Origin of the sequence: Enterocloster sp. HCN-30185 (assembly GCF_037890305.1) — a bacterium.
In the GTDB taxonomy this organism is placed as follows: Bacteria; Bacillota; Clostridia; order Lachnospirales; family Lachnospiraceae; genus Enterocloster.
Window position 1 is genome coordinate 54,577 of the sequence record NZ_JBBKBT010000003.1, and the last position, 57,671, is coordinate 112,247.

A 57,671-nucleotide genomic window follows, 5' to 3' on the forward strand; every position below is an offset into this window, starting at 1 on the left:
AGAGGAAACAGCCAGAGGAACCGCTGTTACCAGCTGTGGCTTTTCCTTTAAAAAACCAAAAGGAAACCCATAATTATGATTCCTGTGAATACGGATCCGTCCCTTCGCTCCCGGCAGATCTCTTGGAAACTCCCCATCCGTTTCCTGCTCGATCTCACTCTTCATCCCCTGATCCAAAGCCGCAATCCCTCCCACAAGCCAAATCAGATACTTCATGCCAATCCCTCCTCTGTCAAATTTAATCTCTATCCTCATTCTACAATATTTCCCCAAAAACATCCACCCATTTCCCCACCAATTTCTCAACCCTCCCACCTCCCCCAGCCAGAAGTGAGGTTTCTGTCCTGCCTTCTGAGCGACTTTGCAGGCTGTTAGAATGACTTAGAGGATAAAATTTTTCGTTAAGAGCCATATCAAACCTGTCCGAGCGCAGCGAGTTTTTGATATGGCTCTTGCTTTTAGAAAAATTTCAGCCTCTTAGACATTCTTACAGCCGGAAACCGGAGCTCAGAAGGCAGGACAGAAACCGGACTCCCCGCATATACTAATCAAAACCCTCTTCCGGAGCCGTCCTTCCCATGCCCGACTGCCCTTTTAATCCCGCCGCTGAAAACATAGCCGATCTAATCTACCGCTTCGGATCTCTGCAATCTGAACGCTGGAACAACACGTCCTCCCTGTGTGCAGACTATGTGAGCAGCGATTATATCATTCTCCATATGCCTCTCACTCCTGATGCCGTATCCATGCGTGTACACCCCTACTATATGATTCCCTCGCTGTTTTCCCCTTTGGATTACAATGCCATGGAGGCATCAGGAATCCTCTCAGCCTTTAACTCCCCTGCACTTAACAACCAGGGAAAGGGCGTTCTCATTGGCCTGGTAGACACAGGAATTGATTACCGCTCTCCCCTATTTCAAAATCCCGACGGCACAACCCGTATTGCCGGAATCTGGGATCAGTCGGTTCCCATCGAGGAAGATGTACTGCCAGCCGGTGTGCCGGATTACTATCCAATGGGAGGAGCCTCCTACGGCACAGAATACACCAGAGAACAGATCAACAAAGCTCTCGCCTCTGACGATCCCCTCTCCCTGGTTTCCACACAGGATACCATAGGACACGGCACCTTTCTCGCCGGACTGGCTGCAGGCAGCTCCATACCTCAGGAGGATTTTACGGGAGCAGCGCCAGAGGCAGAACTGGCAGTTGTAAAATTAAAGCCTGCAAAAAAATATCTCCGCGACTTCTATCTGATCCCTTCGGATGCTCCCGCCTTTCAGGAAAATGATATTATGATGGGGATCAAATACCTGCGCATGATGGCAGACCGTCTTAAAAAGCCTCTGGTGATCCTGCTGGCTATGGGTTCAAACTCCGGGAGCCATATCGGCACCTCCCCATTAAGCCAGGTCACTCAGAATTACAGCGGTTTTTTTGGCATCATCACTGTTATTGCAGGCGGAAATGAAACCGGAGCGGCCCATCATTTTTACGCTTCAATCCCTGCAGGCACTGAATATGAAGATGTGGAAATCAGAGTGGGAAAAGAAGAAGCAGAACGCGGCTTCGTGCTGGAGCTGTGGGCTGCGGACGCTGATACCTACACCGTAGGCTTTATCTCTCCCAGCGGAGAACGGATCAGCCGTATCCCTATTATCGCCAATAATGAAACTTCTATCCCTTTTCTTTTAGACGCTACAACTATCACTGTAAACTACCAGCTCATTGAGGCCGAATCCGGCAGCCAGCTGATTTTCATGCGCTTCCAGACGCCCGCAGCCGGTATCTGGACGGTGCGTGTATACAATACGCAGCGTTTTAAGGGAACCTTCCATATGTGGCTTCCTGTACAGGGAATGATTTCCGAGGAAACCGTCTTTCTGCGGCCTGATCCCTACAGTACCATCACCGTTCCCGGCAACTCCCGGCTTCCCATTACCGTAGGCGCCTATGATACGTCCACCGGAGGCATCTACATCCACTCCAGCCGCGGCTTTACTCCCAATCAGATCGTCAAACCGGAGCTGGCCGCTCCGGGCGTCAACATCCTTGGCCCTTCCGTCGGCAGAAAGCCAGGAAGTGATACGCCCATGACAACACGCACCGGAACCTCGGCAGCGGCGGCAATCACCGCTGGAGCGGCCGCCAATCTTTTAGGCTGGGGCATTGTAGAAGGAAACTATCCTACCATGAGCGAGGCATCTGTAAAAAGCTACCTTATACGGGGAGCACAAAGAAATCCAGCGCTCACATACCCGAACCGTGAGTTTGGATATGGAACGCTGGATCTGTTTCAAACCTTTCTTCGTCTGCGGGAATAGCCATCCTGCAGCATGAGGGCAATATTGTATGCCAAATGCTAACCTCTCATCTGCACCAGAGGTCCTCCATTTTTTTCCAGATACGGCCTGGTAACTACCACGGAACCAATATTGGGATCTTTGGGGATCTCATACATGATATCCAGCATGAACTCCTCCAAAATTGCCCGCAGCGCTCTGGCTCCGGTGCCGCGCCGGATTGCTTCCTCTGCAATCCACTCCAGAGCATCCTCCTCAAAGACCAGCTTCACCTCATCCAGTGCCAGAAGCTTCTCATACTGGCGGAGAATAGCATTTTTCGGTTCCTGCAGAATACGGATCATCATATCCTTATCCAGTCCCTTTAACGTTACCGTTATGGGAAGACGGCCCAAAAACTCCGGAATCATGCCGAAGGTTCTCAGATCCTCGTTGGTTACATGGCTCAAAATGTCAGGATCATGATCAAAGGAATCCTTAAGCACTGCTCCAAAGCCCATGGCGGACTTCTTCGTAAGACGCTCCTTAATGATCCCCTCAAGGTCAGGGAACGCGCCTCCGCAGATAAACAGGATGTTGTCTGTATTTACCGTTGCCATGGGGGTCATGGCATTTTTCTGATTGGAGCCTACAGGTACCTCCACTGTGCTTCCTTCCAAAAGCTTTAAAAGCTCCTGCTGAACAGATTCACCGCTTACATCCCTGGTATTGGTCTGCTTCTTTTTGGCAATCTTATCAATTTCATCAATAAAGATAATCCCCTTCTGGGCCCGCTCCACATCATTGCCTGCAGCCGCCAGAAGCTTGGATACCACACTTTCGATGTCATCGCCAATATATCCGGCCTCTGTCAGAGAGGTAGCGTCTGCGATCGCTAACGGTACATCTAAAAGCTTTGCAAGCGTCTTTACCAGATAAGTCTTTCCGCTGCCCGTCGGTCCGATCATCAAAATGTTGGACTTTTCAATCACAATATCGTCACTGTCAGAGCCTTCTTTTCCCAGAAATGCTCTCTTATAATGGTTATATACGGCCACTGCCATAACCTTTTTAGCCTTTTCCTGTCCGATCACATAGGCATCCAGCTTTTCCTTAATCACATGAGGCGCAGGTATATCCTTCATGGTAAGCTGAGGCTGAGGTTCCTTACTCTTTTTAAGCTTCTGCTTTTTGGGGATCTCAGCCTTTGGAGGCATCTGGGACAGATCATTAAAGTTCAGATTCATATAGGGCATATTGGGAATCTGAGAAAGATCCATCCCGTTTTTCATCACAGAATCAAAAGCCTTCTGCATACAGTCATGGCACAGGTTCATGCCTCCCGGCATGGAAATCATGGGGCCCGTTTTACTCTCCGGCCTGCGGCACATATAGCAGACCTTTTCATATCCCTCATCCTCCCGGTCCTTTCCTTCGGACCGGGAAACGTCATTTTTCTCTATCTCTTTCTCTTCCAATGTAAATCTCCTCTCTCAGGGGCAATATAAACTTATTGCTGCCCGGATGCCGCTGCCTGTTCCTCCGCAGGCATTGCTGCCAGTGTTACGGTAACCGTCAGCTCCTGGTACACTCCGTCGATCTGTCTCTGAACAGTCAGTTCTACCTGCTCTCCAGCCCGGTAGCCTGCTAAAATCTCCTGAAGGCCCTCCATGTTCCGCACGGTCTGGCCATCTAATTTGGTAATAATATCCTTCTCCCACAGCTCAGAGGAGGCTGCTGCGCCGGACTCCAGGATCTTATATACATAAGCGCCTCTCGGCATGCCAAAGGTCTTTGCCGCATTTTCATCTACATTCGTTCCCTGGATTCCCAGATATCCCCTTTCCGCCTCAGGAATATCAACCTTTGATCTGCGCTTTGTAAGCTGGTCAATAATATCCTGGGATTTTGAAATAGGGATGGCATAACCAATGCCCTCTACCTCGGTAGAAGCATATTTTGCCGCATTAATCCCAACTAGCTCACCCTTCATATTTAAAAGAGCGCCGCCGCTGTTTCCAGGATTGATCGCCGCATCTGTCTGAAGAAGTACGCGGGTATTTCCCTCTTCCGTCTGCACTTCCCGGTTTATGGCGCTGATATAGCCGACTGTCACAGACTGGCCGTAGCCAAGGGCATTTCCAATGGCGATCACACCCTGTCCCGGCTTTAATTCATCCGAGTTTCCCACAACTGCCGGATGGATCTGCGCTTTGGTTTCTTCTTTAATCTGATCTAAAGGAATGGCAATCACTGCCAGATCCGTTTCCGGATCCGTTCCCTTTGTCACAGCATCTACTGTTTCCTCATCAATAAATGTAACCTTTAAGGATGTGGCTTCCTCCACCACATGATTATTCGTTACAATGAGAAGCTCTGTCTCATTTTCCCCGATAATAATGCCCGATCCGCTGCTTGGCACCTCATAGGTCTGTCCGCCCAGTCCGCCGCCGAAAAACCAGTCATAGCCGAAATCACGGCTCTGATATACGGCTGTGCTTGTGATAGCCACTACCGAAGGCATTGCCTCCTCCACGATGACAGACACATCTGTAACCGGAGCAGCGATATAAGACGGCGTCGCAGTTTCGGGCCCGGCGAACGGATCTGCCGGAGGCTTTTGCCCTTCGGGCGCCTTCCAGTCCCCTGCTTCCGTTTCCCCTGAAACAATGGCATACAGATTCTTAAAAACGCCGGAGGACGCGATCTGTACTCCCACCATCACACCTCCTGCAATGGTACCAAACAGCAGCGCCCCCGCTGTGATCCAGGCTGCCTTCTTTAAAATGCCTCCCTTTTTAGGTCTCTCTTCTTCAGGCTCTCTATTCCAATTACGATCCTTATCTTCTTCGTACATTTGCTGTATCTCCTTCCTTCACTTATGTGACTATCTTATAATGAAACAGAAAAAATATCAAATAAATAATTGATAAACAAACCGCCGGGGAAATCGTCATTTTTCCCCGGCGGTCTGCCGTATCATCCCTTATTCTCAGGCTCCCGGACCGATAATTACATCGTTTTCCGGATTTCCTTCAATAATCACATTTCCTGCTCCGGGTATAACTCCTGAGGCGGAAGACTCCGTCTGTCCCGGTTTTGACTGTCCTGCTCCGGAACTGACCGGACTTGTCTGAGAAGGCTGAGACGCTGCTCCAGGCCCGCTGTCTGCATCTCCCGATTCAACTGCACCGGGTCCCTCAGAGCCTGCATCTGTACCCTTAGCGGGCTTTGTCACTGCTTCCGTCGTGGCAGAAGGCAGTGTCCCGCTGGGTACTGTCGGCTTCAGGCTGCCCGAAGACTCTGTCGATGCTCCCGGCTTTGACTGGCCTGAATGCGTGCTGCCGGAGGACTCAGACGGGAGCATCCCAGGACCGTAATTCTCCGGCGGATCGATCACATTTCCGTTCTCGTCTGTCTCAAGCTCCAATCCCCACGGATATTCACCGTCAATCACATCCTCATTCCCATGCTTCGTGCTCTCGCTGCTGCCCTCGGAGGTTTCAGTCCCGTTTTCTTTCGTTTCTTCCTTTGTCTGAGCTGCCGTAGTAGCCTTCGGCACATAGCCTCCGTCTGTTCCCACGCTCTCGATAGGCTTTCCTTCCTTGTACATACCAGTATCAGCTGAAATTTTGGCGCTGATCTTTTTTACCATTTCACTTGGTACATAATTCTCATCATCGAATAAGAACTGATGAAGCTTGATCACATTGCTCTCCAATGTCTGTGGAATGACGCAGGCGCCCTTTTTGCCCAAAATCCCGTCACTTCTGGCCTCTGGGAATCCCGCTGTAGCTGCAATGTGGTATTTGGTAAGGTTTTTAGCCATAGGAATCATATCATTTAAGGTAATACTGGTAAGGATCTGCGGAAATACCACTTCCATTACATTATTTACAACTGCAAAGTCCGCTTTCTTCAGCTTATCAAAACTGAGCTCGATCACCTTTCTCTGGCGCTCTGTACGGGCATAATCCGTATCCATCTTGCGCAGTCTGGCATACGCTACCGCCTGAACACCGTCCAGATGGTTCGGGCCGGCCTTCTTTAAATGATGGGAACCGACTCCGGTGGATTCTACCGTTTCTGTAATATAAGAATTGATATAGTAAAACTCTGCCTTGCTCAGCTCTACATCCACACCGCCCAGAATGTTGATGGAATCTGCCACAGCCTTCCAGTTAAAAGTCGCATAATCATCAATCTGTAAATCCAGATTCCGGTTCAGGGCCTCTACCGCCTGCTTTGGGCCGCCTCTGGAATAAGCTAAATTGATCTTATTATAGGAATTTTTCTCGTCTATGTTCAGATAGGTATCTCTGAATACGCTCACCAGCTTGATGGCGCCCGTCTCCTGATTGACTGTACAGAGTATGATAACATCAGACATATTCCCCTTGCCTACAGAGTTGTTCCGGCTGTCCACGCCGAAAAGAGCCACAGTCCAGTACCCCTTCATCTGCTCCTCTTTTTCCACAGAAATATAGGGATTTGTCATATCTGCCTGATTAAACTCCGTATCCGTCTGCATATTGGACCACATCCGCTTTCCCCACCAGACACAGCCGATAACTGCAAAAGCCGTAATCTGAGCTGCGATCAGAAGGATAAGCCCCCTGAGGGTAAGTCCGCCAAAAAACCGCTTTGGCCCGCCGCTGCCTCTGCCGCCTGCCCGTCTGCTGCGGACTTTATCAGTACTTCGTCCCGCTCTGTACCCTGTGCCTTTTTCGCGCTCTGGAACGGTTCTCCGGCCGGTACTCTCCCTGTGGCTTCCCGCCCCAAACTCCATTTCCTCTTCTTCGTCAAAATCACTGTCCAGATCCATATAGGAATCCTCTTCCTGCTCTCTGCGGAAAGCGGTGCTTCGTCTGGGACGTTTTCCCTCTGTCTCAGCCTGACGGAAGGCAGGGACAAAGGTATGACCTGTGTTCCCTGCCTTTGGCCTGCGTGCTTCCTGTTCTTCCTCCGGATCAAATCCGAACTCAAATTCATCGCGATTCATATGTTCATCCTCACTGCATCAGTATGCATTTTTATTGATAAAGCCTTTAAAGATTGTTAAAAACATAATCTTAAAATCAAAACCAAGGCTCCAGTTTTCGATGTAATACAGATCGTGTTCGATCCGTTTGGTAATGGAAGTGTCCCCCCGATAGCCGTTTACCTGAGCCCAGCCTGTCAGCCCGGGCCGCACCTGATGCTTGATCATATAGCGGGGAATCTCCTCCTTGAACTTTTCCACAAACAGCGGCCGCTCCGGCCTTGGCCCTACCAGACTCATATCCCCGATCAGGATATTGTAAAACTGGGGCATCTCGTCAATACTGGTCTTTCGTATAAAGCGGCCCACCGGCGTTACCCTTGGGTCATGGGGCGTAGTCCAGCGTGTTTTTTCCTTTCCCGGATCCTGGACCTCCATAGAACGGAACTTGTACATCTTAAAGGGCCTGTTGTGGAGGCCGATCCGCTCCTGACTGTAGAAAATGGGGCCCGGAGAGGTCAGCTTTATGAGCCCTGCCGTAAGGAGCATCACCGGAGAGAACAAAAGAAGGCCGAAAAGAGCTCCTCCAATGTCCACAATCCGCTTCACCGTAGCGTTAAATACGTTCGTCAGAGGCACATGGCGGATATGGATCACCGGCAGTCCCTGAAGATCCTCCATATAGGGAATCGTAGGTATAATATTATTGTAATCCGGAATGAATTTGGTATGAACGCCGGATTTCTCACAGACTGCCACGATTGATTCCAGATTTGAATACTCATTGATACTCAGGGTAATGGCAATTTCATCCAGCGTATTTGCTGCCAGAACGCTTTCCAGCTGGTTTATGGTTCCCAGGATCCTGACATTTTTATAGGCATATCCTGACGGTCTGCCGTCATCCAGGATCCCCTGGATATGATATCCCCACTCAGGATTTAAAGCCACCCGGTCAATAAAGCCTTCCGCCGCCCGGCTGTAGCCCACTAAAAGGATGTGCTTCTGATTATAGCCGTTGGTGCGCAGAGAGCGCAGAAAAAGGCGGATCGCCATACGTTCCGCTTCCAGCAAAAGGATATTTAAAACGAAAAAGCAAAGAAGCATCCTGGTGGAGAAATATCCCAGGTGGATAATGATATTTCTTCCGCCAAACAGGATCAGCGTAAAGAACATAAGGCCGATCACATTGGCCTTGCAGATGTTGGCAAACTCTGATCTGCGTCCCTGGATCCGCTTCGGCACATAAAGGTGAAAACAGGCATTTAACACCAGATACACCGGTATGATAAATATAAGCGCCGCAAAATAAACGGGCGGTTCCAGAGTTTTCACATTGTATTCCAGAGGGATCACTTTTCCGCTGACTATGATCAGCCAGGCAAGAAAATATGCCAGAACCGTCATAACCACATCCAAAAGGACATGAATCCGGTTCAGCTTCTTTTGATTATCTTTTATCATGGAAAATCACCTGATATTCAGTCTCATCCGGCAGAACCCTTTCTTCAGGCACTCTGCCGGGTGCTCCTATTATAGCTTATTTAAACTCAAGATTCTATAACATTTATCTTAAAATATGATAAAATTCGCCTTTTTACTTCCTTTTTTCCAGCTGCCTTAAGGAAAATTCGTAGAAATACAGAAGAGTACCTGTAAATAATTCCCATTCGATTGCCAGATAGTTTTTCAAATGCTCCGGTCTGTATCCTACCTTTTTACATTTCCCTGCTGTTGCCAACCCTTCCTTCACGCCTGCAAGATAATCCGCTCCAAAGCCGCGCTTTTTAAAAAACAGATATTTCACAGTCATTCCTGCTCCAATGGGCAGGACGTTGACAAGCAGCTGCAGGAAAGGCATATTTTTATAATTTAGGTAAATATTATTCCGGGCCGCCAGCCGCACCTTAAAGGAATTATACTTGGAACCGCTGGTGCCGCTGCCCACATGGTACACAACTGCGTGAGGACAGTAAACATTATCATAGCCTGCAATCCTGGCCCGGTAGCCTACGTCAATGTCCTCTAAATAAGCAAAATGCATCTCGTCAAAATACCCGATTTTTTCAAAGATCTCCCTGCGGTAAATGGCAGCTCCGGCGCAGGCGGAAAAGACTCTGCAGGGGTGGCTGTAGCCCCCGGAGGAACGTCCTACGCCCCTCTGATACGCCCAGCCAAGGAGGCTGTACATATCTCCTGCATCATCCATCTTATCCTTGTGATACATCTGGATCATCTTGCTGCTGACAGAAAAAATCTTAGGCGACCTCTCAATGGCCTTAACCATTTCACCGATAAAATGGCAGTCCGGCTCTGTATCATTGTTTAACAGAAGCACATAGGGCGTCTTTGCCGCCCTGATCCCCACATTAACCGCCCCGGAAAAACCGGTATTGGTATCCAGAAAAATCGTGGGGATCTGATGCTCCTTAAGCCACTCCACACTGCCGTCCGTGGAGCCGTTGTCCACCACCAGGATCTGAAATTTGTGGTAAATCTGCAGCTCCAGCGCCTTAAAGCAGGGTTCCATGAATTTTAATCCGTTATAATTGGGTATGATCACAGTGACCTTGATTCGATTGCTCATTTTCCTTCCTTTTCCTCCGGCCCATAGGCATCGTACACAGACAGGTCATAGGGTTCTCCGATCTTCTCCTTCAAGAGATCACGAAGGGCAAAATTAGACTTGCGGAGCGTGAGATTGGGGTTGTAGTAAGGATCTCCCTGCTCCAGGATCTCCGGCCACTTTTTATGGAACATGGCAACCTCCCGGTTAAAGCGGGCCACCTTTTCCGGCGTGTCCTCCAATCCCCTGGACTTGGATTCATAGTGGTAAAGGCAGGCATAAGGCGCATATACTACCAGTTTCCCCAGCGCCCGCACTTTCATACAGTAATCAATATCATTAAAGGCGACTGCCAGCTCTGTGCTTAAGCCTCCCACAGTCTCAAAGACGGATTTCTTTGTCATCAGACAGGCTGCAGTGACTGCGCTGTAGTCCTGTGCACACATGGCACGGTGGAAGTAGCTGTTCTCAGCCTTGTGAAGGCCGATAAAGGTATGGCCCGCAATCCCGCCAAAGCCCACTACCACGCCTGCATGCTGGATGGTGTCATCTGCATAAAGCAGTCTTGCTCCCACGATTCCCACATCCTCACGCTGGCAGAAGCCCAGCATCTCCTTTATGCTGTCCGGCTCTAAAAGCTCTGTATCATTATTTAACAAAAGAAGATACTCGCCGGATGCAAAGGATGCTCCGAAATTATTGATGGCTGAATAGTTAAAGCCCTCCTTCCATGTCACTACCTTAACATTGGAATGAGCCTCCTGAAGCTTTTTATAATATGCAAAGGTCTCCGGACTGGTACTGTTGTTCTCCACAACGATAAATTCCAGATTCTGATAGGTGGAACGCTCCATCAGAGAACGGATACAGGTATCCAGATCCTGGCTGTGGTCTTTATTGGGAATGATCACAGACACAAGGGGTTCTCCCTGAATCTTAAAATGCGTGTGGTAAATGCCGTAATCCACACCCTTTTCCACGGATTCTGCCGGGATTCCCACTCGCTCATAATGAGCCATAACCGCTCTGGAGCCTGCCTCGAAAGCGTACATCTTACTTTCCGGATTGCTGGCTGTGGACCCCTGATGGCAGCGCCAGTGGTAGAGCACCTTTGGAATATGAACGATTTTGGCGGCTTTTTCCGTACACCGGAAAATAAAATCATAATCCTGAGCACCGTCAAACTCCTTCCTAAAGCCTCCCACCTGATCCAAAAGGCTCTTTTTTACTACAAACAGATGGCAGATATAATTGACACTGGTAAGAAGATCCGGGTTAAAATCAGGCTTGAAATGCGGATCAAACAGCGCCTTTCCATCCATATCCAGCTTATCCTCATCGGAATAAAGGACTTCACAGTCCGGATGCTCGTTGACTGCCTTTACCACCTCATAAAAGGCGTGCTCCGGAAGGGTATCGTCGTGATCAGCCAGGATCACAAAATCGCCGGAAGCCATTTCAAGAGCCGCATTGGTATTGCCGGAAATGCCCCTGTTTCCGCCCAGCACCGCATAGCGTACTCTGGGATCCTTCTGGGCGTAGCGCTTTAATACCCGTTCCACGCTCTGTCCTCTGGGACTGCCGTCTGCAATGCACAGCTCCCAGTTGGTATAGGTCTGATCAATGATGGAATCGATCATTTCCCGAAGATAATGCTCCGGGGTGCGGTAGACGGGTATAACCACAGAAAGAAGGGGCTCATATTCAAAACGCGCTTCCCTCTGGGCCTTTAACTCCTCCTCTGTGGGCTTTGTAAGCTCATACCACTCGCTGTAGTCATAGTCATTATCAAGGCCCTGAAGCTTGTGACAGGACTTCTTTATCAGAGCCTTAAGTCCATTTTCCTTCCAGAAATCTGCAGCCACACGGACGGTCTCCATGTTCATCAGATCCTTAATCTTTTCCATCCGCTTATGAGCCACGCTGGAACGCTTTGCGATCAGCTCTTCATTATACTTGATCTTTGCCTGGCGTCCCTCACAGCGGATCAAAAGCCAGTAGGTCTTTCCTCTCTCATAGGGGAACTGGATGTCAAAGCCAAAGTCCCTGTCATACGTCTTTTTGAAATAAATCTGGCTCACATCATCTCTTCTGGTCGTAACCAGCTTATATTTCACCGGGTTATGGCGTTCATCCTCTACCCGGAAGGTCGCCCTGCTTTCCGGAGATTTTCCCAAAACCCATCCGTTTAATGTAATGGAATTTTCACGGATCCGCACAATGTCTATCTTATACTTCATCCTTTTTTCCTTCCTCTTTCTCTTCCGGCTTCTCATCAAAATTCAGGCGCTCCGCTTCAATCACCAGTGGCCGCTTCATGACTCTCTGATTGATGCTCATAATGTATTCGCCCAGAAAACCGATGAAAAAGAGCTGGACAGAGCCCAGAAACAGCATACCGATCAGCATGGGAGCCATACCGGCCGGAAAACGATCCCACCAGATTAGCTTCATTACCAGATAAACAAGAGCGATCAGCATACTGACCGCGGCGCAGACCCCTCCGAAAATCGTAGCAAGGCGCAGACCCTCTTTTGTATAGGAAGTAACGCTTAACATGGCTGCGTCGTAAAGGCGGTAAAAGTTATTATGCGTCTTTCCTGCCCTTCTCTTTGGCTGCTCATAGGGAATCTCCTTGCGCTTATAGCCAAGCTCTGCCACAATCCCCCGCAAAAAGGGCGTAGGATCATCCAGACGGCGCAGGATTTCAATAAACTCCCTGTCATAAAGGCCGGAGCCGGTAAAATGCTCGATCTGCTCCACATCTGACAGCTTTTTGATGGTCTTGTAGTAGCAGGTACGGAGCCAGTACATAAATTTGTTCTCCTGACTGCTGGTCTTGATCCCGATTACGATCTTGTAGCCGTTTTCCCACTCACGGACGTATTTGGGAATCATTTCCACCGGATCCTGGAAATCTGCCACCATTTCAATGACGCAGTCTCCTGTCACCTGGAGCATACCATAGTAGGGGGAATTAAACTGTCCGAAATTGCGGGCATTAAAAATCGCCTTGATCTTCGGATCACTGCTGCACAGAGTCCGCAGCACCTCCCTCGTTCCGTCCGTCGAATCATTGTCAATAAAGACCAGTTCATAATCGTACTGGGGAAGTTCATTTTTCAGGATATCTGTTACCGCCTGGCTAATGGGCCCTACATTTTCGACCTCATTGTAGCAGGGGATCAATATGCTGATCTTTTTCATTTGGATGTACATCTCTTTCTAAAATAATCTTGTAATGGTTTATGGGAGCATCTGGCGGATGCCCTGGGAAAAGGAATACGCTTCCTTAAAGCCTCCGGTCAAGGCCGCCAGCTTCTCTACGGAAGGCCGCACAGACAGGGCCCCTTCCTTTGCCTGAACAAAGGAGCCGTATTCCAGACTTCCTCTTCCTCCCGCCTCTTTCCAGACCTCCTCCACAAAGGAGCGCAATACCCGCGTATCCCTGCTGGCAACATTGACAATCTCGCTGATTTTCGGGCTGTCCTTTTCAGACGGAAGATGGCGGTACAATTCATATACTGCCTGAACTGCGTCTTCTATATACATAAAGTTCCACTGATGAAGGCAGGCGCTTAGGGAAACGCTCTTTCCCTGGGGCAGCTCCCGCACCAGAGTGGAGATGATCGACCAGGGGTGATCCCCGGGGCCGTAGACGCTGAAAAACCGCAGATGGAAATAGTGAAGCCCCAGCTCTTTGCACAGAGGAGCCGCCTTCTGGTAAAATTCCCACTTGGCCTTTCCATACTGGTTAATGGGGGCGCATTCCCTGTCCTCAGACATGATTCCGTCCGTAAGTCCATACTCCACCCGGGAGCCTGCATCCATAAAAACAGAGCAGGAAAGAGCCTTTGCAGCCCGGATACATTCCAGAGAACCTGCCACATTTTTGGCCTGAACTTCCGGAGAATCAATCTCCTGACGGTTTACACCGCCCCAGGCAAAATGGAAAAATGCGTCTGCAAAACCAATCTGTGAAACACAGTCTCCGGCCCAGTCCATGGACCAGGGAACGATGTGCAGGTTTTCGTGAACCGGAAGCGCCTTAAGATTAGGGGAATCCGGACGGGACAGGGCAAAAACCTCTGCCCCTTCTCTCAAAAACAGGGCCGCAAGGTAACTGCCGATAAAGCCGGTTGCCCCTGTGATAACGATTCTCATAAGCTGTCCTCCTAGAGCATTTCCAGATGATTAGAACGCATGGCCCGGATCTCCACCTCAGGACCAAATTTCTCCCGGATCAGGGCCGCAATCTCATCCGTATAGCCGGGAGCAGTGATAATGACGGCGTCCACCGGATGCTCCTCAAAATAGGACGGGGCTACGATGGGAAGATGGGAGGCCGGAGCAAATTTTCCCTGTTTAAAGGGAGCGGAATCAATGATATACTCTGCCTTCTTTCCAAGGCTGGTTGTAGCTGCCAGCGTAAAGCCCTGATGACTGGCTCCCCAGATGGCTGCTTTTTTCTTCCAGGCATCCAGATACTTCATATAGGTATCCATCTCCCGGCGCAGATTCACATAGCAGTCCAGCAGATTGCCTGTTTCCATCTGGGGACGCTTGCGCACAATAACGGCAAGCGTATCCCTGTTTATCACCTCTGCTTCCTCTACCACAAAGCCCGTACGCTCCAGCAGGGAAGTCAGCGTATCAAAGGTATAGTAGGCAATGTGATCCCGGATCAGCTCATAATAGCTGCTGTGATCCATAATATACTCAAAGCTTGGAACGGTAAGAAGTCCCATCCCGTCATCTTCCAGATTATTGTAAATACAGCGCAGCATCCCTGCCGGATCCGGCTGATGCTCCAGAAAATTAAAAGATAAAAATACATCATAAAAGCCGCCTGGGATCACCGTATCCGCATGTTCTGTAAATCCCTGCTCCACTGCAAGGCCCTGAGCCCTGGCAAGCTTAACCAGCGCCGGATCATGCTCAATCCCGTGACCCTCTACCGGAAATTCCTCTAATACTTTTAAAAATTCTCCCTGTCCGCAGCCTACCTCGATAAACCGCTTTCCTTCTAAATGGTAAGTTTCGATCAGGTGCCTGTACTGTTTTCTGCGCAGCTCCGCCATAGTGGTGGAGTATCCCCCGGCGCGAATCACATCCCGGTAATAATCCACCGGCTCGCAGTCAAACTGCACCAGTCCGCAGCCCATGCACTGGCAGAGATCCAGAGTAAGCCCCTGATCCTCATCTACATGATCTTTATCCGGCATATGCTGGGCAGAAGCCGGCATATTGTCCAGCGTAAGAAGCGGCGTCTCCCATAAAGGAGCACCGCAGGCAATACAACGTTTCATCTAAATTTCTCCTTTTTTCTCCTGTACCATCCGGCGGATCCCCTCCGAAAAAGGAATCTGCTGGGTAAAGCCCACTGCTGCCTTTAATTTCGTCAATTCCGGCATCAGCGATACCATGCCCTCCGCATTGGGCGGCCTGTCTCCGAAATGATAGCTTCCCAGACTGCCGCAGAGCCGGTGCAGCTCTTCTATATAATCCCGCAGCGGGCGGGTATCTTCCCCCGCCACATTATACACGCCGGCCGGTGCTTTGCCAAGAAGAAGTTTTACCAGCAGTTCTGCGGCCTCGGTCACATAGAGGAAATTCCACTGCTGGGTACAGGGCCCCATTTCCATATGGCCTTCCTTTAAAAAAGTGTCAATGCAGGTGGAAATCAAAGACCATGGGTGATCTCCCGGGCCATAGACGCTGAAAATACGGGTATGGATATAATCCATGCGAAGCTGGCCGGCCAGTTCCCCAGCCTGTCGGCAGACCAGCACCTTATCCTTGCCGTACTCAGATACCGGATGGCAGGGCTGATCCTCCCTCATGGGAGAATCGCAGATCCCGTACTCCGCCTGAGAGCCGGAAAAAAGGAACCGGCTGCAGCCAAGGGCTCCTGCTGTTCTGACAGCCGAAAGCGCATAGCCGATGTTTTTCGCCTGAAGAGCCGGATCCTGCCGATTGGCGCTTCCCGCTCCCTCCCAGCCAAGATGCAGCCAGGCAGAAGCGTCTGTGATATCCATCTCCTTTAGGCGTTCTATCTCGTTTAAATTACATTCCAGAATCCTTACGCTTCCCACAGCCCCCTCTCTCCGGCCTTCCTGTCCATTAAGAGGCAGCGCCTTTAAAAAGGACAGGCCCGCTGAACCGGGCCGTGCCACAGCATACACCTTCTGTCCCTGTTTTAAAAGTTCCTCCACTACAGCCCTTCCGATAAAGCTGGTAGCTCCTGTGACGATCACTGCCATATGGCTGTCTCCTTTTCTGTCTGTTGTTCTGCCGGTTCTCCCAACCGGGAATTATTTCCTGATCCTGGGAATGATCATATTCCGATCCATCTCCTCCTCAGGAAGGAAGGGAGCCAGATCCTCCAAAGGCGGAGATACCAGAGTTCCGTCCGGTAGTCTCTTGGCTGAGGACTTTGGCTCAAAGTTCTGATCCATGGATACAAAGATCTCGCAGATCACCGGGCCTTCGGCAGCCAGCGTCTGCTCCACTGCTTTTGCAAGCTCACTGTTGTGCTCTGCCTTTATATAAGGATATCCGTAGGCACATGCCAGTTTTTCCATATCCGGGAAGCTTAAATCCCCGCTGTCCACTCCGATGCCGATCAAAGGCTCTCCGAAGAAATTCTTCTGGGTCTGGCGGATGGAATGATAGCCGCCGTTATTAATTAAGAATATTTTAATTCCCATTTTATGGTGAATGATGGTCTGAAGCTCCTGAAGGTTCATCTGGATGCTTCCATCACCCGTTACAAGAATCAGATCCTCTCCGGAACGATCCCTTCCCTGGCTGTAGCAGCGGCTGTCTCTGGAGGCAGTCCAGGCGCCAATAGCGGCAGGCAGATCATAGCCCATGGCTGCTACGGCAGAATTGGTGATAAACCGCTGTCCCTTCTTGATCACATACGCATGACCGCCTACCACGCAGGCAGAACCATTTCCCACTACCGTAATCTGGCCTTCCTTTAAGCGGCTGCTGATGGCCTGGATGGCCGCATAGACATTAGCCGGCTCCTGATCGGTGAAATTCCAGTGTTTTTCCTGTACCACCGGATAGGTTTCCTTCCACATCCTGCAGGTCTCGCTCCAGCTCATGCCCGGAAGACCTTCTCCGCCTCCAAAGAGCTGCTTTTCTCCCTTTTTGCTCAGGCTTTCAGCCAGCTGGTTTCCTTCTTTTTCCAGAATTTCATCCAACGCTCCGTCCAGCTGCTCCAGCAGATCCTTCGCATCTGCATGAACCGCCAGATCTGCATGCACCGAAGGCTTCTTTAATTCTTCACTGTCAATATCATTTGCGATCACAAAGGCGGCTCTGGCCCAGGTCTTATAATTGTAGCCCACCTGCCGGATACTCAGACGGCTTCCCACAGACAGCACCAGATCGCTGTTCTGAATGGCAAAGTTTCCAGCCCGGTCGCCCATATTGCCGGCCCGTCCTGTATACAGCGGATGCTCATCCCAGATGCAATCCTCACTGTCCCAGCCTGTAATCACGGGAATACCAAGCTTCTCTGCCACCCGCATAAACACATCATGGGCTCCGGCGATGCGGATGCCGTTTCCCGCATTGATCACCGGACGCTTTGCAGCCCGGATCTTCGAAAGGATCAGATCAGCCGTTTCCCTGCTCACCTTGCCCGGAAGCAGCTGACGCTTCTCACCCTTTCCGGCCTCATCCTCAGGAATAGCATGGATATTTCCCATTGTCCCCCAGCCGGTTCCGCCATTTTCATAATCCTCCGGATCAAAGCCCTCCAGATCCTCCGTTTCCACAAAAGCCCCCTGGACATTCAGCGGAATATCCAGCCAGCAGGGTCCGGGACGGCCGGACTTTGCCAGATACAGGGCTTTTTCCAGACAATACCGGATTCTCATGGGATCGATCACCATTTCCGAATACTTTGTCATGCAGTCAATGGACTTACAGATATCAAACTCCTGATCTCCCATTGCCCGGATTCCCAGACCGGACCATCTGGCTGTGGTATCGTAGCGCACCTGACCGGAGAGAACCAGCATGGGAATGGAATCCAGCCACCCTCCTAATACGCCTGTAATCGCATTGGTGCCGCCGGGACCTGTGGTAACGCACAAAGCGGCAATCTCATTGTGAATCCGTGCGTAGGCCTCTGCCGCTATAGCGCAGGCCTGCTCATGGTGATCATAGATGCAGCAAAGCCCTTCCTGATGGCCCAGGGCATCGTCCAGATGCATCGCTCCGCCGCCTGTTACCATAAATGCCTGACGGATTCCCGCCTTTACAAGCATTTCCGAAATATAATTTGAAACCTTTATTCTCATATCTTCTCCTTTGCCGTACCGCAATCCGATATCAAAGGGGACAGCACATCTGCCCCCAACATCATACGGTGAGTATATCACAAAACCATTAAAAAGCCTACTACCATTTTCCCTGGCAGGGGTTCCCGGCTTCCGGGAAAGTCCTTCCATTCCTTCCAGTAAGCCTCACTGGAAATCCGGCCGCTCACCCGCTATAATGAGCCTCGTAATGCAACAATGGATTTTCGGCCGACACACACATTTCAAAAGGAGAGAATTATTATTATGAAAAAACAGACAAAGCTTCTGGCTGTATTATCCACCGCAGCTCTTGCTGCAGCCCTTTCTTTTCCTGCATATGCCAAAAATGCTGGCTGGGCACAGGAAAACGGAAACTGGTACTACTATGACTCCTATGGGGAGCCCCTTACAGACACCTGGAAAAAATCCGGCGATGACTGGTACTATCTGGATTCCGACGGAATCAGAGCCACATCCTCCCAGATTGACGAATACTATGTAGATGAAGACGGAAAACGCGTTACTATGAAATGGATTTCCGTAGAAAATGAAGATTACTGGTCTGAACAGGATGAGCCGGAGTTTCTCTACTATTATTATGGAAGAGACGGAAGAGCCTTAACCTCCACCTGGGCCTCCATTAACGGACAGTGGTATTATTTCAACGAGGATTCCATCATGGAAACCGGCTCCATTCAGGTAGACGGCTTCAATTACTATCTGGGCGAAGATGGAAGCCGCAAGACCGGCTGGGTGCTTTTAGAAGATGAAACAGACGATCCAGAGATCATTGAATCCTGGTACTACTTCGATAACAGCGGAAAGCGCATCGAACATGCGGTTGATAAGAAAATAAACGGCAATTACTATACCTTTGTAGACGGAAAGATGCAGACCGGCTGGTTTAAGCTTCCCGCAGCAGAAAACGCCGCCACCGCTTCCGAGGCTGTCAAAGCAGACCCTTCCTCCATTTCCGGTTATCAGTATTATGATGAGGACGGAAAGCGTGCCTCCGGCTGGAGAACCATTGAAGGCGCTGAAGGCATCAGCGAGGAAGCCGAGGTTTACAAGTTTTACTTTAAAAACGGCGTTCCCCATCACGCTCAGTCCGGCCTGGAGCTCTTCTCCATCGACTCCAAGAAGTACGCCTTTAACACAAAAGGCGAAATGCAGACCGGAAAGCAGTCTGTAAACATCGGCGACGGCGCCTCTGCCAACTTCTATTTCGGCGAAGACGGCGCTATGAAAACAGGGAAGCAGACAATCTATGACGAAGACCTGGGCGAAACCCAGAACTGGTACTTCCACACCGACGGCTCCAAAAAGGGACAGGGATATCACGGCATCAAGGATAACACCCTCTACATTCACGGACTCCGTCAGGAGGCTGATCCCGACCTGCGTCTGGTTCCGGCTGATCTGGACGGTACTCGCTATCTGATCAATACCAACGGTGCTATCCAGAAAGCCGGCTCCTCCTCCAAATCCAACGCAAAACCTGAGCTTGGAGCAGGTTATAAGGATTTCAAGGATGAAAATGACACCATCTGGACCGTAAACACCAGCGGCATCATCCAGTAACCCACCGCCTCTCACCCACATCCGTTCACCCTGTGACGGGCGGAAAATAAAAATATTTCCTTAAAGGCCATATCAGATCAGTTTTTATACAAACTGTCCCTGATATGGCCTTTACATTAAGCTCCTCTTTACAAATTCGCCCATAAATGCTAAACTTATTCAACAGAACGTCTGATTTTCCAGAAATTCGTCATTTTTTTTTGTTTATTTTGCTTTTTTTGAAATATTTTAAAAAACAGCGGTATATTTTCCGCTCTCATGCGTTATTTATTATAGACTGATCAAGTTTGTAGTAGGAGGATTATATAAATGAGAGAGCTTGCTGCTTTTTACTGTCCCAAATGCGGATATTATGCATATTATCAGACATCCCGTCATCCCCAGTGTCCCAGATGTAATTCAAAGGATACTATGAATATGGTGCGGATGCATTACAAAGAGTTTATGAATATGAGCTGTCAGGAGCGCGATGATTACCTTGGAAATGAAATTCTAAAGCAAAATCCTTCCCTGATGGAGCGCATAACAGCTCCCCATAAGAAATACAACAGCCGTGAAGTCATTGCAGAAATGAATATGGAAATCATGCGGTTAGATACGGAAAACAAAATTCTCAGCGATACCGTAAAATGGATGCATGACACCATCTGGGAAATGATGCGGGAACAGCGGAAGGCGCAGAAACAGGAAGACGCTTCCTGCAAAGTTCCCGCCGGCCATGGTAACCATACATAGACGCAAAAATTCCTCTTCCTTTTGTACGTTATGTAATGTATAATGAACTTACAGAACATTGTATTGTGCATTTTTACTTTTCAGATGCAGTAAAATGAAAGGAGCGGTACTATGAGCGGTAAGATCATAACCATTGCACGGCAATTTGGAAGCGGCGGACGGGAAGCTGCGATGCGTACCGCCAAAGAATTAAATATCCCCTTTTATGACCGGGAGCTGGTTGAAATGGCTGCAGAAAAAATGGGCCATGCATCAGTAAGCGTAGAAAAAGTAGACGAATCGGCCCTGATGGGATTTCTGGCTGATTACCATGTCCCGCGGGAACCCAATTCCGTCACCGGATACGGACTTTCTCTGCCGGACAGTACCTATGTAACCCAGACGATCATCATTGAAACGCTTGCCCGGAAAGGCCCCTGCGTCATCGTAGGACGCTGCGGCAATTATGCCCTGCGCTCCAGAAATGACGTCACCGACCTGTTTATCTGCGCCAATATGGAGGATCGGATCCACCGGATCATGGAACGGTATCATTTCTCCGAAAAAGATGCCATAAATGCCATCCATTCCACGGATAAGCGCAGAAAGCATTATTATGAAAACTACACGCACCAGAAATGGGGTTCCATTGATTCCCACCAGATGCTCTTAAATGTAAGCCGTCTGGGCATGGACCGAACCGTAGAAATCATCAAACAGCTTTACAATCATTGAATTTTTGCCCGTTTTCACTTGAAATATCCCATCGTATGTCATATATTATTGTATACTGCCCCTTAAGGGGACTGATCTTATACAAATGAGGAGTATGAAATGGATATCAATCAACTGATGAACAGTCTCAAAGAAACCTATGGATTTTCCAAAACGGAGTGGAATGAATTAAACGGCGAACCCCTTGCCGAATTTTCCCTGTGGCTTACAGAGGAGCACATTTCCCACTTTATCGAAAAAGCTGGCCGTTTAACCGCTATCATCGAATCCTGCGCCAACATGGTAAGCATCTGTGAACCGGAATTAAAGGACACCCTGATGGCTACCACCATCCAGTGCTGCGGGGCAAACCAGCTTAAGATCCGCACCTCTGAATCCATGCTGAAAATGCTGGTAGGTTCTATTTTTGACTGATCTCTTCGTGAATATGACATACTGTGGTTATTGCCCGGCAGCGGGGAAAGCGTGCGCTCTTCCTGTGTGCCGGGCAATGCATATCCGGAAAGGAGAATTCTTATGAAGAAACATACGCTGCAGACCCTCTGCACAGCTGCCCTTATTTCCCTGGGCCTGTCCTTTACTGCCATGGGAGAAGAACGGATCACCGATGTTTCCCTTATTTTCAGTTACGATCAAAGTCCTGAAGGCGGAAAAGAAGTCGGAGAACTGACCGCCGTTTCCAGCAGCAGCCAGTTCACCGTGGAAGGTTCCGGATATCTGAAGGATGACGATACCTGGAGCTACGGAGAATGGCCTGTGGGAGAAGTGGAACTTTCTGCAAATGAAGGGTATTATTTCCCTACTGCCGCCAGAAGCCTTTTCCATCTTTCCGGAGACGGCGTCCAGTATCAGAGCGCCCGCACAGAAGACGAGGGAAGCACTCTGATCCTTCATGTCCGCCTGCCCAGAATCGACGGGGCCATTCCTGCTCCCCTTACAGCGGACTGGAGCGGTCATACAGCCGTCTGGGATGAGGTAGATGGGGCAGACCAGTATGAAATACAACTTCTTAAGGACAGACGCACTCTTACCACCCTTACCAGCTCTGCTGCCTCCTGCAGCTTTGAAAATTGGATCAACAATGAAGGTTCCTATACCTTCCGTGTCCGGGCATATAACAGAAAAGACAGGAAAAACAGCGGTTGGTGTTCCGATGCAGAGCCCCTTGTCATCACCCCAGAGGAAGCCTGGTTCCACAGCGACGGCATCTGGAAGGAAGAAAATGGAAAACACCTCTTTCTGTATCCAAACGGCGCTTTCCCACAGATGGCCTGGAGGCAGATTGATGGAAAATGGTACTTCTTTGACGGCGCAGGATATATGGTTTCCCAATGCTACGTCCGTTCAAAATCCTCCGATCTCTATCACTGGATCGGAACAGACGGCGTGTGGGATGAAAACGGGGATACGAAACAGCCGAATCGGGCACAGTATGAGGTGTATTAGTTTCCTTTGCCGGAGAAACTTCCCTATCCTCCCAGCGTTACATCCTGCCTGCTATACCACTCAAGGGCCTCCTCCACATGGGAAGGCTTAAAATCCGGCCAGTAGTCATCTACTACATAGATATCCGAATACACGGACTGCACAGGGAGAAAGCCTGACAGCCGCCGCCTGCCGCCCCAGCGTATAATCAGGTCGATCCGGGACACTTCTGCGGTTTTCAGCTTCTCTCCCAGCAGCCCGTCCTTTAAGCCAAAATCCCACTCCCAGCTGTAATTTACAAGAAAATTGATCTTCATACCTCCCTTTCCGAAGCTGCGGCGGGTTGTATAGGGCAGAAATTCTCTGGGAAATACAGATGACTTCGTATTTCCCAGCACTAAAAGACTGGCATCCTCCTTTGATAGCTCCTCTACTGCTGCTATACAGGCAGCTGTAAATGCACGGCGCTGGACAGAAGGGCGTTTTGTGTTGTCCACGGTAAAGCCGTAAAACGTCATTTCCTCCACTCCCAGCTCCCGGCACATCCGAAACAGCTCCATTCCCGGAGCGATGCCGTGATCGTAGCCATCTGCCTTATCCATTCCCTCTCTCACCGCCCAGCGGCGATTGCCGTCGGGAATAATCCCGATATGTCTTGGAAGCCTCATGTTTGTGTACGTCCTTTCATGTTGATAGTGGGAGTATGGACGGGAAATTGGGGGGATATTCAATTTTTTCCAATCATATATACTATTGCCTAATAAAAACAAAATATTTTGAAATATTGCTGAAACAGACTGTAAAAAGATCTTGCTCTCAAATATTATATATCACCACGGAAAAGGATGACTAAACCAAATAAAACAAATGTACGAAAGACTTGACAAGATATCCCCCCTTGTATATACTGTCCAATACAGATATGGCTATGCAAGAGACGAACTACGAAAACGTTGAGCCAAAGTCATTCCCAGTACACAGATAGCGGAACATTACCTCTATCCAGTACCTGACAAGAGATTATTTATTTGTGCATACAAATTTTTTCCTACCTCCTTGTTAAAGTCATGTCTGATTTTGATAAGGAGTTTTTTTATGAACGATCAGAAAATTGCATCACTTATGCCGATAGAGGCATGCAAAAGACTTAAGTCTGCCCAATCCATTGTTGTAGTTGGTCCAACTTCCTCTGGAAAAAGTACCTTAATTTATACACTTGTAAATCATAAAATTATCCCATATATCTCTATAGGCGTTGGTGATAAATGCCAGACAACTATTATTCCCTGCGATTTTTTATTTGACGAGAGAATTACCAAAAATGAATATTTCGCATTACAGATTCGCATAAAAGACTTTTCTTTCAACCCTATTCACATTAAGTTCATGGAAATGCTTACCAAACTCTATGTTGCAAATGGTTATGACATTGAAGAAGCAATGGATGCATTCGACAGTAATTTTATGAATGGCATCTTGGAACCAGCTGATGCCTCATATCATCTTGGACGTATTGCTTCAAAAATCTCTATTGAATCCATTAAACAAATCGTTGAATCTGCCTTGCGCCACATTGACAATGCTGAAGAATCCTTTAATGCACGAGTTAAAAGAATAAAAGCAGCACCTGATAAACGCACTGTAAGTACGGAAGCGGTTCGTAGTATTGTAATGGAAGATATGTGGAGTGAATTGCCTGAAATGCTAATTAGAAAATACCAAAATTGGCTCATAGAAATTGGTGTTGCAATTCAAAACAGATTAGCACTATGTATGGGAATTGATCATCTCATTGATATCACAAGGGAATATAGTACTGAATATAACGATGTCTTACCCTATGGTGGAGAAGTACTGCAACATCTCTTTGATCCCTATGAACCCTATAGCCTTATTGTTGAAAATATGACCATGGTCTGCAGGCCCAGAGAAGTACTGATCCATGAACTTCGCAATATGTTTGATAAACGAATCCCTCTTCGTTTCTGCATCCGCGATACAATGGGATTGAATCAGATTAGTATGGATGGAAATTCTATGAAAGATGCTTTAGATATTGCTTTAAACTGTAGTCCAGATAATATTATTCTTTTAATGAGTCTGCAAGAACGAGATGATGTTATCTTCAAGTGCTGTGAAGCTATCAATTCCAAAAGCAGTAAAGCAAAAAAACTTGGTATTCCAATCAATGTCATTTTTACTAAAGCAGATATTGCAATCAGCAACATTATAAATAAATCTACCCGTGATACAGTTGAATTAATGCAGGAAGACTATACCAAACATATATTCCCTGCAATTTCATCCATTGAAAGTAAAATTAATGATTATATATCTACACTCAAAGAAGAAAGCACAAGCTGGCTTTCAATCCGGTACTTAGACGAAAACATTGACCCCATTCAGCTTGCATTGAATGAAGAAGAATCTGATACCCCTGAACTTAAGCAACAAAAATACGAAATGCGAAAGCATTTCAGAAAAGAGGGCCTATATAAAAAAATCAGCGATATATTATACAAAACTCAGCTAAAAATATTACCCAGTGGCATAAAATCGCCTTTATTTGTTACTGTCAAAAATACAGAACTTCCCGCTGTAGATATCTCTGTAGATAAAAAAACTCTCAATCAGGTATTTATGGAGATACAAAATACCCTTACTCAAGATAAAGCAACTGTAAACGGTTACCAGATAACTGATACACGTAGAATACATGGTCAAAGTGTAATTCGATACTATTCAAATCTTCAGATTGGTTTAGGATACACCACAAATGCATATGTATACGGGAATTTCAGCATTAATATGAAGGGGATGTTAAAAAGGGTTCTCAAAAATAATATTCCTGAATTTTCCAATCTTTATGAGAGTAAAGCCATCAAAACTCTGGCAGATAATATAGAAGAAGTAGAGTTAGACCGGCTTATAGAGGAGCTTGACAACACAAAAACTATGACAGACTCTGCATTTGCAGATGTAAATCCTGTTTTATTAGAATATTTGCCAACTAAAGAACAGAAATTACAAGTGTTACACTTAATATTTAGAAATTATTTTGCATCTTCTGAAAAATTTTATATGGTCTTTGATAAGGTAGCCTTTAATCTGTCTTATGGAAATATAAAAGTCCACAAGATGGTAAATGATATTTATCATGAACCATCTTTCACATATGATGAAATAATCCGAAAAATTCAAACAGGATTTTTAGAATTGTTTTCCTCTGAAAATTTCATGGAATTATTAGCCCAGGAAATCGGAAATGCAATGACCGAGCTTGTAAACAAAATGTTTATAATCATTTAATCTGTTGCATATGGATTGGGAGAAAACGCTCACTTAATTTATGTTTTCTCCCAACTATGAATAACAGTAATATTGCCGTATCTTTCTAATGCTTTTTATTTTCCATAACCTTATTCAAAAAATCCCTTCAAACTCTCCGCCATCTCAGCCTCAATCCGACCAGCCATTTCCATATCCTCCGCACTCACAGACAAATACACCTTCATCTTAGGCTCTGTTCCTGAAGGCCGAATCACCACAGAGCAATAATCCTCCAGCATAAATTTCAGTACATCCGATTTCGGAAGGCCATCCAGTCCCCGGGAATAATCAAGGCACTCCAGCACCCTTTTACCGCCAATCATATCAATCCCCTGACGCAAGGAAGCCATAATTTCCTTCATCCTCAAAAATCCGGCTGCGCCCTCAAAGGTAAAGGAATGGAGCGTATTCAGGCAGTAGCCATAGGTCTGATACAGCTCTTTCAGCTTCTGCCACAGGCTGATTCCCTGAGCCTTATAGTAAGCAAACATTTCACAGATCAGGAAAGCGGCATTTACTCCATCCTTATCCCTCACATAAGAGCCGCTGAGATAGCCATAGCTCTCCTCAAATCCGAAAATATAACTGCTCTCCTGCCCTTTCTCTTCCAAAAGACCAATCTGTTCCCCGATAAACTTAAACCCGGTCAGCACATTTTTCGTCTCAACTCCGTAATGAGCTGCAATCCGTTCCGCCATATCAATGGTCACAATGGTCTTTATCATAACCGGATGCTCGGGCATGGTTCCATTGGCTCTTCTGCGGCTGCAGATATAGTCAAGAAGAAGCATACCCGTCTCATTTCCGCTCAAAAGAACATGATTGCCCTGCTCATCCTTTACCGCGATTCCCACGCGGTCACAGTCCGGGTCCGTAGCCAGTAAAAGATCTGCATCCCGCTCTTTCGCATACTCAATTCCCAAAGCCATAGCCTCACGGATCTCCGGATTGGGATAGGGGCAGGTGGGAAAATGACCATCGGGGGCTTCCTGCTCCTTCACCACTGTAATATTCGTAAAACCGCTCTCTCCGAGAGTGCGAAGCACCGGCTTCAGACCGGTTCCATTTAAAGGAGAGTAAACGATTGCCACATCCTTATCAACCTGATCCAGAGCCCCCAGAACACTCTGTTTCTTCACGCAATCCACAAAATCAGCTGTAACCTCTGAACTAATCCACCGAATCCGTCCGCAATCCACAGCTTCATCAAAGTTCATTTTTAAAATGCCTTCAAATATATCAACCGCTTCAATTTCATCCAAAATTGCAGCCGCAGCCTCTGTGGTGATCTGGCAGCCATCGGAACCATATACCTTGTAGCCGTTATATTTAGACGGGTTATGTGAAGCGGTTACCATAATCCCAGCTTCACACCCCAACCTGCGAACCGCAAAGGACAAACAAGGGGTGGGCATCAGTTCATCATAAATATATACCTGAATTCCATTTCCGGCAAAAACCTGAGCTGCCACTCTGGCAAATACATCAGATTTAATTCGTGAATCATAGCTGACTGCAATCCCCTTCTTCTGGCCTCCATGATTTTTTACATACTCTGCCAGACCCTGGGATGCTTTTGCCACTGTATAAATATTCATACGATTGGTGCCCGCTCCGATCACTCCGCGCAGACCGCCGGTGCCAAATTCCAGATTGCGGTAAAAAGCGTCCTCCTGCTTAGCGCCATCCTCCTGCATTTCCTTTAATTCCTCGATTAAATCCTTATCCTCAACGGCATACTTCAGCCATCGGATGTATTCCTCCTGTATCTGCTGTTTTGTAAACATCAAGTCAGCTCCTTCCGCCAGTAATCCAATGTCTCTTCAATTGTCTGCTCCAGTGAAATCTCCCGCTTCCATCCGGTACACTCGCACAGCTTAGATATATCCGCCTCAATCACAGGCACATCCACTGGACGCAGGCGGCTTTGATCCACCTCAACTTCGATCTTTGCCTTGGAATAATTCAAAATCATATCCAGTATATCCTGAATGGCAACTGCATGGCCTGAACCTACATTGTAGCTTTCTCCCGCAGCCCCCTGCTCCATAAGCATTGTATATGCCCGAACCACATCACGGACATCGGAAAAATCCCGCTTTGCACTCAGATTTCCCACGCGGATCACTGATTCGCGTAATCCTTTTTCAATTTCTGCCGCCTGCCTGCAGAAATCTGCCACTACAAATACAGGTGTCTGATTGGGCCCCACATGATTAAATGCACGAACCATCATCACATCCATCCCATATGCCTGTGCATATATCTTCCCGATCATATTCTGACAGGCCTTTGTAGCTGCGTAGATATTCCCCGGACGAAGCACATTATCCTCATTTACAGGGATCTCATCCGGATGCACATGACCATATTCTTCTCCTGAACCGATCAGAAGAACCCTTGGCCTATAATCCAGCGCTCTGACTGCATCCAGTACATTTAAACTGCCCTTTATATTCACATCCACTGTAAGACCGGGATTCTTCCAGGACACAGCTACAGAGCTCTGGGCCGCAAGATGGAAAATATAATCCGGCCGCATCTCATCCAGCAGTGCTGCCACTGCCTCTTTATCCAGAATATTTAAATCACAGATCTCAATTCCCTGCTTCTTTATCGTTTCCTGCGGCATCTTAGTAACAACAATAGACCATACGCAGTTTTTCTGTATATGGTCTATTAAATAGCTGCCTACGAAGCCTGCCGCACCTATAATCAATGCTTTCTTCATAGTCTTCCTCAATATTTATTTTAAATTGGCAATCTTAATCTCTTCTTCAACCAGAGCCATATCATTGTCTACCATTCTGGTTACCAGCTCTGCAAATGGAATCTCTCTGATCCATCCCAGCTTTTCCTCTGCCTTGGCAGGATTACCCAGAAGCACATCCACCTCTGCCGGACGGAAGAACTTCTTATTTACTTTAACGATCACCTGACCGTTTTCAGCGTTGATTCCTACCTCATCTACGCCTTCACCCTGCCACTTTACCTGAATTCCCACATGGGCAAATGCTGTCTCTACAAACTCACGCACGGTTCTAGTCTCATTGGTAGCGATTACATAATCGTCTGGCGTCTCCTGCTGCAGCATCAGCCACATGGCGCGGACATAGTCCTTAGAATGACCCCAGTCACGCTTGGAATCCATATTTCCCAGCTCCATATACTCCTGAACGCCCTGCTTGATTCTTGCAACTGCATCTGTGATCTTTCTGGTAACAAACTCCTTGCCCCGGCGCTCACTCTCATGGTTAAACAGGATACCGCTGCACGCATAAAGTCCGTAGCTCTCACGGTAATTCTTAGTAATCCAGTGACCGTACAGCTTGGCAACACCGTAGGGGCTTCTTGGGTAAAATGGAGTTTTCTCTGTCTGAGGCATCTCCTGAACCAGTCCGAACATCTCACTGGTAGAAGCCTGATAGAAATGAGCAGAGGGCTTTACAGTGCGGATTGCCTCCAGCATATTGGTAACACCGATAGCGTCAATATCTGCTGTAGCGATAGGCTGCTCCCAGCTGGTTGCCACAAAGGACTGGGCTGCCAGATTGTAAACCTCATCTGCCTGAGAAATTCTCATAGCGTTAATCAGAGAGATCACGTCGGTCATGTCAGCATAGATAAAATGAATCTTATCCTTAATATGCTCCACATTGCCGTAATCCACAACGCTTTTTCTTCTCATAATTCCATAAACATTGTATCCCTTCTCCAGCAGAAGCTCTGCCAGATAAGAACCATCCTGACCTGTAATTCCTGTAATCAATGCATTCTTCATTTTTTTATCTCCTTAAATATATTCATCTCTGTTGCAGATTTTCAGATTTTCCAAAACCTTCTTTATATCACCGGCGCTGTCCTTGGCACAAATCAAAGTAGCGTCCTCTGTATCCACTACGATCAAATCATCCAGACCAACTGTGGCAATCAGCTTCTTTCCGCCCTGAATGATGCAGTCTCTGGTATTTACTGTGATAATATTCCCATTAACCACATTTCCAAACTCATTTGTTTTTTTGATCCGCTCCACTGCCAGCCAAGAACCCACATCATCCCAGCCAAAGGTACCGGGAAGAATATAGATATTCTCCGCCTTTTCCATAATGCCATAATCAATAGACTGAGATTCCATGGCATGGAATTCCTTATCAAGCACCATCTCCTGCTCCGGAGTACCAATAGACTCCTTAACTGTCATCAGATGGCTGTAGGTATCCGGCATAAATTTCTGCATATTTTTAAGAATCGAAGAAACCTTCCATATAAACATACCGCTGTTCCAGAGGTATTCTTCACTTGCCAGATACTCCTTGGCAACCTCCAGGGTAGGCTTTTCCACAAAACGGTCTACCTTAAAGGCCCGTCCCTCCATCTCACGGGAATCAAACTTAATATATCCGTAACCGGTTTCCGGATAATCCGGAGTGATACCGATGGTAATCAGATTGGTATTTTCCTCTGCCAGCGCACAGGCATCCTTTATCGTGGACAAATACATCTTATTAAATTTAATCAAATGGTCGGAGGGAAGCACTAGCATCACTGCATCCTCATACTTTTTAGAAATATGAACTGCCCCCAGACCAATACAGGGCGCTGTATTGCGGCCTATAGGCTCACAGAGGATGTTTTCCTCCGGAATTCCCGGCAGCTGCTCCAGAGCCAGCTGCTTGTAATCCTTATTCGTGGCAATATAGATATCCTCCAGCTCAACCAACGGCGAAATTCGCTCTACGGTCAGCTGAATCATCGTCTTTCCGTCATCTGTCAGAGATAAAAACTGCTTCGGCAGGCTCTTGCGGCTTCTGGGCCAGAAACGCTCCCCACGACCGCCTGCCATGATCAGTGCTGTAACTTTCATGATCGCACTCCATTCTACTGTATATCAACAGTATATTATAATACTTTCATTCCAAACCGTTTTAAACTGAACGTTTAATTATTATTCACATATAAAAACTTATACTATAATTTTTCTATATTCACAACTGTATATTTTTGTTTTTTAAAAACAAATCTTAAAATCAAATCCATATATTTTATAAGTATTGTGAGGATAAAAAACATAGCAGAAAAACCAGCAGATATCAACCCCATAATAGGTGCCCATCCTTCAACAGGCTTTTGTGCGCTAAAATATACGGCAACCGTATATACGCCTGTTCCAAACATAAAAAATGCCATGATAATAGAGAAGGCAAATGATACTTTATACGCAATATTTGTGAATAATATCAGAGAATCTAATGCTACATTTTTCTTTTGAATATCATTCTGTACTATTCCACTAGCTCTGTCTGTCAATGTATAATTTAAATGAAACGTTGATAGTCCAACTGATGCATATACAGCTTTTCTGTAGGGAATATTTTTATTATATCCCGATACTCTGTTCAATGCCCTTCTCGATATTATCCTAAAACGCTCCGTTGTTATTTTTTTTGTATTAGAAAAATAATTGTATATTCCATAAAATACTCTAGATGAAATCTTGCTTGTTGTCTGAGGAGGAGTAGCCGAAACAACATCATAACCTTCTAATAATTTTTTATATACATCTAAAATAATATGTGGATCGTAATCAATATAACAAGAATCAAATTCAAATACAAAATCTCCTATAGCAAGATCAATTCCTGCATTCATACATTCCTCTAATCCTTGATTTTTATCTAAACGAATAAAACTAATATTTACCTTTTCATAAATATCTTTAAATTGTTTTAACTGTTTAATGGTTCTCTCATCAAAATAATTTGACACACAAATTATCTCGTATTTTTTAAAATTAGCCTCTAAAACAGAATATAACATATTCAAAAATCTATCAATATTAGTTTCATCTTTTTGTAAATAGATAACCGCTGATATAAAATTATTTTCTTTATTAATCATTTAACAACACCTCATCCAAATCATACACTGTATTTATTTTTCCAGACAATACACTAACAAATTTTGGTGAATCAGAATGCTCTTTTATAACAGTTGGACGTGAATCATCTATTTCGGAAGCCTTTAATATTGGTTTCATTGAAAACAATGACTCACAAAATCTAAATTCATATTCAGGTTTCATATATTTGTGCGCTAAACCTGACATATATTCCCAAGAACTTTCTGGTTTAAAAGAGCATACATTGCAATTACCAAGTTGGTTAGGTGAACAAAAATCATTATGTGCTAATTTTTGACATGCAAAAGTTGGCACCTCATTATAACTTGTCATATGTGGTGTAAATGTAACCGAAGTAAGCGAATGATAACCCGTCTTTCCGAACGGCATTATTGAAAAAAAAGGACCATCCATAACAGTTAACCCAACATTTTTTAAATTAGGGCTTACATTACACAATATAATTTCACATAATTCATATTTAATTTCAAATGGTGTATACCCCATTTTAGCACAAATTTGATTTACTGATGCATATGTCGCATTTAGAATAAATGGTGTTGCGTATTCAATATAATTTTTATCAATAATATTATTTTCGACATGTATTTTTACAACATACTCTCCTGTACTCTTTACAATTTGATCAATTCTTGCGTTATAGATTAGTTTAGCATTGCTATACTTTGCAATTTCCGCTAATAACATATCCCTTAAAATTTTTGCATCGTATGTATATTCCTTTGTCAAAAAAGCCCCATCACATAAACCTTTTTGGAAATATTTATTGGGAGAAATCTCCTCACATTTAATTTCTGCATCTCTACAAAATTTTTTAAATTGCTCTGCGTTTGTCCACGAAAAATTAGAGGAGGTAGCATATATCTGATCAAAATCACTTAATATACATTCTGGATAATCATGAATAAACCTTTCAAAGTAATGTGCAGATTTAATTGCAGTGGAATAACTTCTTGGATAATGGTATCCCATATGAACACGAGCCTGATTAATATATGTTGCACGTTCAAATGAATTTGACTCATACTCCAGTAAAACTACATTCTGACCATTTTGGGCACATAAAAGAACTGAATATAATCCATAAAGTCCGCCGCCAATTATCACTTTATCAACTTCCATAACCCTACACCTTTCTTATATTGTATTAATATGGAAACATATTTGCAATTTCTTGTTCAATAAACTCACATAAGTCTTTCATAACTTCATCTTTAGTACAAATATATGAACCACTTAAATCACTGTATTTCGTAAATATATTGTAGTTAATTCTTTTTGTATCAATGGAAGTGGAAGTTGTTAAATAGCCTAGTTTGTTTAAAATTTCTTCTACAAATAAAGGTTCCGTAACAAAATTAAAAATAGTACCATTCAATTTCTGTATTTTCTGGATGTCATCCCATAAATTTCTCAAATCATAAAATTGATAACTACTTTTTATATTTGTAAAATTTAATGCATTAAATTCATTTTTTTTAAACCACTCACGTAACTTCCAGTTACTTTCTCGATCTAAGGAGCAAATTCTAAATAAACGATATACATCATCATAACTATATTTATTCGATATATATTCACATTCTTTCCTAAGTTGTTCATATACATCAACTGTAAGTATCGGAGGAATTAAATGAATAACATCGTATATAAAATTTTTTCTTATATTATCACCAAAAAGTGCTGGCAGACGCACAATTCGAACATTATTATAACTATTTAAGACTTTCTGCTCTAAACAATAACGATTATATCCATATGTATGAAGTTTTGTCTTATCCGGCATATAATCTTCATCCACAAACTCTAATTTGTCATATATATCTACAGTAGATATAAGAACTAATTTTTTAGGAGATATTTTTTTAATATTTTTAAATGCATCATTTATAATTTTCAGATCTTCATCCGGATATTTATTCGCAAGCCACTTAGTTCCTGTCACTCCCGCATAAACAAGTAAATCAGGCTCACTATCATAAGCCATTTCTACATTTTTAGAATTAACCAGCAAATCAAAGCAATGCTTTTTTGCAATATTAGAACCAACAAACCCTGTATACCCAACTAATACATCCATTATTTTAATTTCCTTTTCAATTGTATAATATGAACAAGGTAATTCCATGTGACTTTTAGGATTTTAACCTTAGTATGTTCCTCGAATATCCATGTAACTGGAAGTTCAAAAATTTTCAAATTTTTTCTTTCTGCTCTTAATAATACTTCTATCATTAAGAACCACCCAGCCTCACTGCTAGATTCTGCAAGTAACTCCTCTATTACGCTTTTTCTATAAAATTTAAAGCCGCATATAGCATCAGTTGCCTTCATTTTAAAAACTATCTTTAATAAAGCAACTAGAATGTATGAAATACTATTTCGTATTTTAGTTCGTCCAATTAATATCGAATTTTTATTGTATCGAGATGCATTAACAATATCTAGTTCTTTATCTTTTTCAAATTCTGCTTCCATTTTTAATATTGCGTTTAACTCTGTTGATAAATCAATATCCATATAACCCACAATATCGCAAATATTATTCTTAACTCCCTCTCGTACCGCTGCCCCAACTCCTTTTGTTTCTATATGTATTGTTTCTATATTAGAATATATTTTCTTCAAATTATTACATAATTCCCAAGTTTTATCTGTTGATCCATTGTCTACTATCGTAATATAAAAATTATTTTTGTTATTTTCTAACAGAAATCTTTCAATTCCCTCTATTCCCCGTTCTAATCGCAACTCCTCATTTAAAACAGGAAAAATAATATTATATGTCATCATAATGCTACCTCATATTAAACATTATTGTACTACCAAGTTTCCTTCGTTATATAAAAAAATGGTGTTCGTTAGATATAAACATATATCTTGTTCATTTCTCTTCAAAATACAAACTCTATACTTACTATTATTTAAATTCGATATCAAAATTCTTCCTACGAAACCTGAATTTTCATAATGTGTATCATTACCGAAATAATATGAAATATCCTCTCTTTTTTCCATCACAGTCGGTACTTTAATATATTCTTGATTTTCTAATTCCTCCAAAACCACCTCCATATTAAATATATTACTCTTGTCTTCCGTATCTATTTTCCATCCGCGAATTTCAACAATTTCTTTATTCAAAACAATCTCATCAACATGAACATTATCATCATCAATAATTTGATCTATAGTTTCAAAGTTCACAAACTTATTTTGTCTATTATTATAAAATAACATTAAAATATAACAATTACATATAATAAACAAAATATAATATGATATTATTTGTTTTTGTGTATTTTTTATCATAACTATTTTCCTTAATTATTTTATCTATATAATTCGATACTTACAATCTGATGACATACCATTAACATCGCACTTAAGATTAATACCCTTTTTACAAATAATTGCGTCCTTTTTCCAGTTAAATTGTTGTATAATAAGAAAGTACAAATAATAAGTGAAAAATACGCAAAGATAAAAGTTCTTTCAGCCGATGCATATAATGTAGGTGAAAATCCCATTGCAATACGAGAGCAAAAAGCAGCACCTAAAATAAAAATATTCATAAATGCTATTTTTTTATCATCAAATGATATATAAATACCCATAACTAAAATACATATTATCCATAAATAAATTAATAACGGAATGTACGAATTAAATCTTTCATAATTATTAGCATTAATCAAATTTTCATTTAGTAAAAAAATAATTTGATGATAACTTCTTGCTAATTCAGTAGAAAATAATCCAAATAGAATATTTATAATACAGGGAATCATTGTTAATGTTTGTATATATACATTTTTAATTTTCTCATTAACATTAAAAACTATAACTATACAAAAAAGAAAGAATATTACATCAAATCTTAAAAGAAAAAAACTCATAGTGCTTATAATTCCAGCATTAATCTTATCTATAAGTGTCAATGTAAAAAACTCCGGCATGTATTTTCCTGCTTCAATAACCATTCTATTTTTACTACCTGGTGAAAGTGTAATTATTGCCAGATTAACAAAATTTAATGATAAAATCATCCATGGAAAATACTGTTTCCTTTTTATTAATAAATTATAAATTATAAGCCCCACACACAGTGCAGTTATTACAATCCAACTCTGTTCTGTTGTTCCACAAAACATCACAGAAAGCACACAAATTACTTTTTGGGTCAACAATACTTTTTTTCCATAAAAAAATCGTTTTAATACAATTAATATAATTAAAGTAAATAGCAAAGGCCAACTATAAAATATATTAGTTATAGCCCATCCCGCTGTCCCCATATGTTCAAATGGATATATCAATATCAAGCTTAATAGAATTGCATAAGTACTGTCGGATGATTCATCATCACAAAATTTCACAAGAGAAACAAGTATCATAGACCACACTGCGATATCCAATATCTTCCATACAAATGTTGGAAATGCCAATAACAATGCTCCCAAACTTTCACTAACTACTCGCGAGGACCATGTATTATATCTATTGAACAGAAATGACCATAATCCCATATCATCCAATGTGTGCATATAATATAAATCATCTCTTGCTGGGAACATTAGACAATGATATATTAAAAGTATTATTATAAAAATTCCAATTACTCTTTCTCGTTTTTTATTCATACACTTTCCTCGTTTTTTAAAAATAGCCTATAATAAGCAAATATCAGATTTTTCACAATCCAATCTGTAATATATGAGCGCAAAAGAAACTTTAACTCTATATGTACATCCTTTCGAAGACAAGACAGATTTTATACACTTTTTCAAATCTGCTCATTTATGGTAATAACCATATATCTGTTAGAATTATTTGTTTTTCTCAATTTTATTAAATTTCAAAGATAATTCCTCGCATATCTCTCTATAAAACTCACAAATATCATTTTTTGAAATAGAAAATTCCATCGTTATTTCTATGCTCTTACCATTTGTATTATCAAATACAAGTTGTGGATCTTCCGAATCCAAAAGCATAATTTTATTTGAATTTTCTAAATATTCACTTATAATTTGTGCCTCTTCTAGACCATCTAGCATAGCACATAAGCCATAAACTACGCAGCCTTCTCCCTCTAACATATCATATCTAAGCCGTTGCACATTATCATCAAGTTTCTCTTTAATTTTTACATAATATCTTCCATTTTCATCTATATTTGCAATGACCGTTTTACTATCTACTTGTGAAAATCCATTACCTCTGTCATAATATAAACGTCCCAGACAATATCCTCTTTTTGCCTGCTGCGTTTTCCTGAATAAACCCTCTTTTTGCATATACTCTTTTTTCTTTAAGTTTAAAATAAACTGATAAACTTCCCCATTTATTCGCTGAGGTAATAATTCTTGTAGCAATTTCAAACAATTTTTAGAACAGCTTTGAAATTGCTCTGTTGTCCACGTTGGTATCGTTTTATATTGAAGATCATAGATTTGATACTCTGTTTTTCTTTCAAATTCTTCTAGATTTTCTTCAGCCCAAAAGTGTAAATGTGTATTATCAAGAATACCTATGTTGGTATAATCAAAATGATTATTATATAGCTTAATGAGTATATCATTATGTGCAACATTAGGTATTGATATTAAAACAGAACCATCATTTTTCAATAAGTCATATGTTTCACTTAATACCGACAAGGGATCTCTCAAATGTTCTAAAACGTCTGCGAAAATGATATAATCAAACTTGTGGTGTTTCCATCTACGTTTCCATTTTAATTGCTCAATATCACTACAAAGCCCCTTATCAGCAAATTCCATTGCTTTCTTAAAAGCACATCTTTCATATTCCACTATGAATACACAACAATCCATTTCATTTTTTAAAATTTTCGTCATTCGTCCTCCAGCCGAACCAAACTCAAGAACTTTACTTCCTGGACGAATCTGTTCCAATATTATATTGTGTGCTTCATTTGCGCCTTTTTCAATTACCTCTTCATACTTCATTTTCTATTATCCCATTATTAAGCTGCCATCTGTGTGGCATAGAAAAAGTCCCCACTTCTTTATTAATTTGAAAAACTTCAAATGGTGCAACTGTATCACAATAATCTATCATTTCATCTGAACCTACTGCAATACATACATCTACATAATATCTTCCCTGCATCAGCTGTAATTGATCAAATATCATAGAAAATTCACCATTTTCTCTCAAATCAATCCGTTTCATACCTTCTACAATCATATTGGTTCCATAGCATAGAGTTCCATCACTTTTAAAAATACTAAGACCAAAATATGCATCTTTAACTGTTTTTAACACTTTATAATTTACTTTAAATATAATTGCTTCACCCAGTTCAAATACACTTTGCTTTTCTCCCTTTTGATTTATTGTATCAACTTTTATTATCCTTGCTTCTCCCGACCCGCGACGATCATATACGCCAGAACTTTCTGACTTTTTATCCTCTGGCTCTTTAATGTTATTTTCCGCCTCATCGCTTATTTCTGGGATAATATCCTCCTTTGTTACTTCTTTTCTACTTTCACCCATAAATTTCAGATATTCTCTATGAACTTCTCGTGGAGAACCATCCATACGAATATATCCGTCCTGTAGCCATATGCTGCGGTCACAAACTCTTTCTATCTGATCTGTAGAATGGGAAACTAAAACAATTGTTGTTCCAGCTTTTTTGATGTCCATTAATTTATTAAAACACTTGGTTTGAAAATTAACATCTCCAACCGCAAGTATTTCATCAATTAATAAAATGTCCGCATTTACATTAATTGCAACAGCAAATGCCAGGCGCATATACATTCCCGAAGAATATGTTCGGACTGGATTAGTAATATATTCTCCTAATTCTGCAAAATCTACAATATCTTTTAAACGGGCATCTATCTCTTTTTTTGACAGTCCAAATATAGATGCATTAATGTATATGTTCTCTATTCCCGTCATATCTGGATGGAATCCTGCACCTAATTCTAATAAACTAGATACTCTGCCGTTAATTTTTACCTCGCCTAAATCTGGATACATAATCCTTGTCAGGATTTTTAATGTTGTACTTTTTCCGCAACCATTTTGTCCAATTAGCCCAATTGATTCACCCTTTTTTACATTGAAACTAATTCCATTCAACACCCATTTCAATTCATATTTATTTCTTTTCCAAGATGTAATACGTTCTTTCATTGTACTGCCTTTATCGGCATATACTTTGAATTTTTTTTTAACATTTTTGACTTCTATTATATACTTACTATCCATTACTTTACCGCTTTCTCGTATACTTTTCTTCTAATGTTTTTTAAAATCTTATATATCATTGGAAAATAATTTTTTAATATTGATATAACTCTGGTCCTAACACTAATTTTATACTTAGTAATTTGAGATGGCATATAACACCGATGGACTCTCTCAAGATATCGCATTTCCTCCCATCTTTGTTTTAAAACATCTAAATCAACGTCTTCTTTTAAAATCTCCTCCAAAGCCTTCTCTACTTCCTCTGCAACATTCGTCCAGGTACGTTCTTTATAATTGGCCCTGTCAAATTGTGGTACAGGGTCTCGCTTTATCTTATCTAAATACTCCTCAATCTCCTCTCCACCGTCAAACAAATAAATATTATTTTTATAATATTTCAAAACGTCCACTTGTTCTCTATTAAGAGGGTTATTATTAATTATAATTTTTTTATTGTAATTTATAGCATTTAAAATCGGTAATCCAAATCCTTCATAAACACTTGGGAATATAATTCCTATTGAATTTTGAAGAATACTATGCAAAAAATCATTGCTTAAATTCCCACTCTTATATCCAAAAATATTTTCTGTTATATTACCATCATTCTTGCTTCCAATAATAATAAAATTATGTTTAGAAGTATGCAAACTATCGATTATGAGATCAAGGTTTTTATGTTTATATTGATTACCCAAAACAACAAAATACTCCGTATATGGCAATTCGAAAACTGCATCTGTATTTTCAATCTGATCTTCTACACCCGCCAAATAAACAATTTTAGTATAAATTTTTCTTTTATCAAACTCCTCACTATAATAGTCCACCATATCATCTAATGAAAAATGACTGAATGGTACTATTCCACTACAATATTTAATAGACTTTCGGAAAACTGCTTCACGTTCCCAATCTTCTACCAACAAGTAACTACTTCGAATAGATATAATATCCTGCATACAGAAAGCATATCTAACACATACCCTATTTAAAATATGTAAATGTTCTATATGAATAATCTGGGAAGGTACATATGCGAGATGATATCTTTGAGTTAATTGTTCTGGCAAAAAAACATTCGGATAACGAGATGAAATGTCAAAAAAATCATTAGCTGCCGCATTAACTAAAACACCAATCTCATATTTATCTTTAAATAAACGATAAAAGTTTTCTAATAACAATAAACCATGCTGTGCAGTACCATTATACGCAGCTGGCATTTCATATAAACTAATAAGAATTCTCTTCTTAGGATATATCTCATCTGATAACAAATCTGCATAATAATCTACCACACTCATTTGTGCTGAAAAATACAAATCAACTCGATTCCAATAATATGGGTAGCGCTTAGATAATATACGCGCATGTTCCTCATCTAATTTATGCTTTTTTTCACCGAAGCTTCTTGATTCATGATGAAATACATAGGCTCTATTCGCCATTAAAACATTAAATCCATACTGATTAATTCTCATACAAAAATCATTTTCTTCATTATATCCAGGACTATATATTTCATCAAATAAACCATATTGTTTTATCAATTCTCTCTTAATGAGGAACGCAAATCCCACTCCTGTTGGCATTACCTGCTGTTTTGGAAGAGAATCTTTTATTTGTAAATAGACTGAGTAACTTTCACTTGCTGTGATATTTCTATTTAATTCATTTTTTACCGGTATTGTCAATAATGTAGCATTATTACTTCGAGGACATACTACTCCATGTTTTTCCGCAGCATAAAGAACACTCTGCATTTCTTCCAAAAATCCAGGTGTAACCTCTGTATCAGAATTTAATAGTAGTATATCATTTTCTGAATGATCAAGTTCAAAAACTGCTCTGTTGCATGTTTTAACAAAACCTAGATTTTTATCATTTCTAAAATATTGAAAATTTTCATAACCTTCAATTTCACTTAAAATATTGTTTTCTATCTTTTCCCAATCTGGCCCCATATCATTTATGAGTAACACCTTGTTTCTATCACTAACACAAGATTTTAATGAAGATATACATAGCTTCAATGTAGACCAATCTTTATATACTGGTATCACAATCGTAACTTTTTTTGTAACAACTACGCTCATAGCAGCTCTTATCCTCCACTGTTTATAATTCTTCTGCAAAACCTCTCTGTAATTTATCAAAAATAACAAATCCCAAAACTAAAAAAACAATCCCATATACCAACGCTTGGCATAAAGTCCCCATCTCCGGTATAGCCTTATAGTATAAAATATCCCTATATGCTTCCGTAATTGCCGTCATTGGATTTAAATTGAAAATTGGTAGCAACTCTCTTGGAACATCTTCTGAAGAGTACATTACCGGAGTCAGAAATTGCCACGCCATAGTAATAATTGTTAAAATATAAGATAAATCCCTTAGATAAACTGTAATTGATGAAACAAGAAAAACCAATCCTAATGTTAAAATAAATTCAATTACCATAATCATTGGTAAATATAATAAAGCTTGTATATTGAGTCCGAACCCAGAAATAATTAAAATCCCAAGAACTACCAAAAAGCTTAAAAGCATATTTACAAATCCACTTGTTACATTTGCTATCGGAAGAATTTCTCTGGGAAAATATATTTTATTTATCATATCTGATTGGCCTAAAATGCAAGTAGAACCTGTATTTAAAGCTGCACTGAAAAACATCCATGGTACTAACGCGACGAATAAAAATAAATAATATTTTTCAATATTATTTTTCATAATAACAGAAAATACAAGTGTATAAACCATTAGCTGAAATAATGGATTCAAAAATGTCCATAAAAAGCCTAATACGGAACCTTTATATCTGCCTTTTAAATCTCTGCGTACAAGACTATAAATCATCTCTCTGTATAAAACTAATTCTCTAATTTTTAATACTATATGCATTTTTTCTATTCCTCAATTAATTCTTCATATTTCTTTATCGTTCGCATCCAATCATAATATTTCCTTACATATTCTATCCCAAACCTCTTCATTTTCTGATAATCTTCTTCTGAATTTAAAAAATCTAAAATTCCTTTTTCAAATTCCAAATAATTTTCATAGATATATCCTGCTCCGCTTCTAATACAGTGGCCTTTTAAAACACTACTTCTACCATTAACTAATACCGGAACTCCCATCTCCAAAGCTTCTAATACAGATAAAGACAAACTCTCATACCGGGAGGGCAAAATTAATGCCCGCGCTTTAGACATCCATTTAAGTTTTTCCTCTTCCGAAACAAAACCAAGACAAATTATATCTTCCGTATTTGGCGGCGGAAGCATCATCTTTCCTAATACAATCAATTTTAAATTTCCTTGATGTCTTTTTTTATATTTTTCAAAATAACGGAATAAAACATGGCAACCTTTTCCACGATCAACTCGTCCAACATAAATCAAATATGGAAAATCAGTTTGAGGTTCTCCTATCTTGTTTAGAATCCCCTTCACACTATCTATTCCTACACCTGCTATCACATGTGGAATATTACTATTATTAAATAATCCTTCTACAAAAGCCTCTTCTTCAGCAGTTAAATAAGCAATCCCTTTAACATTTGTAAACATTTCTTTGTAAATATCAAAATGAATACAATATTCATTATGGGCAGTTGGAACTAAGATTGCTTTTTCTAGAACTTCTTTTATTCCCATCACTGTAGTATAGTATAAATATGTTACAAAAATAAACACATCATACTGTAATCTTTCTTTTTGAATATACTCTATCAATTCTGGACAAAAAGGCCCCTGCTCAACAAGCCAGCAATATTCCAATTTCGTTGTAAGAAACTTGGGCAAAATTAACATCAATAACTTTATTATTCTAAATTTCCATTTTCCGCGTTGTTTTTCAACTGGAAAGCGCAAAACATGCACACCATCTATTTTGCAAGCACCTTTTTCATAGTAAGGTTTCCAAGTATCATAGTCCTTTGCTGTTGTTGTTAGAACTTCCACATCATAAAATGGTGCCAGATGTTCTGCTAGCTTTTTTGTATAATACTCAGAACCGCCATTTACCTCTTCCCCATATCGCTGATTAATAATTGCAATCCGCTTGCTCTTCATATATTTCCTCAATCCTGTCTTTTATGATTCCCGCAATACGCTCCATGCTGAGCTTATCTTCAATATCAGCTTTTGCTCTGACAGCTATTTTTTTGCCATAATCCACATCTTCATACAGCTGTCTCATATATGTAGATGCCTGTTCTGTATCCGGGTCGGCCCAACGATTTCCTTTTTTAAAAAGGCCCAAATCTTTTTTAAGCTTCACCAACTGACAGTCTACCAGACAAGCCGTTTCTTTTGTCATAAATTCTGTATTGGAAGACCAATTGGTCGCGATTGTGGGGGTTCCAAGCATCATTGCCTCTGCCAATACAAGCCCAAATCCCTCTGCTCGATGCAGGGATACTACCGCATCCACACAGCGAATCAGGCTGTTTACATGATTCCTGTCCATGATCTGAGAAATAAAATATACATTTGGATACCCCTCCATCTCTTTTTTCAGTACCTCAATTTCCTCATTAGTGCAGTTATTGATCTTAATTACCAAGCCAGCCTGATTTTCCCCTGTAAATGCCTTTTTGTAGGCCTGTATAACAGCTTCCGGATTTTTCCGTTCCGTCATGCTAGTTCGGTCATACATCATAAGAAATAAATACATGTCCTCCGGCAGCCCAAATTCATCCCGTCCATACACCTTATCTAGGCATGTTTCCACATGATAAGGCACTGTCCGCACTGGAAGTTTGGTTTTCTTTCGGATCGCATTGCTGATAAATTCAGAGGGTGTCCAAATTTCATCCAGACAATGAAAACAGGGAATCCATTCCTCTGGAAATTCCTCCAACTCCCAAAGCCAAAAACCAATATTGTAATGCCTATCCCACATTTCATGATTTTCCAGGAATGCCAGTCCTAAATCATAGGGATTAATGTGTATCAGGTTTATGTTATAAGGAAGCTCCTCCGAAAATTTCTCTGCAAATTCAGGATAATCCCTTTCCATCACATCTCCCAGCTGATTATACTGATACAGTGAATACGGGATACCACTCTCCTCTAATTCCTTTGCCACCAGACGGCAGCTCTGTCCAAGGCCTGTTTCTGCCTTGATATTCCCAATAAGATTAATTCCATCCTTATATTTTTCTCTGCAAAAAGGTTCAATAGAAACCTTTTCCATCTTTTTAAAGCTGTTCTCCACCATCCTGCGCTTCATCTGCCTCAAAAAAGTATGAGGGAACAGCTTTAACAAAACTGGTTTTGCCTTGATAAGAACAGATAATGCAGCTTTAGTACCTTCCATACCCATCCGGCCTCTCTCTCTGATACCCTTCTTCCTCCAGCGCAGCTGTTGTCTGCCCTTCTGCTACACCTTCCGTACTTTCCTTCATAAAAAGAATCTTTACTGTCATGAAAATAAGCTTCAGATCCAAGCGAAAAGAATAATTTTCAATATACATCAGATCCAGCTTCAGCTTGTCATAGGGAGTAGTATTGTATTTGCCATAAATCTGAGCAAAACCGGTAAGACCTCCCTTTACCTTCAGACGGTAATCAAACTCCGGCATATATTCCCTGTATTCCGCCGCAATCTGGGGACGTTCCGGTCTTGGCCCTACTAAAGACATATCGCCTTTCAGTATATTAAAAAGCTGAGGCAATTCATCCAGCCGCACACGGCGAATTACTTTTCCCACTGGTGTTACCCGCACATCCTTTTCGGCTGAAAGCCTTGCCACTCCATCCTTTTCAGCATCCTTTATCATGCTCCTGAATTTATAAACGCAAAATTCCTTTCCGCCCATAGTCAGGCGGGTCTGCTTGTGAATCACTGGTGCGCCATCCTGAATCAAGATAGCCAGGGCAGTTAACAGCATTAACGGAGAAGTCAGAACGATCCCAATCAAAGACAGAATAATATCCATGGTTCGTTTCATCACCTTCTGCTCAAAGGTAAATCCCTGATTCCGGGCCAATAATAACGGACTGTCAAAAAGGTTAATATCATCCGCCCCGCGAAGCATAATATCTGAAATCTTAGGCAAGATATAGGTACGTATTGAGTGCTCAAAACAGTATTTTAAAATATGATTCCGGGCCTGACATGGAATATCTCCTATAATCACAGAATCGTATTCCTGAATACGACCAGCCACATACTCCATTCCCTGTTTTACATTGACCGTTTCACATATATTATATTTGTCATCTCTTGTGCGGATTTTGTTCATCAGGCCAAAAGCCGGACGCTCTCCATAAATCAGTATCATCTTTCTGGGCGGAAACATTTTGGAATAAATCCACTGAAAAAAGCTGGCCCACAATACGATAACTGCTATTTGCAGCACAGTTATAATAAATAAAGGTCCTGCATTTACAAAATGACGATCCAGAAGGCAGATCTGGATATAAGTTATGGCATTTACGCAAAAAAGGCCCAATATCTGTGAATAGATAATCTCCCCCTTTCGCAAATACCCCACCTTCAAACCACCGTAAATATGGACGAAAAAGAACAGAAGTACTCCATACAGAGCTACCATCAGCCAGTTTCCCTTTCTAAAAAAAGGAAGTTCAATATTACTGTTATAATGGTATAGCCAGACAATCCAATATAAGGACATCTGCATAGCTATCACTGTAAGAGAGGACATAAATTTGATAATGCGTTTAAACTGCTCTCTCTGATTCATAATATATCTTTTTCCTCCCTGTTTCTGCACATAATAAACCTCAATACAGTATAGCATTTAACGCTTTCAAGCGCAACTTTACAATAACACTAAAAAAATGGTTTTTCTTTAAAAATTTATTAATTATGCTGTATTTTTCCTATATTTATGTAAAAAGAAAGATCCCTGCAAGCCCTGCATCCGCAGGTTTAACAGGAATCTTTGCTGTTCTCTTTTTCATAATAGTCTGCAGGCATACCGTTTTTATACCTTGCATTCTCACGTTTATTCTCCAAATCATTTTTCTGAATGGATTCAACGATCGTGGTGATGTACTGTTCATCATTTTCAGGGAAAAAATATTTTGTAATAATAGTCAGCAATCCGATAATCAATGAGATAAAGGAAACACAGGCAGTAACAAATGCAACTACTCCCTGAACCTTAAGCTCATTTTCCATATTCAGCACCTTTAATGACAGGATGATCAGCAATACTGAAAAGGCTACAATAATTACGATACAGGGAATTAAGATCATATATCTGCAAATCTTACTGTGAAATACCTTGTCTTTATAAAAGGAAACATATTGGTTCAGCAGCCTTGTAATATCTTCATCCCGTTTTTTCTGTTCTATGGTAACAAAAGGATCTTTATATCCTAATTCATCTTCGCTTTCAGCCTTTGAAAACAGGGTAGTTTTTAAAATATTATTAAATTCATCCTGAGTTATTTTCATCACAGCATCCGATCCCAAACTTTAACATACTTCGTTGATTCGGCGTGAAACACTGTCAAGCGGAACCTTAAATATAGACGCCAGCTGCAGATACATTGCGTTTCCAGTCAGACCCTGAGTTTTAAACTGATTGTATAAACGCCGAAAGGATTCCTCAGGCATAAGAAGAGCTGCGGCAAAATAGTCAGCATCATTCTCATCACTGCCCTTTCCCTTTTTATTTTCACGATGTAAATATACTTCGCCCATTTTATAGTGAAGAACAAAATGTGCAAATTCATGAGCTATAATAAAACGTTTCCACTCCAGAGTACGTTTGGAATTAACTCCTATGATTTTATCATTTGAGATTTCATTTCCATTTTTCGCCTTATCGCCTGCCTGAATCGCCAGAAATCCATCTTCGCCATCATCCAGTCTGGCATTGCCAACAATGAAGCCAAGGCTGTGAACAAAATCTATGATATTCACATAATCGTCCTGATTAAACCTGTATCCGAACGCCTTCAAAAGTGTCCTTACCTGTGCCTCAATTTGTTTTTTTTCCATTTGTTTTAACCTCATCTCTGTCAGCACCATCTCTGTCTTACATAATCATAGATGGTATATTATACGCGGACATGGGATTGTAAAGACCTGCATATTGTAAATAATCAATTGTCAGTCACGATTGTTTTATCCCCAAAATTATAATAATACTATTTCAATCAAAAAGAGTCAAGTTCATTTTACTATACATTAATTAAAGTTACAAGAGTCAATTTTGATCCAAGTCAGATTTTCTGTTTTCTGAGCACCCCAGAAGCGCTTCATACTCCTTCATCAGCCCGGAAAACAACGCCTGCTCTGAATAATGTGTTTCAACGCGTTTTCTGGCCCGCTTTCCCATCTCAGCACGCTCCCGGGGATGTTCTTCCATCCATCTCAGTGCTTCTGACAGCTGAACCGGATCTTCTGGGGGAACTGTCAATCCCGTTTCCCCATGAATGCTGACCTCCGGCACCCCGCTTTTTAAATTTGTATTCACAACCGGGATTCCATAAGCCATTGCTTCTAATTGAACCAGTCCAAAGGCCTCACTGCGCTGGGTCGAAGGAAGCACAAATACGTCAGCCTCACGGTAGCACTGCTTTAGCTGCTCATCTGATACCTTTCCCAGAAATGTCACTCTATCCTGTATCTCCAATTCCCGGCATTTCTGCTTCATTTCTTCCTCTAGAACCCCATCTCCCACCACAGTGAGTTTTACCGATTCAGGAAGGCACTTTACTGCATCAATCAAAACAGCTATCCCTTTATAATATACAAGCCGCCCCACAAACAGAATCTGCATCCCCTTATTGTTTCGTGAACAGCCATATTCATCAATATATTCCCTGCCATCCCGGAGAATGCTTTCGCTTACCGCAAAGGGAACCACGTGACATTTATCCAGATAAGGTCCAAGATATTTTGATCCTTCAGCCACTCCCCTGGCTCCTACCAAAATCACATCTGCACGTCTTAAGAATGCTTCCATAACCGGCCGGTAGAATATCATCCATTTTTTTTGCTTTACAACATCACTATGCCAATAAGCTGCCACCTTTCCCTTATAACCGGATAACAGGCAAGCTAAATCTCCCAATGGAAAGGGCATATGGAACTGTATGAGATCCACATCCTGAGACATACGCCTTAATTTCCATATGAAGGAAAATGAAATTGGAACCGATGCAATTACACCAAAGCTTCCTGCACGATGTACCTGTACCTTATTTACACGTTCTGAAATTCCCCTTCCCTTTTTTTGGCATACCAGCACTTCCAGATCTGTCTTTTCATTCAGCCCTTCTGAAATCTGCTGCAATGTTTTTTCAATTCCGCCCACTTCCGGATAATACAGCTTATTTACCTGAAGTACCTTTATTTTTTTCATATAAAACCATACTCCTTTGGACCAATGCAATCAGGAATCCGATCTTCCTGCTGAAATCCCTATTGCTATCAAAAGCATCACAAGAGGCATTACCATAGGAACGCTTATGTTTACAACTGCCTGTACACAATAGCAGACCACACCAAATACAAATGCCATAATTACCGGTCTCTTCAAACCGGTTCGAATCATATGATACAAAGAAGTTCCCAGCATAGATACGTAGGAAATTAAACCTACAATCCCTATTGTGATCAGATACTGCAGATATTCATTATGGACATTTTCGAATTTCTGTTTGCTTATACTCAACATTTCATCCCAGAAATTCTGAACAGTAATCACGCCAAATGTATCCGGGCCATATCCAAACAACTTATGACTCAATGGAAAATCATCATATATTTTCAGGGCTAATTTCCATACATACCCTCGTCCTGTTCCCCACTCATTGTCGAGTATAACATAATTGGCAACAGCTCCATACCGCTCTCCATTTCCTGCGATATTAGCATCATAAAGGACAAAAAGAATCACTGCTGCTGCACAAATCACCACAGCCAGCCAGATATATCTATATAAATTAGTTGCTTTGATTTCGCGTCCCTTTCGTTCTGCTTTGCAATTATACAGATAAAATCCTGCCGTAATCCCCCATAATATCAATACAATTGCCCACATCCCAGGTATACGGGTAAAGAAATTAAATATACCGCTTATTTCCTGTACACGATCCCCAAATGCAGCTTCAATTTTATCAATAGCAAAAATAATAGTTAAAAATGTAGAAATAATTACTAAATATGACTGAATACCTTTTCTGTCTGCAAACAGATATAACGGAAGAAGTCCCAGCAACGCAAACAATGCAAGATATGCATTATCACTAACTCCCATAACCATAGCAGTTAATGCCATAACCAGACAAATATAATACCAGAGCTTTCGTCCTGTCTTCTTCTCAGCAGAAAACAGCACAGCACTCACTCCCAGTGGAAGAGCCAGATATGACGTATATGTGTTGATATTTCCCAGTGTTGAAACAAAAATATCATAATCATCCGGAGAAATTTCCTTCTTAAATCCCAGTGGGTCCAGATAAAAGAAATGCAGAATTCCCAGAATACATACAATCAGACCTGCTCCTAAAAATACATCTGCATACCATTTTTTAAATTCCAGGCAGCGTGTTACAAGAAAATAACACAGAATATAAAGCAGTATCAAAAATAATCCACAGTACCGCCCTTCATTTCCCCAAAATGACTCATATTTATATTCTGACTGAAGGGTAGAAATCGCTGCTGATAACGCAAAAGCAATCATCGCCCAGTCTACAACCGTCAAAGCAGATATCTTGACCTCACTGCGGATCATTTTCATCACTTCCCCGCCATAAAGAAGCCTGTCCCGGCGAATATAAATAACAGCTGCTATCGCTGTAAACACCGCCATCCCGATCACCATAGCGCAGTAATAATAATATTTCACAACCAGAATATTAAAATAATAATCCTGAAATACAATAGGAAGGCCGGCCAGAATCAGAAGGGTAAATACGCTGACAATCCTGCTGTTTGTCCTGCGCCACTCCTCCCTGAACTGGCCAATCTGGGCCTCCATGGAATATGAACTTTGATTTTGATCCATTTTCAACCTCTTTTCGATTTCACTTCTGTGTGGTATATTGATTTTCACGCTCTACAGTATACCATCTTGCCCTTAAATACGCAATGTATAAGCGTTTTCTCCTTGTGATTCTCCTTGTGATTCTTCGCAGTCAAAACGCTTTTATCCCCCCTCTCCTGCCATGTGGCGATAATTTTCCTTATCGGAAGTATAATCTACTCGTAATGCAATTAAGGAATTTCAAAAAGTATTTCAAAAACAAAAAGGAGAGTGCATTCATTATGAAGAAGCAGACAAAGTTAGTTGCTGTACTTTCAACAGCAGCACTTCTCGCTATCGGCGCTTCCATGACTTCTTTCGCAGCTACTGGCTGGGCAGAGGAAGACGGAACATGGGTATACTACAACCGTGACGGCGAGAGAGCAACCGATTCCTGGAAGAAGTCCGGAAACAACTGGTATTACTTAGACAGCGACGGTGAGATGGCAATCGATCAGCTCATCGAGGACGGCGATAACTACTACTATGTAGATATCAACGGCGTTATGGCTTCCAATCAGTGGGTTGCTATTGAGAATGAGGATGCCGGCGAGGATGACGAGCCAGAGCACTACTGGTATTACTTCCAGGCTAATGGTAAGGCTCTTACCAATGGCGACAACGCAAAGGTAGCTCTGAAGACCATCAACGGCAAGAAGTATGCTTTCGATGAGGAAGGCAAGATGCTGTACGGCTGGGTTGCAGAAGACAACGCAGAGCGTATTGACAATACAGACGGTGATGCTTTCAAGGAAGGCGATTACTACTTCGGCGGCGAGGACGATGGTGCAATGACCACCGGCTGGCTGCAGATGGATATTACATACGAAGAAGCAACTACCGATAATTTCGTTGCTCCTGTATTCAACGAGGATGAGGATCAGACCCGTTGGTTCTACTTCCAGTCTAACGGTAAGAAAGTAAAGGCAGACGAAACCAAGAACGATACTCAGAAAGGTAAAACCATCAATGGTAAGAAGTATGAGTTCGATCAGAAGGGTGTTATGACAGCGGAGTGGTCTCTGGATGTTGATAAGATTACTTCTTCTGCTGCTAACGATCCTGCAACCAGAGGTAATGCAGCAGAGAATTCAACATATGCTAAGTATGCACATCAGTGGAGATACTTCAACAGTGTTGAAGATGGTGCTCGCGTAAGCAAGGGCTGGTTCAAGGTAGTTCCTGCTGAGATGCTGAATACTGGCAAGTATGATGATGATGAAGACGCATGGTACTATGCAGATGGAAGCGGCAAGCTGTATGCCGGTGAGTTTAAGACCATCAAGGGCAAGAAGTATGCATTCCGTACAGACGGTCGTATGGTTAGCGGATTAAAGTTCATCAGCGATGATGGCAATGGCAATTTTGTTGTTAAGGCTGATGACAATGATGAGGCTGCTTTCGGACCTTTCGATACAGAAGATGATTTCTTAGCAAATGCTCCAGTATATGAAGCACAGGGTTACAAGTGCTACTACTTCGGTGACGGAGATGATGGTGCTATGAGAACCAACAAGACCAGCATCACTATCGATGGCGATAAGTTCAACTTCTACTTCCAGAAGTCCGGCGGAAACAAGGGTGCCGGTATTACTGGTGAGAAGGATGATAAGTACTATCAGTCTGGTATGTTAATGACAGCTGGCAGTGATGAGAAGTATCAGATCATCACACCAATTATGAATGGTACACAGTTAGTAGGCTATGACAAGTATGCTGATGTAGCAGATTTAGTAGATGGAAATATCTTCAGACAGGAGACTTCTTATACAGATGCTAGCCTGAGGACTCTTGGAATTAACAAGGACGCTGATGAGATAGCTGAGTTATATGTTCCTGTAGCTGCTGCTAGCGCACAGGATCATATCCTGATCAACACCAGCGGTAAGGTTATCGATAACAAGGGCAAGAGCAAAGATGGTAATGATTATTACTATGTTGTAAACGGCTCTAAGAAGGTTGTAGCTATTTATCTTGAGAACTAATTAGAATTAATCTGATTTTTTAGTCAGAGGGGGAATAGGCGTTGTAACTGATAGGGAAACCTCATGTTACAACGCCCTTTTCTATTATGTATAAGGAGGAACTTACACTCTATGTTTAAGAAAAAAATTGCAATATTGTGTATGACACTGGCAGTATCTCTTTTTTCTTCCATATCTGTTTATGCAAATACAACAACAGTTATGGAAAATAGTGGCGCTTATCTGTTTGAGTGGCGTCCCGTAGATTATGGAAATGGTACATCATTTGCAATTCTTGTAGGCGGAAATACTTTAAATGAAAAAGATGTTATATTAAATCGAGGATACGATTACGCCTATACCTTTGAATCATTAACATATCCTCGTCCTTGGGGAACCGTACCTGATTTAGTAAATATAGATGGCGTATGGGGTATCCCAGAAAACTGGGATATACTCCCAGAGGGAAGCCAGCCGACTATGACAATTGTTTTGAAAACAAATAATAAAAATCTTGATACAGATAAACGTTATATCCATGTAGTACATCTTTCAGATGGTGTCAATAAAGATGAACTTCCTCCAGAAGTCCGCAAATACCTGATCAATGTAGATGGCTCTGATGCAGGTGCATATGAAGGAACTATTACCGGCGGTTGGACCAGAGATGAAAGTGGAAATAAAAAATACCGCAAACCCGATGGCAGCTTCGTATCCGGCGGATGGCTTAGGGTAGATGACGAATCCTATTACATGGATGAAAATGGTGTAATGCTGACAGATACTATTACTCCAGATGGTATTTATGTAAATATTAACGGCGAAAAAACCAATTATATTCCCGGCTGGTATCAGGATGAAGGCGGTTGGCATTATATCATGAAAAATGGGTATTATGCAGGGGCTACATGGATTCAGGATACAGACGGAAAGTGGTACTACATCAATATCGGAACCTATATGGAGACCGATGATATTACCCCGGACGGCTATTATGTGGATGCTAACGGCGTTTGGGATGGTAACGCAAGTACTATAAACAATAAGGTAAATCTTGGCCCCGGTGTTTCCAAAGGCTGGGAACCTGTTGACACAGGCTGGAAATTCAAGCAGGAAGATGGTTCTTATCTTACCAACAGTTGGAAACAGGATACAAATGGCAAATGGTACTACCTCAATGAAGACGGATGGATGTTGAAGGATACAACTACACCGGATGGATTCTATGTAGACGCAGATGGTGTCTGGGATGAAAATACAGCAAATTGATAGTAAATAACGGCATATAAAAACAGGGTAAAGGCTATTTTTGTTATTAAGAGAATAGGACTTTACCCTGTTTCAATATGCCGATATCCAGATAACACACCAACTATCAGCATACCGTGTGCTATTTATTTCTTGCTTCTGAATCTATTGACCGCACTATTTTTTCAATATCACATATGAAATTTTGTACAATTTCTTTTGTGATAATATTGACTTGCGCATCTGTGTGGGCTCTGTCCGATTGATGTGCAATAATATTCCGTCTGCTAAACAACTCATTCAGACGTCTTTTCAGTTTATCTTTTGTGTTTTCTGTTTCCCCTCTTTGATAGAAAGCCCCATCTGCAACAAGCGCTAAATTGATTCCCAATAACCTAAGCTGATCTTTCACAGACTCATATGAAACCATTGTGACTGCACGATAATAACTGTTTATATATTCAAGAAACCAATCGATATCCTCTCCTGATTTTAATGCCACCTCTATAACTTTCATATTTACCTGAAGATTTTCATACTTATCTGTACGTTCCCAATTTTCATCATAAATTTCACATAAACCATATTTGGTTAACTCATGCATATAAAAATCAAGAGCACTTGCCAGAAATATAATCTGTGCGCGCCAAATGTTTTCCCCTTCACTAACCTTTCCTGATTCAAACAATTCATCCGCCACATTAAATTGTGCATTTATAACCTGTATAGATTCTGCAAAATGCTGCAATATTTGATCTAACTCAAATCTAATAACCTTCGTATGGAATTTATCTCGTGTATCTTCATTTCTTGCTATTAAGCCAAGATTTCTTTTCTCCATACAGTACCTCCTACCCTATAATATGTTCTTCCAGTTCATGAAAGAATTTTTTATTAAGCATAGGTATTGCACCATATTTTCCTGAAACATATCCCTTTTCCAAATTTTCAGACTTGCGTACATTTCTAATTTCAACAAGAGAATACAAATCTGTTGCACGTTCTTTATTCAGCTGTGTAAACCACACCTGATCTCTCCTGAACAAATCCGTATCTAATAAACTTGTGTCATGTGTTGAAAAAATTAATTGTGCAAATTTATCTTTCTGATAATGTTGAAACAACTGTACAATCTGGAAAATTACTGCTTCATGCAAACTGGCTTCTAATTCATCACAAATAAGTATTTTACCCTTATTCAAAATATCAATTATAGGACAAATCATTTGAAATAAACGCTTTACTCCAGTTGACTCTTCAGTCATCAAATCAACTTCAAACTGATCATATACTACTTTTGCATTTATTCTATTGCCCTCTTGACCCACCAGTAAACTTTTCAATGCGTCCGGTAATTGGAGCTCCTGTGGTAAATCTGCCAGCTTTATTTTTTCAAGTTTTACTTTTACATCTTTAGCTCCAGTTCCCAACGCTCTCAAAATCTCCACAAATACTTTTTTGATCGTATCGTTATTTTGCATTAACTCAACTGAATACTCTGTCCAGTTATTAATTTCCGGATTATAAACCACTATATCCGTATTAAAGAACATAAAAGCTTCTTCAATCTCTTTTATATTACTATAATTAGCGGCACAAGATAAAAACAGCCTATTATCTTTCAATATACTAATGCTTACATCAAACAATCGCTTGTATTTATCGCCGGGTCTGATCTCAAGTCCGTTACGTTCAAAAATTTTCACCTGTTTTCCCTTTGGAAAATAATACAGGTATTCATCTTGTATCAAATTTTGTTTCACAGAAAAGCCATATGCATATCTAATATCATTGCGTACAAATTGGATAGCATATTCACTCGGCGTCTCTTCTGAACTCAATTTATGACGCGCCTGAAATACTCCTTGTCCTGGCTGATGATTGATACTATTGCTAACCAGATCGCGCATAAATGACAGGGCGCTGATAAAATTACTTTTTCCAGACCCGTTTGGGCCATATATAACAGCAGAACGCAAAACCCTCAAATTGCCAAATTTTTTTAAAAGTTCTTCCGATGTATTATCACTTCCTGCAATCATGGAAAAAATCACTTTTTCTTTGATTGATTTATGATTTGAACATTTAAACTCTAATAACATCTTTGACACCTCTTTCGGTTTATATATGTTCATATTAATCTCCTTTCAATGTTTTGTCAACGGAGTTTGCTGTTTTTCTGCAATTTAAAGATTTTAAACATCGTTTTTTGCTTTTATTATAATATATGACTAACAATTGATTTTAATCTCAAAAGAATCATTAGAAACAAAATTATATCGTTTAATTGTATTTCTCAGCAAATTAATTCCGTAATAATCACGATATATATGTGGCTCTGTAAACCGTCCGCGATAATTTTCATTATCGGAAGTATAATCTACTCGTAATGCAATTAAGGAATTTCAAAAAGTATTTCAAAAACAAAAAGGAGAGTGCATTCATTATGAAGAAGCAGACAAAGTTAGTTGCTGTACTTTCAACAGCAGCACTTCTCGCTATCGGCGCTTCCATGACTTCTTTCGCAGCTACTGGCTGGGCAGAGGAAGACGGAACATGGGTATACTACAACCGTGACGGCGAGAGAGCAACCGATTCCTGGAAGAAATCCGGAAACTACTGGTAGTACCTGGACAGCGACGGTGAGATGGCAATCGATCAGCTCATCGAGGATGGCGATAACTACTACTACGTAGATATCAACGGTGTAATGGCTTCCAACCAGTGGGTTGCTATTGAGAATGAGGATGCTGGTGACGACAACGAGCCAGAGCACTACTGGTATTACTTCCAGGCTAATGGTAAGGCACTTACCAATGGCGAGAACAGCAAGGTAGCTCTGAAGACCATCAACGGCAAGAAGTACGCTTTCGATGACGAAGGTAAGATGCTGTACGGCTGGGTTGATGAGGACACAGCGGAGCGTGTTGACGATGTAGACGGTGACGGCTTCAAGGAAGGCGATTACTACTTCGGCGGCGAGGACGATGGTGCAATGACCACTGGCTGGCTGCAGATGGATATTACATATGATGAAGCAACTGATGACTATGAGATCGCTCCTGTATTCAACGATGATGAGGATCAGACCCGTTGGTTCTACTTCAAGTCTAATGGTAAGAAAGTAAAGGCCGAAGGCGGAGATGATAAGCAGAAGAGCAAGACTATCAATGGTAAGAAATATGAGTTTGACCAGTACGGCGCTATGACAGCAGAGTGGTCTCTTGACGTTGATTCTATTACTGCTGCATCTAAGGCAGAGGCTAATGGATTTAATACTGACTATACAGATGGTGCTCTTGGAACTCACAGTACTGCTGATAGAAACGGAGTTAGTGCTCAGTACACTAAGGAGTGGAGATACTTCAACAGCGTTGAGGATGGTGCCCGCGTAAGCAGAGGTTGGTTTAAGGTAGTATCAGCTGAATGGCTGAACTATGACAAATATAACGATGATGAGGATGCATGGTATTATGCAGATGGAAGCGGTAACCTGTACGCAGGCGAGTTCAAGACCATCAAGGGCAAGAAGTATGCATTCCGTAACGACGGTCGTATGGTTAATGGTCTGAAGTTTATCAAGGGCGAAGGAACCGGCAGCTTAACAGTTGTAGCTGATGACGATGGTGCTCATCCATTTGATGATGAGGATCGTTTCGATGAGAATGCTCTGTGGTTTAACGCTAACGGTTATCGTTGCTATTACTTCGGTGATGGCGATGACGGTGCCATGAGAACTAATAAGACTAGCGTATCTATTGATGGCGACAGCTACAACTTCTACTTCGAGAAGTCTGGCAGCCATAAGGGTGCTGGTAAGACTGGTGAAAAGGATGATAAGTACTACCAGTCTGGTAAGCTTGTAAGAGCTGGTTCTGATGAGAAGTATCAGGTAGTTCAGTATGTTAACGAGGGCGAATCTTCCACAGGTGCTGATGATGCTAAGAAGGGATATCTCAAGTTAGATGATGCATCTAAATTTATCGATGCTATCCGTGCCGATGATGATCACAATGTAATTTCAACTGGCACCGTTGAAGATAAACTGGATCAGCTTGGTGTAAATAAAAAAGCTGAGGATATTCAGGAAATCGCTGTTATTTCTAGAACTATTACCAAGGAAGACGGAACTACAGAAACTAAGATTGGTACAAATCCAGGCGAGTTCTTCTTAGTGAACACTTCCGGTAAGGTAATCGACAGCAAGTCCAAGAATAAGGACGGCAATGATTATCAGTTCGTAGTGGCTAAGGGCGGCTCTATCCTTGGTTACTACGTTGAAGACTGATCTTAAATCAGATATTGACAATTAAACATTAGGGGGAGAGCGTTGTGGCTG

General features: G+C 42.0%; 45 protein-coding genes and 1 pseudogene (1 of these 46 running past the window's edge). 10 read left to right on the forward strand and 36 right to left on the reverse strand.

Annotated features, from left to right (window positions below; all coding sequences use genetic code 11):
* Window positions 1-216: the beginning of a signal peptidase II gene (locus WKT10_RS04355; RefSeq protein ID WP_066550154.1), read on the reverse strand. The gene continues 261 nt to the left of window position 1, outside the view; only the first 216 of its 477 coding nucleotides appear in the window; the start codon lies at window positions 214-216; its stop codon lies off the left edge, out of view.
* A gap of 362 nt (window positions 217-578) precedes the next feature.
* Between WKT10_RS04355 and WKT10_RS04360 the strand changes: the two genes are divergently transcribed.
* Complete coding sequence (locus WKT10_RS04360) at window positions 579-2,327, forward strand: S8 family peptidase (protein WP_066550157.1); 1,749 nt, start codon at window positions 579-581, stop codon at window positions 2,325-2,327.
* A 38-nt stretch (window positions 2,328-2,365) separates the two neighbouring features.
* On the opposite strand, the gene clpX is transcribed toward WKT10_RS04360, so the two are convergent.
* From clpX to WKT10_RS04415, 11 genes are all read right to left on the reverse strand, one after another.
* Window positions 2,366-3,748: an ATP-dependent Clp protease ATP-binding subunit ClpX gene (clpX, locus tag WKT10_RS04365; RefSeq protein ID WP_417302023.1), complete on the reverse strand. Its 1,383-nt coding sequence runs from the start codon at window positions 3,746-3,748 to the stop codon at window positions 2,366-2,368.
* A gap of 47 nt (window positions 3,749-3,795) precedes the next feature.
* Window positions 3,796-5,142: a S1C family serine protease gene (locus WKT10_RS04370; protein ID WP_340275708.1), complete on the reverse strand. Its 1,347-nt coding sequence runs from the start codon at window positions 5,140-5,142 to the stop codon at window positions 3,796-3,798.
* A 135-nt stretch (window positions 5,143-5,277) separates the two neighbouring features.
* The gene (locus WKT10_RS04375; RefSeq protein WP_340275709.1) at window positions 5,278-7,287 is read right to left on the reverse strand and encodes an LCP family protein; all 2,010 of its coding nucleotides are present in this window, start codon (window positions 7,285-7,287) and stop codon (window positions 5,278-5,280) included.
* A gap of 18 nt (window positions 7,288-7,305) precedes the next feature.
* Window positions 7,306-8,730 (reverse strand): undecaprenyl-phosphate glucose phosphotransferase, encoded by a 1,425-nt coding sequence (locus tag WKT10_RS04380; RefSeq protein ID WP_066550163.1) that lies wholly within the window; start codon window positions 8,728-8,730, stop codon window positions 7,306-7,308.
* A gap of 133 nt (window positions 8,731-8,863) precedes the next feature.
* A complete protein-coding gene (locus WKT10_RS04385; protein ID WP_337433744.1) occupies window positions 8,864-9,853 on the reverse strand; it encodes a glycosyltransferase family 2 protein in 990 nt (329 codons plus the stop codon).
* A complete protein-coding gene (locus WKT10_RS04390) occupies window positions 9,850-12,072 on the reverse strand; it encodes a glycosyltransferase family 2 protein (RefSeq protein ID WP_066550166.1) in 2,223 nt (740 codons plus the stop codon). The genes WKT10_RS04385 and WKT10_RS04390 overlap by 4 nt, the downstream gene beginning before the upstream one ends.
* Entirely contained in the window at window positions 12,062-13,039 is a 978-nt protein-coding gene (locus WKT10_RS04395; protein WP_066550168.1) for a glycosyltransferase family 2 protein, read from the reverse strand. The genes WKT10_RS04390 and WKT10_RS04395 overlap by 11 nt, the downstream gene beginning before the upstream one ends.
* A 39-nt stretch (window positions 13,040-13,078) precedes the next feature.
* On the reverse strand, window positions 13,079-13,996 hold the full coding sequence (locus tag WKT10_RS04400) for an NAD-dependent epimerase/dehydratase family protein (RefSeq protein WP_340275712.1): 918 nt from the start codon (window positions 13,994-13,996) through the stop codon (window positions 13,079-13,081).
* Window positions 13,997-14,007: 11 nt separating this feature from the next.
* Window positions 14,008-15,141, reverse strand: coding sequence for a class I SAM-dependent methyltransferase (locus tag WKT10_RS04405; protein WP_337433742.1), 1,134 nt, complete (start codon window positions 15,139-15,141; stop codon window positions 14,008-14,010).
* Entirely contained in the window at window positions 15,142-16,095 is a 954-nt protein-coding gene (locus WKT10_RS04410; RefSeq protein ID WP_337934300.1) for an NAD-dependent epimerase/dehydratase family protein, read from the reverse strand.
* Window positions 16,096-16,146: 51 nt separating this feature from the next.
* Entirely contained in the window at window positions 16,147-18,153 is a 2,007-nt protein-coding gene (locus WKT10_RS04415; protein WP_340275719.1) for a thiamine pyrophosphate-binding protein, read from the reverse strand.
* A gap of 264 nt (window positions 18,154-18,417) precedes the next feature.
* On the opposite strand from WKT10_RS04415, the gene WKT10_RS04420 reads away from it, so the two are divergent.
* The 5 genes from WKT10_RS04420 to WKT10_RS04440 all read left to right on the forward strand — a co-directional run bounded on the left by WKT10_RS04420 (window position 18,418) and on the right by WKT10_RS04440 (window position 22,629).
* Complete coding sequence (locus tag WKT10_RS04420; protein WP_340275721.1) at window positions 18,418-19,734, forward strand: cell wall-binding protein; 1,317 nt, start codon at window positions 18,418-18,420, stop codon at window positions 19,732-19,734.
* Between the two features lie 309 nt (window positions 19,735-20,043).
* Window positions 20,044-20,469: a hypothetical protein gene (locus WKT10_RS04425; protein ID WP_337934303.1), complete on the forward strand. Its 426-nt coding sequence runs from the start codon at window positions 20,044-20,046 to the stop codon at window positions 20,467-20,469.
* 111 nt (window positions 20,470-20,580) lie between these two features.
* Complete coding sequence (locus WKT10_RS04430; RefSeq protein ID WP_066550188.1) at window positions 20,581-21,183, forward strand: cytidylate kinase-like family protein; 603 nt, start codon at window positions 20,581-20,583, stop codon at window positions 21,181-21,183.
* Between the two features lie 99 nt (window positions 21,184-21,282).
* Window positions 21,283-21,597: a hypothetical protein gene (locus WKT10_RS04435; RefSeq protein ID WP_340275725.1), complete on the forward strand. Its 315-nt coding sequence runs from the start codon at window positions 21,283-21,285 to the stop codon at window positions 21,595-21,597.
* A gap of 102 nt (window positions 21,598-21,699) precedes the next feature.
* Window positions 21,700-22,629, forward strand: coding sequence for a hypothetical protein (locus WKT10_RS04440; RefSeq protein ID WP_066550194.1), 930 nt, complete (start codon window positions 21,700-21,702; stop codon window positions 22,627-22,629).
* Between the two features lie 23 nt (window positions 22,630-22,652).
* On the opposite strand, the gene WKT10_RS04445 is transcribed toward WKT10_RS04440, so the two are convergent.
* Window positions 22,653-23,276, reverse strand: a complete 624-nt coding sequence (locus tag WKT10_RS04445) for an undecaprenyl diphosphate synthase family protein (RefSeq protein WP_340275729.1) — start codon at window positions 23,274-23,276, stop codon at window positions 22,653-22,655.
* 427 nt (window positions 23,277-23,703) lie between these two features.
* Here WKT10_RS04445 and WKT10_RS04450 point away from each other — a divergent pair, with 427 nt between their 5' ends.
* Complete coding sequence (locus tag WKT10_RS04450) at window positions 23,704-25,917, forward strand: hypothetical protein (protein ID WP_340275731.1); 2,214 nt, start codon at window positions 23,704-23,706, stop codon at window positions 25,915-25,917.
* A gap of 110 nt (window positions 25,918-26,027) precedes the next feature.
* Here WKT10_RS04450 and WKT10_RS04455 read toward each other — a convergent pair whose 3' ends face one another.
* The 21 genes from WKT10_RS04455 to WKT10_RS04555 form a co-directional block, all read right to left on the reverse strand.
* Window positions 26,028-27,725, reverse strand: a complete 1,698-nt coding sequence (locus tag WKT10_RS04455) for a phospho-sugar mutase (RefSeq protein WP_340275733.1) — start codon at window positions 27,723-27,725, stop codon at window positions 26,028-26,030.
* On the reverse strand, window positions 27,725-28,669 hold the full coding sequence (locus WKT10_RS04460; RefSeq protein ID WP_340275735.1) for a GDP-mannose 4,6-dehydratase: 945 nt from the start codon (window positions 28,667-28,669) through the stop codon (window positions 27,725-27,727). Before WKT10_RS04460 ends, WKT10_RS04455 begins: the two co-directional genes overlap by 1 nt.
* Window positions 28,670-28,684: 15 nt before the next feature.
* Window positions 28,685-29,719 (reverse strand): GDP-mannose 4,6-dehydratase, encoded by a 1,035-nt coding sequence (gene gmd, locus WKT10_RS04465; RefSeq protein WP_340275737.1) that lies wholly within the window; start codon window positions 29,717-29,719, stop codon window positions 28,685-28,687.
* 12 nt (window positions 29,720-29,731) lie between these two features.
* Complete coding sequence (locus WKT10_RS04470) at window positions 29,732-30,802, reverse strand: mannose-1-phosphate guanylyltransferase (RefSeq protein ID WP_340275739.1); 1,071 nt, start codon at window positions 30,800-30,802, stop codon at window positions 29,732-29,734.
* Window positions 30,803-30,906: 104 nt separating this feature from the next.
* Window positions 30,907-31,836, reverse strand: coding sequence for a glycosyltransferase (locus WKT10_RS04475; protein ID WP_340275741.1), 930 nt, complete (start codon window positions 31,834-31,836; stop codon window positions 30,907-30,909).
* Window positions 31,829-32,980 (reverse strand): FAD-dependent oxidoreductase, encoded by a 1,152-nt coding sequence (locus WKT10_RS04480; protein ID WP_340275743.1) that lies wholly within the window; start codon window positions 32,978-32,980, stop codon window positions 31,829-31,831. Before WKT10_RS04480 ends, WKT10_RS04475 begins: the two co-directional genes overlap by 8 nt.
* 25 nt (window positions 32,981-33,005) lie before the next feature.
* Entirely contained in the window at window positions 33,006-33,938 is a 933-nt protein-coding gene (locus WKT10_RS04485) for an NAD(P)-dependent oxidoreductase (RefSeq protein ID WP_340275745.1), read from the reverse strand.
* A complete protein-coding gene (locus tag WKT10_RS04490; protein WP_340275747.1) occupies window positions 33,938-34,651 on the reverse strand; it encodes a glycosyltransferase in 714 nt (237 codons plus the stop codon). Before WKT10_RS04490 ends, WKT10_RS04485 begins: the two co-directional genes overlap by 1 nt.
* A gap of 21 nt (window positions 34,652-34,672) precedes the next feature.
* The gene (locus tag WKT10_RS04495) at window positions 34,673-35,170 is read right to left on the reverse strand and encodes a hypothetical protein (RefSeq protein ID WP_340275749.1); all 498 of its coding nucleotides are present in this window, start codon (window positions 35,168-35,170) and stop codon (window positions 34,673-34,675) included.
* A 20-nt stretch (window positions 35,171-35,190) separates the two neighbouring features.
* A complete protein-coding gene (locus tag WKT10_RS04500) occupies window positions 35,191-36,501 on the reverse strand; it encodes a hypothetical protein (protein WP_340275751.1) in 1,311 nt (436 codons plus the stop codon).
* 186 nt (window positions 36,502-36,687) lie between these two features.
* Window positions 36,688-37,833, reverse strand: coding sequence for a class I SAM-dependent methyltransferase (locus WKT10_RS04505; RefSeq protein WP_340275753.1), 1,146 nt, complete (start codon window positions 37,831-37,833; stop codon window positions 36,688-36,690).
* Entirely contained in the window at window positions 37,823-39,112 is a 1,290-nt protein-coding gene (locus WKT10_RS04510) for an ABC transporter ATP-binding protein (RefSeq protein ID WP_340275754.1), read from the reverse strand. The genes WKT10_RS04505 and WKT10_RS04510 overlap by 11 nt, the downstream gene beginning before the upstream one ends.
* A complete protein-coding gene (locus WKT10_RS04515) occupies window positions 39,112-41,193 on the reverse strand; it encodes a glycosyltransferase (RefSeq protein ID WP_340275756.1) in 2,082 nt (693 codons plus the stop codon). Before WKT10_RS04515 ends, WKT10_RS04510 begins: the two co-directional genes overlap by 1 nt.
* Before the next feature lie 22 nt (window positions 41,194-41,215).
* Window positions 41,216-42,001, reverse strand: coding sequence for an ABC transporter permease (locus tag WKT10_RS04520; RefSeq protein ID WP_340275758.1), 786 nt, complete (start codon window positions 41,999-42,001; stop codon window positions 41,216-41,218).
* Window positions 42,002-42,006: 5 nt separating this feature from the next.
* Complete coding sequence (locus tag WKT10_RS04525) at window positions 42,007-43,176, reverse strand: glycosyltransferase family 4 protein (RefSeq protein WP_340275760.1); 1,170 nt, start codon at window positions 43,174-43,176, stop codon at window positions 42,007-42,009.
* On the reverse strand, window positions 43,148-44,425 hold the full coding sequence (locus WKT10_RS04530) for a glycosyltransferase family 4 protein (RefSeq protein ID WP_340275762.1): 1,278 nt from the start codon (window positions 44,423-44,425) through the stop codon (window positions 43,148-43,150). Before WKT10_RS04530 ends, WKT10_RS04525 begins: the two co-directional genes overlap by 29 nt.
* Entirely contained in the window at window positions 44,412-45,815 is a 1,404-nt protein-coding gene (locus tag WKT10_RS04535; protein WP_340275764.1) for an exopolysaccharide biosynthesis polyprenyl glycosylphosphotransferase, read from the reverse strand. Before WKT10_RS04535 ends, WKT10_RS04530 begins: the two co-directional genes overlap by 14 nt.
* A 188-nt stretch (window positions 45,816-46,003) precedes the next feature.
* Window positions 46,004-46,534: a hypothetical protein gene (locus WKT10_RS04540; protein WP_340275766.1), complete on the reverse strand. Its 531-nt coding sequence runs from the start codon at window positions 46,532-46,534 to the stop codon at window positions 46,004-46,006.
* A 21-nt stretch (window positions 46,535-46,555) separates the two neighbouring features.
* The gene (locus WKT10_RS04545; protein ID WP_340275768.1) at window positions 46,556-47,083 is read right to left on the reverse strand and encodes an ImmA/IrrE family metallo-endopeptidase; all 528 of its coding nucleotides are present in this window, start codon (window positions 47,081-47,083) and stop codon (window positions 46,556-46,558) included.
* Between the two features lie 208 nt (window positions 47,084-47,291).
* Window positions 47,292-48,452: a glycosyltransferase gene (locus WKT10_RS04550; protein ID WP_340275770.1), complete on the reverse strand. Its 1,161-nt coding sequence runs from the start codon at window positions 48,450-48,452 to the stop codon at window positions 47,292-47,294.
* 30 nt (window positions 48,453-48,482) lie between these two features.
* Complete coding sequence (locus WKT10_RS04555) at window positions 48,483-50,102, reverse strand: O-antigen ligase family protein (RefSeq protein ID WP_340275772.1); 1,620 nt, start codon at window positions 50,100-50,102, stop codon at window positions 48,483-48,485.
* Between the two features lie 260 nt (window positions 50,103-50,362).
* Between WKT10_RS04555 and WKT10_RS04560 the strand changes: the two genes are divergently transcribed.
* Both WKT10_RS04560 and WKT10_RS04565 read left to right on the forward strand, forming a co-directional pair.
* The gene (locus WKT10_RS04560) at window positions 50,363-52,105 is read left to right on the forward strand and encodes an argininosuccinate lyase (RefSeq protein ID WP_340275774.1); all 1,743 of its coding nucleotides are present in this window, start codon (window positions 50,363-50,365) and stop codon (window positions 52,103-52,105) included.
* Window positions 52,106-52,216: 111 nt separating this feature from the next.
* Entirely contained in the window at window positions 52,217-53,353 is a 1,137-nt protein-coding gene (locus WKT10_RS04565; RefSeq protein ID WP_340275776.1) for a choline-binding protein, read from the forward strand.
* A 121-nt stretch (window positions 53,354-53,474) separates the two neighbouring features.
* Here the strand turns inward: WKT10_RS04565 and WKT10_RS04570 are convergent, their stop codons facing one another.
* Together WKT10_RS04570 and WKT10_RS04575 are read right to left on the reverse strand one after the other, a co-directional pair.
* Complete coding sequence (locus WKT10_RS04570) at window positions 53,475-54,173, reverse strand: hypothetical protein (protein WP_340275778.1); 699 nt, start codon at window positions 54,171-54,173, stop codon at window positions 53,475-53,477.
* A 10-nt stretch (window positions 54,174-54,183) separates the two neighbouring features.
* On the reverse strand, window positions 54,184-55,467 hold the full coding sequence (locus WKT10_RS04575; RefSeq protein ID WP_340275780.1) for an AAA family ATPase: 1,284 nt from the start codon (window positions 55,465-55,467) through the stop codon (window positions 54,184-54,186).
* A 311-nt stretch (window positions 55,468-55,778) separates the two neighbouring features.
* Between WKT10_RS04575 and WKT10_RS04580 the strand changes: the two are divergent.
* Window positions 55,779-57,620, forward strand: a pseudogene (locus WKT10_RS04580) (argininosuccinate lyase).
* Window positions 57,621-57,671: the final 51 nt, after the last annotated feature.

Excerpts from the sequence above, each read along its gene's own strand:
- WKT10_RS04450 (WP_340275731.1), top strand. The coding sequence starts at position 23,704 with ATGAACGATCAGAAAATTGCATCACTTATGCCGATAGAGGCATGCAAA.
- WKT10_RS04560 (WP_340275774.1), top strand. The coding sequence starts at position 50,363 with ATGAAGAAGCAGACAAAGTTAGTTGCTGTACTTTCAACAGCAGCACTT.
- WKT10_RS04480 (WP_340275743.1), bottom strand. The coding sequence starts at position 32,980 with ATGGAAGTTGATAAAGTGATAATTGGCGGCGGACTTTATGGATTATAT.
- WKT10_RS04550 (WP_340275770.1), bottom strand. The coding sequence starts at position 48,452 with ATGAAAAAAATAAAGGTACTTCAGGTAAATAAGCTGTATTATCCGGAA.
- WKT10_RS04460 (WP_340275735.1), bottom strand. The coding sequence starts at position 28,669 with ATGAAGAAAGCATTGATTATAGGTGCGGCAGGCTTCGTAGGCAGCTAT.
- WKT10_RS04405 (WP_337433742.1), bottom strand. The coding sequence starts at position 15,141 with ATGAAACGTTGTATTGCCTGCGGTGCTCCTTTATGGGAGACGCCGCTT.
- WKT10_RS04390 (WP_066550166.1), bottom strand. The coding sequence starts at position 12,072 with ATGAAGTATAAGATAGACATTGTGCGGATCCGTGAAAATTCCATTACA.
- WKT10_RS04555 (WP_340275772.1), bottom strand. The coding sequence starts at position 50,102 with ATGGATCAAAATCAAAGTTCATATTCCATGGAGGCCCAGATTGGCCAG.
- WKT10_RS04440 (WP_066550194.1), top strand. The coding sequence starts at position 21,700 with ATGAAGAAACATACGCTGCAGACCCTCTGCACAGCTGCCCTTATTTCC.
- WKT10_RS04410 (WP_337934300.1), bottom strand. The coding sequence starts at position 16,095 with ATGGCAGTGATCGTCACAGGAGCTACCAGCTTTATCGGAAGGGCTGTA.
- WKT10_RS04360 (WP_066550157.1), top strand. The coding sequence starts at position 579 with ATGCCCGACTGCCCTTTTAATCCCGCCGCTGAAAACATAGCCGATCTA.
- WKT10_RS04540 (WP_340275766.1), bottom strand. The coding sequence starts at position 46,534 with ATGAAAATAACTCAGGATGAATTTAATAATATTTTAAAAACTACCCTG.
- WKT10_RS04375 (WP_340275709.1), bottom strand. The coding sequence starts at position 7,287 with ATGAATCGCGATGAATTTGAGTTCGGATTTGATCCGGAGGAAGAACAG.
- WKT10_RS04455 (WP_340275733.1), bottom strand. The coding sequence starts at position 27,725 with ATGTTTACAAAACAGCAGATACAGGAGGAATACATCCGATGGCTGAAG.
- WKT10_RS04385 (WP_337433744.1), bottom strand. The coding sequence starts at position 9,853 with ATGAGCAATCGAATCAAGGTCACTGTGATCATACCCAATTATAACGGA.
- WKT10_RS04485 (WP_340275745.1), bottom strand. The coding sequence starts at position 33,938 with ATGGATGTATTAGTTGGGTATACAGGGTTTGTTGGTTCTAATATTGCA.
- WKT10_RS04505 (WP_340275753.1), bottom strand. The coding sequence starts at position 37,833 with ATGAAGTATGAAGAGGTAATTGAAAAAGGCGCAAATGAAGCACACAAT.
- WKT10_RS04530 (WP_340275762.1), bottom strand. The coding sequence starts at position 44,425 with ATGGAAGGTACTAAAGCTGCATTATCTGTTCTTATCAAGGCAAAACCA.
- WKT10_RS04430 (WP_066550188.1), top strand. The coding sequence starts at position 20,581 with ATGAGCGGTAAGATCATAACCATTGCACGGCAATTTGGAAGCGGCGGA.
- WKT10_RS04535 (WP_340275764.1), bottom strand. The coding sequence starts at position 45,815 with ATGAATCAGAGAGAGCAGTTTAAACGCATTATCAAATTTATGTCCTCT.
- WKT10_RS04575 (WP_340275780.1), bottom strand. The coding sequence starts at position 55,467 with ATGAACATATATAAACCGAAAGAGGTGTCAAAGATGTTATTAGAGTTT.
- WKT10_RS04445 (WP_340275729.1), bottom strand. The coding sequence starts at position 23,276 with ATGAGGCTTCCAAGACATATCGGGATTATTCCCGACGGCAATCGCCGC.
- gmd (WP_340275737.1), bottom strand. The coding sequence starts at position 29,719 with ATGAAGAATGCATTGATTACAGGAATTACAGGTCAGGATGGTTCTTAT.
- WKT10_RS04545 (WP_340275768.1), bottom strand. The coding sequence starts at position 47,083 with ATGGAAAAAAAACAAATTGAGGCACAGGTAAGGACACTTTTGAAGGCG.
- WKT10_RS04380 (WP_066550163.1), bottom strand. The coding sequence starts at position 8,730 with ATGATAAAAGATAATCAAAAGAAGCTGAACCGGATTCATGTCCTTTTG.
- WKT10_RS04520 (WP_340275758.1), bottom strand. The coding sequence starts at position 42,001 with ATGCATATAGTATTAAAAATTAGAGAATTAGTTTTATACAGAGAGATG.
- WKT10_RS04395 (WP_066550168.1), bottom strand. The coding sequence starts at position 13,039 with ATGAAAAAGATCAGCATATTGATCCCCTGCTACAATGAGGTCGAAAAT.
- WKT10_RS04500 (WP_340275751.1), bottom strand. The coding sequence starts at position 36,501 with ATGAATAAAAAACGAGAAAGAGTAATTGGAATTTTTATAATAATACTT.
- WKT10_RS04565 (WP_340275776.1), top strand. The coding sequence starts at position 52,217 with ATGTTTAAGAAAAAAATTGCAATATTGTGTATGACACTGGCAGTATCT.
- WKT10_RS04515 (WP_340275756.1), bottom strand. The coding sequence starts at position 41,193 with ATGAGCGTAGTTGTTACAAAAAAAGTTACGATTGTGATACCAGTATAT.
- WKT10_RS04470 (WP_340275739.1), bottom strand. The coding sequence starts at position 30,802 with ATGAAAGTTACAGCACTGATCATGGCAGGCGGTCGTGGGGAGCGTTTC.
- WKT10_RS04570 (WP_340275778.1), bottom strand. The coding sequence starts at position 54,173 with ATGGAGAAAAGAAATCTTGGCTTAATAGCAAGAAATGAAGATACACGA.
- WKT10_RS04435 (WP_340275725.1), top strand. The coding sequence starts at position 21,283 with ATGGATATCAATCAACTGATGAACAGTCTCAAAGAAACCTATGGATTT.
- WKT10_RS04475 (WP_340275741.1), bottom strand. The coding sequence starts at position 31,836 with ATGATTAATAAAGAAAATAATTTTATATCAGCGGTTATCTATTTACAA.
- WKT10_RS04420 (WP_340275721.1), top strand. The coding sequence starts at position 18,418 with ATGAAAAAACAGACAAAGCTTCTGGCTGTATTATCCACCGCAGCTCTT.
- WKT10_RS04415 (WP_340275719.1), bottom strand. The coding sequence starts at position 18,153 with ATGAGAATAAAGGTTTCAAATTATATTTCGGAAATGCTTGTAAAGGCG.
- WKT10_RS04490 (WP_340275747.1), bottom strand. The coding sequence starts at position 34,651 with ATGATGACATATAATATTATTTTTCCTGTTTTAAATGAGGAGTTGCGA.
- WKT10_RS04510 (WP_340275754.1), bottom strand. The coding sequence starts at position 39,112 with ATGGATAGTAAGTATATAATAGAAGTCAAAAATGTTAAAAAAAAATTC.
- WKT10_RS04525 (WP_340275760.1), bottom strand. The coding sequence starts at position 43,176 with ATGAAGAGCAAGCGGATTGCAATTATTAATCAGCGATATGGGGAAGAG.
- WKT10_RS04495 (WP_340275749.1), bottom strand. The coding sequence starts at position 35,170 with ATGATAAAAAATACACAAAAACAAATAATATCATATTATATTTTGTTT.
- WKT10_RS04425 (WP_337934303.1), top strand. The coding sequence starts at position 20,044 with ATGAGAGAGCTTGCTGCTTTTTACTGTCCCAAATGCGGATATTATGCA.
- WKT10_RS04370 (WP_340275708.1), bottom strand. The coding sequence starts at position 5,142 with ATGTACGAAGAAGATAAGGATCGTAATTGGAATAGAGAGCCTGAAGAA.
- WKT10_RS04400 (WP_340275712.1), bottom strand. The coding sequence starts at position 13,996 with ATGAGAATCGTTATCACAGGGGCAACCGGCTTTATCGGCAGTTACCTT.